This window comes from Microcoleus sp. D2_18a_B4 (assembly GCF_036702475.1).
In the GTDB taxonomy this organism is placed as follows: Bacteria; Cyanobacteriota; Cyanobacteriia; order Cyanobacteriales; family Microcoleaceae; genus Microcoleus.
Genome location: NZ_JAUBTL010000007.1, coordinates 115,343 through 173,013 on the forward strand (window position 1 = coordinate 115,343; position 57,671 = coordinate 173,013).

General features: G+C 45.7%; 45 protein-coding genes, 1 tRNA gene and 2 pseudogenes (1 of these 48 cut by a window edge). 25 read left to right on the forward strand and 23 right to left on the reverse strand.

All coding sequences use genetic code 11. The features are described from left to right. Window positions 1-821, forward strand: the 3' portion of a protein-coding gene (locus QUB04_RS06605; RefSeq protein WP_333282449.1) for a transposase. The gene continues 496 nt to the left of window position 1, outside the view; 821 of the gene's 1,317 nt are visible here — the last part of the coding sequence; its start codon lies off the left edge, out of view; its stop codon occupies window positions 819-821. Window positions 822-1,031: 210 nt separating this feature from the next. On the opposite strand, the gene QUB04_RS06610 is transcribed toward QUB04_RS06605, so the two are convergent. Continuing rightward, window positions 1,032-1,244 carry a helix-turn-helix transcriptional regulator gene (locus QUB04_RS06610; RefSeq protein WP_333139226.1) on the reverse strand — a complete coding sequence of 71 codons (213 nt, stop codon included), beginning with the start codon at window positions 1,242-1,244 and terminating at the stop codon, window positions 1,032-1,034. A gap of 133 nt (window positions 1,245-1,377) precedes the next feature. Between QUB04_RS06610 and QUB04_RS06615 the strand changes: the two genes are divergently transcribed. The 4 genes from QUB04_RS06615 (at window position 1,378) to QUB04_RS06630 (ending at window position 4,094) form a co-directional block, all read left to right on the forward strand. After that, complete coding sequence (locus QUB04_RS06615; RefSeq protein ID WP_333282452.1) at window positions 1,378-1,611, forward strand: hypothetical protein; 234 nt, start codon at window positions 1,378-1,380, stop codon at window positions 1,609-1,611. A gap of 634 nt (window positions 1,612-2,245) precedes the next feature. Beyond that, on the forward strand, window positions 2,246-2,566 hold the full coding sequence (locus tag QUB04_RS06620) for a hypothetical protein (protein ID WP_333282455.1): 321 nt from the start codon (window positions 2,246-2,248) through the stop codon (window positions 2,564-2,566). A 29-nt stretch (window positions 2,567-2,595) separates the two neighbouring features. Further along, window positions 2,596-2,856: an HNH endonuclease gene (locus tag QUB04_RS06625; RefSeq protein ID WP_333282458.1), complete on the forward strand. Its 261-nt coding sequence runs from the start codon at window positions 2,596-2,598 to the stop codon at window positions 2,854-2,856. A 200-nt stretch (window positions 2,857-3,056) separates the two neighbouring features. Further along, window positions 3,057-4,094 (forward strand): RRXRR domain-containing protein, encoded by a 1,038-nt coding sequence (locus tag QUB04_RS06630; protein WP_333282462.1) that lies wholly within the window; start codon window positions 3,057-3,059, stop codon window positions 4,092-4,094. Between the two features lie 287 nt (window positions 4,095-4,381). Here the strand turns inward: QUB04_RS06630 and petL are convergent, their stop codons facing one another. After that, entirely contained in the window at window positions 4,382-4,483 is a 102-nt protein-coding gene (gene petL, locus QUB04_RS06635; protein ID WP_333102550.1) for a cytochrome b6-f complex subunit PetL, read from the reverse strand. A gap of 517 nt (window positions 4,484-5,000) precedes the next feature. Between petL and aroB the strand changes: the two genes are divergently transcribed. Further along, the gene (gene aroB, locus QUB04_RS06640) at window positions 5,001-6,095 is read left to right on the forward strand and encodes a 3-dehydroquinate synthase (RefSeq protein WP_333139214.1); all 1,095 of its coding nucleotides are present in this window, start codon (window positions 5,001-5,003) and stop codon (window positions 6,093-6,095) included. 96 nt (window positions 6,096-6,191) lie between these two features. On the opposite strand, the gene QUB04_RS06645 is transcribed toward aroB, so the two are convergent. The 3 genes and pseudogenes from QUB04_RS06645 to QUB04_RS06655 form a co-directional block, all read right to left on the reverse strand. Then, complete coding sequence (locus tag QUB04_RS06645; protein WP_333282464.1) at window positions 6,192-6,962, reverse strand: tetratricopeptide repeat protein; 771 nt, start codon at window positions 6,960-6,962, stop codon at window positions 6,192-6,194. A 106-nt stretch (window positions 6,963-7,068) separates the two neighbouring features. Further along, window positions 7,069-8,199, reverse strand: a complete 1,131-nt coding sequence (locus tag QUB04_RS06650) for a transposase (RefSeq protein WP_333282589.1) — start codon at window positions 8,197-8,199, stop codon at window positions 7,069-7,071. Beyond that, a pseudogene (locus QUB04_RS06655) lies at window positions 8,141-8,746 on the reverse strand (IS607 family transposase); the annotation flags it as partial. The gene QUB04_RS06650 and the pseudogene QUB04_RS06655, both read right to left, overlap by 59 nt. A 196-nt stretch (window positions 8,747-8,942) precedes the next feature. Here QUB04_RS06655 and QUB04_RS06660 point away from each other — a divergent pair. Then, window positions 8,943-9,779: a stomatin-like protein gene (locus tag QUB04_RS06660; RefSeq protein ID WP_333282467.1), complete on the forward strand. Its 837-nt coding sequence runs from the start codon at window positions 8,943-8,945 to the stop codon at window positions 9,777-9,779. Here the strand turns inward: QUB04_RS06660 and folP are convergent. From folP to QUB04_RS06685, 5 genes are all read right to left on the reverse strand, one after another. Beyond that, window positions 9,770-10,636: a dihydropteroate synthase gene (gene folP, locus QUB04_RS06665; protein WP_333282470.1), complete on the reverse strand. Its 867-nt coding sequence runs from the start codon at window positions 10,634-10,636 to the stop codon at window positions 9,770-9,772. The two genes, QUB04_RS06660 and folP, sit on opposite strands and share 10 nt — an antisense overlap. A 93-nt stretch (window positions 10,637-10,729) precedes the next feature. Next, the gene (locus QUB04_RS06670) at window positions 10,730-11,290 is read right to left on the reverse strand and encodes a Uma2 family endonuclease (protein ID WP_333282474.1); all 561 of its coding nucleotides are present in this window, start codon (window positions 11,288-11,290) and stop codon (window positions 10,730-10,732) included. 122 nt (window positions 11,291-11,412) lie between these two features. Then, window positions 11,413-12,138, reverse strand: a complete 726-nt coding sequence (gene tpiA / locus QUB04_RS06675; protein WP_445301036.1) for a triose-phosphate isomerase — start codon at window positions 12,136-12,138, stop codon at window positions 11,413-11,415. Between the two features lie 68 nt (window positions 12,139-12,206). Further along, window positions 12,207-12,392, reverse strand: a complete 186-nt coding sequence (locus QUB04_RS06680) for a PCP reductase family protein (RefSeq protein ID WP_333240751.1) — start codon at window positions 12,390-12,392, stop codon at window positions 12,207-12,209. Between the two features lie 100 nt (window positions 12,393-12,492). Beyond that, window positions 12,493-13,458 carry a hypothetical protein gene (locus QUB04_RS06685; protein WP_333282481.1) on the reverse strand — a complete coding sequence of 322 codons (966 nt, stop codon included), beginning with the start codon at window positions 13,456-13,458 and terminating at the stop codon, window positions 12,493-12,495. An 834-nt stretch (window positions 13,459-14,292) separates the two neighbouring features. Between QUB04_RS06685 and QUB04_RS06690 the strand changes: the two genes are divergently transcribed. The 3 genes from QUB04_RS06690 to QUB04_RS06700 all read left to right on the forward strand — a co-directional run bounded on the left by QUB04_RS06690 (window position 14,293) and on the right by QUB04_RS06700 (window position 21,894). Then, entirely contained in the window at window positions 14,293-15,306 is a 1,014-nt protein-coding gene (locus QUB04_RS06690) for a PleD family two-component system response regulator (protein ID WP_333282483.1), read from the forward strand. A gap of 18 nt (window positions 15,307-15,324) precedes the next feature. Continuing rightward, window positions 15,325-15,729 carry a hemerythrin family protein gene (locus QUB04_RS06695; RefSeq protein WP_333282485.1) on the forward strand — a complete coding sequence of 135 codons (405 nt, stop codon included), beginning with the start codon at window positions 15,325-15,327 and terminating at the stop codon, window positions 15,727-15,729. Between the two features lie 132 nt (window positions 15,730-15,861). Beyond that, window positions 15,862-21,894, forward strand: coding sequence for a response regulator (locus tag QUB04_RS06700; RefSeq protein WP_445301037.1), 6,033 nt, complete (start codon window positions 15,862-15,864; stop codon window positions 21,892-21,894). A 645-nt stretch (window positions 21,895-22,539) separates the two neighbouring features. Here QUB04_RS06700 and QUB04_RS06705 read toward each other — a convergent pair. The 3 genes from QUB04_RS06705 to psbD form a co-directional block, all read right to left on the reverse strand. Next, complete coding sequence (locus QUB04_RS06705; protein ID WP_333282491.1) at window positions 22,540-26,400, reverse strand: GAF domain-containing protein; 3,861 nt, start codon at window positions 26,398-26,400, stop codon at window positions 22,540-22,542. Between the two features lie 565 nt (window positions 26,401-26,965). Further along, window positions 26,966-28,345: a photosystem II reaction center protein CP43 gene (psbC, locus tag QUB04_RS06710; protein WP_333282494.1), complete on the reverse strand. Its 1,380-nt coding sequence runs from the start codon at window positions 28,343-28,345 to the stop codon at window positions 26,966-26,968. Between the two features lie 156 nt (window positions 28,346-28,501). After that, window positions 28,502-29,560, reverse strand: coding sequence for a photosystem II D2 protein (photosystem q(a) protein) (gene psbD / locus QUB04_RS06715; RefSeq protein ID WP_333055206.1), 1,059 nt, complete (start codon window positions 29,558-29,560; stop codon window positions 28,502-28,504). Window positions 29,561-29,763: 203 nt separating this feature from the next. On the opposite strand from psbD, the gene QUB04_RS06720 reads away from it, so the two are divergent. The 8 genes from QUB04_RS06720 (at window position 29,764) to QUB04_RS06755 (ending at window position 40,775) form a co-directional block, all read left to right on the forward strand. Further along, entirely contained in the window at window positions 29,764-30,330 is a 567-nt protein-coding gene (locus QUB04_RS06720) for a photosystem I assembly protein Ycf4 (RefSeq protein ID WP_333282497.1), read from the forward strand. Window positions 30,331-30,646: 316 nt separating this feature from the next. Continuing rightward, entirely contained in the window at window positions 30,647-31,438 is a 792-nt protein-coding gene (locus tag QUB04_RS06725) for a peptidylprolyl isomerase (protein ID WP_445301038.1), read from the forward strand. A 283-nt stretch (window positions 31,439-31,721) separates the two neighbouring features. Then, entirely contained in the window at window positions 31,722-32,993 is a 1,272-nt protein-coding gene (locus tag QUB04_RS06730; RefSeq protein WP_333282503.1) for a beta-ketoacyl synthase N-terminal-like domain-containing protein, read from the forward strand. A 252-nt stretch (window positions 32,994-33,245) separates the two neighbouring features. Further along, the gene (locus QUB04_RS06735) at window positions 33,246-34,679 is read left to right on the forward strand and encodes a transposase (protein ID WP_333282506.1); all 1,434 of its coding nucleotides are present in this window, start codon (window positions 33,246-33,248) and stop codon (window positions 34,677-34,679) included. 253 nt (window positions 34,680-34,932) lie between these two features. Then, window positions 34,933-36,042, forward strand: a complete 1,110-nt coding sequence (locus QUB04_RS06740; RefSeq protein ID WP_333282509.1) for an ATP-binding protein — start codon at window positions 34,933-34,935, stop codon at window positions 36,040-36,042. Window positions 36,043-36,364: 322 nt separating this feature from the next. Further along, window positions 36,365-38,263: a DNA mismatch repair endonuclease MutL gene (gene mutL / locus QUB04_RS06745; protein WP_333282512.1), complete on the forward strand. Its 1,899-nt coding sequence runs from the start codon at window positions 36,365-36,367 to the stop codon at window positions 38,261-38,263. A 401-nt stretch (window positions 38,264-38,664) separates the two neighbouring features. Next, window positions 38,665-39,489 carry a transglutaminase family protein gene (locus QUB04_RS06750; RefSeq protein WP_333282515.1) on the forward strand — a complete coding sequence of 275 codons (825 nt, stop codon included), beginning with the start codon at window positions 38,665-38,667 and terminating at the stop codon, window positions 39,487-39,489. A 599-nt stretch (window positions 39,490-40,088) separates the two neighbouring features. Then, window positions 40,089-40,775, forward strand: a complete 687-nt coding sequence (locus tag QUB04_RS06755; protein WP_333282518.1) for an alpha/beta hydrolase — start codon at window positions 40,089-40,091, stop codon at window positions 40,773-40,775. A gap of 100 nt (window positions 40,776-40,875) precedes the next feature. Here the strand turns inward: QUB04_RS06755 and QUB04_RS06760 are convergent, their stop codons facing one another. Then, window positions 40,876-41,052, reverse strand: coding sequence for a hypothetical protein (locus QUB04_RS06760; protein WP_333282521.1), 177 nt, complete (start codon window positions 41,050-41,052; stop codon window positions 40,876-40,878). Window positions 41,053-41,086: 34 nt separating this feature from the next. After that, window positions 41,087-41,551, reverse strand: coding sequence for an SRPBCC family protein (locus QUB04_RS06765; RefSeq protein ID WP_333282524.1), 465 nt, complete (start codon window positions 41,549-41,551; stop codon window positions 41,087-41,089). A gap of 147 nt (window positions 41,552-41,698) precedes the next feature. Here QUB04_RS06765 and QUB04_RS06770 point away from each other — a divergent pair, with 147 nt between their 5' ends. Together QUB04_RS06770 and QUB04_RS06775 are read left to right on the forward strand one after the other, a co-directional pair. After that, window positions 41,699-42,898 (forward strand): transposase, encoded by a 1,200-nt coding sequence (locus QUB04_RS06770; RefSeq protein ID WP_333282527.1) that lies wholly within the window; start codon window positions 41,699-41,701, stop codon window positions 42,896-42,898. 101 nt (window positions 42,899-42,999) lie between these two features. Next, window positions 43,000-44,676, forward strand: a complete 1,677-nt coding sequence (locus tag QUB04_RS06775) for a mechanosensitive ion channel (RefSeq protein WP_333282530.1) — start codon at window positions 43,000-43,002, stop codon at window positions 44,674-44,676. A gap of 381 nt (window positions 44,677-45,057) precedes the next feature. On the opposite strand, the pseudogene QUB04_RS06780 reads toward QUB04_RS06775, so the two are convergent. The 3 genes and pseudogenes from QUB04_RS06780 to QUB04_RS06790 all read right to left on the reverse strand — a co-directional run. Next, a pseudogene (locus tag QUB04_RS06780) lies at window positions 45,058-45,300 on the reverse strand (transposase); the annotation flags it as partial. Window positions 45,301-45,366: 66 nt separating this feature from the next. Further along, complete coding sequence (locus tag QUB04_RS06785; protein WP_333282533.1) at window positions 45,367-47,277, reverse strand: ABC transporter ATP-binding protein; 1,911 nt, start codon at window positions 47,275-47,277, stop codon at window positions 45,367-45,369. A gap of 508 nt (window positions 47,278-47,785) precedes the next feature. Then, entirely contained in the window at window positions 47,786-49,003 is a 1,218-nt protein-coding gene (locus tag QUB04_RS06790; protein WP_333282536.1) for an RNA-guided endonuclease TnpB family protein, read from the reverse strand. 404 nt (window positions 49,004-49,407) lie between these two features. Between QUB04_RS06790 and QUB04_RS06795 the strand changes: the two genes are divergently transcribed. Further along, on the forward strand, window positions 49,408-49,812 hold the full coding sequence (locus tag QUB04_RS06795; RefSeq protein WP_333282538.1) for a hypothetical protein: 405 nt from the start codon (window positions 49,408-49,410) through the stop codon (window positions 49,810-49,812). Window positions 49,813-50,189: 377 nt separating this feature from the next. Here the strand turns inward: QUB04_RS06795 and QUB04_RS06800 are convergent. The 4 genes from QUB04_RS06800 to QUB04_RS06815 form a co-directional block, all read right to left on the reverse strand. Further along, window positions 50,190-50,263 (reverse strand) — tRNA-Pro (locus QUB04_RS06800). A 37-nt stretch (window positions 50,264-50,300) separates the two neighbouring features. Further along, window positions 50,301-50,669, reverse strand: coding sequence for a DUF1818 family protein (locus QUB04_RS06805; RefSeq protein ID WP_333282541.1), 369 nt, complete (start codon window positions 50,667-50,669; stop codon window positions 50,301-50,303). 146 nt (window positions 50,670-50,815) lie between these two features. Further along, complete coding sequence (locus tag QUB04_RS06810; RefSeq protein WP_333282545.1) at window positions 50,816-51,460, reverse strand: hypothetical protein; 645 nt, start codon at window positions 51,458-51,460, stop codon at window positions 50,816-50,818. A 252-nt stretch (window positions 51,461-51,712) separates the two neighbouring features. Continuing rightward, on the reverse strand, window positions 51,713-51,949 hold the full coding sequence (locus QUB04_RS06815) for a DNA-directed RNA polymerase subunit omega (protein WP_333080095.1): 237 nt from the start codon (window positions 51,947-51,949) through the stop codon (window positions 51,713-51,715). Between the two features lie 198 nt (window positions 51,950-52,147). Here QUB04_RS06815 and QUB04_RS06820 point away from each other — a divergent pair, with 198 nt between their 5' ends. Further along, the gene (locus QUB04_RS06820; protein WP_333282549.1) at window positions 52,148-53,374 is read left to right on the forward strand and encodes an RNA-guided endonuclease TnpB family protein; all 1,227 of its coding nucleotides are present in this window, start codon (window positions 52,148-52,150) and stop codon (window positions 53,372-53,374) included. Window positions 53,375-53,420: 46 nt separating this feature from the next. Then, window positions 53,421-54,113, forward strand: coding sequence for a GDSL-type esterase/lipase family protein (locus QUB04_RS06825; protein WP_333282551.1), 693 nt, complete (start codon window positions 53,421-53,423; stop codon window positions 54,111-54,113). Between the two features lie 164 nt (window positions 54,114-54,277). Here QUB04_RS06825 and QUB04_RS06830 read toward each other — a convergent pair whose 3' ends face one another. Next, window positions 54,278-55,879, reverse strand: coding sequence for a hypothetical protein (locus tag QUB04_RS06830; protein WP_333282554.1), 1,602 nt, complete (start codon window positions 55,877-55,879; stop codon window positions 54,278-54,280). Window positions 55,880-56,243: 364 nt separating this feature from the next. On the opposite strand from QUB04_RS06830, the gene QUB04_RS06835 reads away from it, so the two are divergent. Both QUB04_RS06835 and QUB04_RS06840 read left to right on the forward strand, forming a co-directional pair. Next, complete coding sequence (locus tag QUB04_RS06835; RefSeq protein WP_333282557.1) at window positions 56,244-57,497, forward strand: S-layer homology domain-containing protein; 1,254 nt, start codon at window positions 56,244-56,246, stop codon at window positions 57,495-57,497. Then, window positions 57,460-57,639 (forward strand): hypothetical protein, encoded by a 180-nt coding sequence (locus QUB04_RS06840; RefSeq protein ID WP_333282560.1) that lies wholly within the window; start codon window positions 57,460-57,462, stop codon window positions 57,637-57,639. The genes QUB04_RS06835 and QUB04_RS06840 overlap by 38 nt, the downstream gene beginning before the upstream one ends. Window positions 57,640-57,671: the final 32 nt, after the last annotated feature.

Sequence of the window (57,671 nt, forward strand, 5' to 3'; positions counted from 1 at the left end):
CTAAAATTGTCTATCAGCGTTCCTCTAAGGTTTACTATTTGATGGTAAGTATTGAGGTAGAAACCCCTGAACTCGACCCACTGAAAATAACCATAATTTCTGGCGTTGACGTGGGGATGCGCTACTTAGCCGTAGAAACAGACTTACAAAACAAGTCTAATTTCTACTCAGGTTCAGAAGCTAGACATAAAGCCAACCGCTATCATAAAGCTAGACAAACTCTTCAGCGTAAAGACACTCGTTCGGCAAAGCGCAGACTAATTGCTTTGTCGGGAAGAGAAAGACGGTTTATCGCTGACGTGAACCACCAAATTAGCAAGGATATTGCCAAACCTAATACTTTGATTGGACTGGAAAACCTAACCGGAGTTCGGGAGAGAATTAAGTCCAAGTCTGGTAAAAAGGCTAGCAAGAAACAGCGAAGAGCTAATCGAAATAAAGCTAAATGGTCGTTTGCCGAATTGCACGGCTATATTGACTACAAAGCTAATTTGAACGGCTCTTTAGCTACTAAAGTCCCAGCTCATTATACTTCGCAAAGCTGTCCAAACTGCGGACACACATCAGCAGGCAATAGACCAAAAAAAGGGCTATTGTTTCGCTGTGAATGTTGCGGACACGAGCTTCATGCTGATTTGGTGGGTGCGCGAAATATTGCCATGAGAACGTTGCTTGTCCGGCAGGACTGGACGAGTACGGGGAGCTTGTCAGCATCCCCTAATGTGTCGGGCCGTGAAACTAAAGCTGAGATTCTGCAAAGATTCTCCCAATTGCGGTGGAGCTCAGATACAAGCCCACATCTCCGGCGGTACTCCGCTTGATGCTGGGTAGTTGACTCATGACATCAAAAGCAAGGGCGATCTTCTGAACGGCACTCAGATCGACCATACTCATCCCATCATCGCGTCTAGCGTACCCTTTAACCGTGTTGTAATTGACCCTCTTGGCGATCTGCCACGTCTTGCAGCGTCCAGCCCTTTTCTTCTGCCAACTCTCGAATTTTTAGTCGAACTCGCCCCATTGGTGCGCCCTCAATCTTCCAAAACCTCAACCAAATCTTCCATCGTCACGTCGAAGGCGCGGGCAATTTTGTAGACAGCAGAAAGATCGACTGTATTCAAAGCATCGCGCCTCCCGTAGCTTTTTACTGTGTTGTAGTTGACTCCCGAGCGATCGGCAACTTCTTTGAACGTCCAACCTCTTTGCTCAGCTAGTTCTCGAATCCGCAGTCTAACGTAGCCCATATTTGGCTTGACATCGGTGCATATATACCCGACAATAGCTATGTACACTGAAAACGATCGCCCTCCTAGCCTCGAAAACTTAAGGGCGACCGTTTTTCTACCAAATCCCGCTTTCGGCGGGAAGGATTACCCTATGATACCAACATCCAAGCCCAAATTAAACACTCATCCCTGGTGTATCGTGCGGCAATTGCCAAATATGCAGCGATTGGTGGTTGCTCGGTTCCACCGTCGGGGCGATGCTGATGGATACATACAGATTTTACAGCGGTTGTTACCGGCGGCTAAACACGCGATCGTTTTTGATACGACAGGGGCTGAGAAATTGGCACAAGTGCGATCGACTCAATTAGAACGAATGTTGTAATTAATTAGGAGCGATCGTGTTTTATAGCAAGTGCGATCGCTCTTTCCTTAAATTACTTAGGAGCGCGAATTAAATAATTTACACAAGTTTGTGGGGTGTCCCGCCCGCCATTGCTGGACGGGCGGGACGCCCATCCCACAAGAACCATCACGCATTGTAAGTTATTTAATTCTCATTCCTTAACAACGGATAAGCTACAATATTCCCAGAGTATCTGAGATCTGTTATTCCTGTCAGGAACCTCAGCCTAAAGGCATGAGGCTTGAAGGAGAAATCTAACAAGCCGTTCTGACCAGCCTAAGTCTTAATTGGCTACGTTTTTTGAGTCACGACACCGGGAGAATGCGAAGCTAGTTCCCTGCTCTGTCGCTGGTAGTTAAACAGTCTTAAGGTCACGCTCGACAGTGCTACGGGCCTAACAAGCTCATTAAACCTTGGCGAAGCTAACTTTACCCCGCTTTCTTAGGCTCGAAAAGAGCAAAATACTATGCGTACAGGATTGGAAGATTTGAGGCGGTAATTGTCCCGTTGAAAGTGCAATACAAAAGTACACCAAATTAACCAGTCCCAAGGCGGTAGTAAATCAAAAATGTAAAGCCGTCCTAAAAGGACGGGGTTTCTACCCATTTTTCTGATGAATACTCAATTAATGGTAAAACCTTCTTCTTTGATGCCCCAAGGCATCAAAATGGTAGAATTTGGGAATATTTACTTATTCAGATTTACCGACGATCTTCAATCTCGCATGGAAGAACTGCTAGAGAGAAAAAGACTAGATTTGTTAACTGTCGAGGAAATTCCAGAATTAGCTGGCATCATCGAACTATCCCGAATTTTTACGTTGATTAACGCCCAACTTTCCACTCAAGCTAAATGGTGTCCGATCGCACTCGACAATTTATACGACAACGAGCTAAATATCTCTGCGAATACTGCCACTCTCCAGAATATCTAAGCCCTGATCGGTTTACCATAGATCATCTCATGCCCAAATCTCTAGGCGGAGCTGATGACAGTGAAAATTTAGCATTAGCTTGCCGTCGCTGCAACGAACGCCACTACAATTTTACCAACGGAATTGACCAGGAAACTCAGCAAGAATGTTTATTATTTAATCCTCGTCAGCAGCAGTGGTCAGAACATTTTATCTGGACAGCAGATGGCCTAAATATTGTCCCTAAAACTCCCATAGGTCGAGCAACTTGCAATCGGCTTGACCTTAATGATGAACGTTATGGTCACTGACCCCAGCCTAAAGGCGTGGGGCTTGAAAGACGGAGGTTTACCACCTTCTTAATTCAAGACTAAAACAGTGTCTAGCCATTAATACTGAACTGCCTGAGAGTGGTATCTCGCAAGACGTTAAGAATGCCTCCCTAGTTTTTAACCGCTCTGGCAGTCAGTGGCGAAGGGAAATATACACCTAGAAATAGGACTTACCGTAAATGTTTGTACCCGTTGTAAGCAGTGAAAGTAGACCGTTAATGCCGACTACCCCAAGCCGCGCTAAGCGTTGGATTAAGTCAGGTAAAGCAACACCATTTTGGAGGAAAGGAGTGTTTTGTGTCCGACTTAACGTAGAACCTTCAAGCCACAACTATCAACCTATAGCGGTTGGTATCGATCCCGGATCTAAGCGAGAAGGATTTACCGTTAAATCCAAATCGCAGACTTACTTAAACATCCAAACTCATGCAATTGATTGGGTAAAAGACCATGTTGAGGTCAGACGGAAGATGCGACGTGCTAGGCGGTTCCGTAACACGCCGTGTCGCCAAAACCGAGCCAACAGATTAGTCAACAAAAATCGCATTCCCCCATCAACTAGAGCGAGATGGCAGTGGAAATTAAGGATAGTTAACTGGCTAACCTCTATGTTTCCCGTATCAGCTTTTGTTGTAGAGGACATCAAGGCACGAACCAGGAAAAACGGACGCAAGTGGAATGTATCGTTTAGTCCTTTAGAAGTAGGCAAACACTGGTTCTACTCTGAACTCCGAAAGATTGCCCATCTTGAGATTAAATCTGGAAACGACACTTACAACACGGGCGATCAATATCTAAAACTCAAAAAATCAAAACAGAAGCTATCAAACAAGTTTGAAGCGCATTGTGTTGATTCTTGGGTATTAGCTAATTGGTGTATCGGAGGACATATTCAACCTGACAACACCAAACTAATAGAAGTAATCCCCCTTGAGTTTCATCGCAGACAACTCCATCGTTTGCAGCATTCTACTGGTCATGTCCGCTCTCGGTATGGTGGCACTTTAAGCGCGGGGTTGAAGCGCGGTTCGATCGTTAAACACCCTAAATATGGGTTCTGTTACGTCGGGGGTTGGCAAGAGTCACCAACAAAGAAAAACCCACGTCGAAAAACAATTAGCTTGCATAGTTTGAATACTGGTAAGCGTCTAACTCAAAACGCATTGCCCGCAGATTGTAAATTTTTGTCTTACAACTCGTGGCGCATTACAAATTAAATTGTAAAGCCGTCCTAGAAGGACGGGGTTTCAACCCATTTTTCTGATGAAGAGGATTCGATTCGGCGATCGCGCAGGTTTTGGGTAGAAGGTGGTTGGCATCCACCTGCTGAAGATGCTCGTCAATTAGACTAAGCACGATCGTTCAAGCCAAAAGTTTTATGAAATGAATCACTTGCGCGATCGATCTACAGATAAAACTAGAGATTTTTCGCGCAAATACTTCGCCCAAACGATACTTTTACCAGAGGTTTTAAACCTCTGGTAAAAGTATCTAAATGAGCAAATTAGATGAGTTTGACAGCCCGCAGACCAAACATCAGCACTGTCGCCAAGCCGATCATGCCACCAAAAAGCCCGAAATAAGTTATTGCTCCGCTAAGAGTCATTGCCATTTCTCCAAAACAATGAATAAAAAGACATTTGACACTCCCCAGCCTTAATGGGTGGGGATTCTTGGTTCACTGATACACCTTAAAACTCTCTATCCTTTCGGCACTACTTAAACCAAAAACCCGTTCAATAGAACTAAGTTTCGAGTCTAATTTAGAGGAGTCCCAGCGGGCTTATCTCCGCAAGCTTTAGAGGATTGCTCCCCTTGTTTCCGTATGCCCTACGGTACAACTTGAATATCAAGTATTTGATTTTGCTGGTTCACGGGTGATCGTTGGCTACCCTAGCTCTGTTTATCGTGGTTATCGCCATCCACTACGCATTACTACTTCCTATCCTGTCAAGTGGGGACACCCCAGATTTATATTGTCTTGTGATAGCGGTTTTTCAGCCTGTGCTATCTCTAGTATGCCATACTAGAGCGACACTATATCGACATTAATCCGTCGAAGTGACGGGGTTTTCAACCCAATTTTCTGATAATCTAAAATCTAATATCTAAATTAGATAAATATGCAATCCATAATTAAAGTTGACTTGGGGCCACAATCTTACAATGTTTGCGTGCGATCGGGCGGTTTAGACGAACTCGGCAGTCTGATGGGCGATCTAAGTTTGGGCAAAAAAGTGCTGCTGGTGTCGAATCAGTCGATTTTTCGGCAGTACGGCGAAAGAGCAACAGCGGCCATCGAATCGGCCGGTCTGGAAGTCAGTAGCTGCATTTTACCACCGGGAGAACAGTACAAAACTTTAAATTCGGTGCAGAAAATTTACGGTGCGGCTTTGGAAAACCGCTTAGAACGTTCCTCGACAATGGTGGCTTTGGGCGGCGGCGTGGTTGGCGATATGACGGGTTTTGCTGCGGCGACTTGGCTGCGGGGAATTAATGTCGTGCAGGTTCCGACTTCGTTGCTGGCGATGGTTGATGCTTCTATTGGCGGCAAAACGGGCGTAAATCATCCTTTAGGGAAAAATTTAATCGGGGCTTTTCACCAGCCGCGCTTGGTTTTGATTGACCCGGATGTACTCAAAACTCTGCCGGCGAGGGAGTTTCGTTCGGCGATGGCGGAAGTCATCAAGTACGGGGTGATTTGGGATGCTGAACTTTTTGGGAAGTTGGAGAATTGCAAGCGTTTGGATCAAATGCGCTATGTGAAGGCGGATTTGTTGGCAGAAATTTTGAGCAGGTCTTGCCAAGCTAAGGCTGAGGTGGTAAGCAAAGACGAGAAGGAATCGGGTTTGCGGGCGATTTTGAATTACGGACACACCATCGGTCATGCTGTGGAAAGTTTGACCAATTACAAGGTGATCAATCACGGGGAAGGAGTGGCTATCGGCATGGCTGCGTCAAGCCGGTTGGCTGTGGAGTTGGGAATGTGGGATGCTGAGTGCGATCGCCGTCAATCTGCTTTAATTGAAAAAGCGGGTTTACCTGCCAAATTGCCGGCTGGTGTGGATGTTGAGGAAATTTTGCATACTTTGCAACTCGATAAGAAGGTGCAGGATGGCAAGGTGCGGTTTGTGCTGCCGGTGCGCTTGGGTGAGGCTGCTGTGAGCGATCGGGTGGATGGGGATTTGATTATACAAGTTTTGAAGGAAATGCTTTAGGTTGGGGTTTTTGGGGCTGTTTAACCGCCGCTGAATGCTGATTAACGCCGATCGCCAAAGATGTTTTTTCTTTCAATCGGCGATCGGCGGTTGAGGTTAGGAGTCGCTGGATCGCGAATTAATTTCCTCCAAAATTTTCTCTACTCTGTTAGCCGCTTGAGTTCTACCTTGCTTGATAAATAACTCCTTAGCTTTCTTGAGGCTGGCTACCGCCTCCGCTTGGTTTTCCTTGTCTCCTTGTTGGTACAAACCGACTCCTAAATTGTTTAAAGCATCGGGATATCGATCGTTAATTTTAACCGCTTGTCTCCACTGAACAATTGCCTCCGGCAACTGCCCCTGACTTGCCATCGCCACGCCTAAATCGTTGTGAGCTTTGGCGTGCTTCGGGTTGACTTCAATTGCTTTTTGGAATAGAGCGATCGCCTCGCTCATTTTACCTTGCCCCGACAGCATAGTTCCCAACTTGTAATAAGCATCCGCTTCTTTGGGATAGCGAGCGATGAGTTGGCGGTACAAAGCTTCGGCATTGACAGCATTTCCTTGACCGTAAAGGTCGTTGGCAGTTCTCAAACCCACCGTGTAGCCTTTACCTACAACTTGGCACTTCTTCTCGGAGTTGCCTTCCTGCTTGCAAATCCTGAGTTCGTCTCCCTTCATCTCGTAGGACATAACTTCCCGAACAGCAGGGCCTCGGCGCGGTGGTTGCAAGTTCTGCGAGTGCAAGTTTTGCGATAGTTGCAGGGCGATTGTCTCAGCCCCGGCCGGTTTGGCCACTGCGACACTGCAGATTCCTGCACCCACCAAAATGCTTGGGGCAATCCACCTCAAAGGTTTGAACCAGGGAAACTCTCGATCGTTTTTCATGTTTTTTGTGGAAACGTGTTGTTGATATCCTGGGTTTCACTAGCGCCGCAAGAGTCGGAGCCGATGGGGCCCACCCGATGAAATAGTTAGTTATTAACAGATACATTTAACCCGGCAATTCCGAGATTGCTGAGTATGGTAAGACTTGGAAATCAGCAAGAATTCCAGTCAAAGAGGTATCTCTCAAAGCTTTCAACAAAATGTTAAAAGCGCCATTGGTATCCCGGTCTAGTTTGTGACCGCAGGAGGGGCAAGCAAAATGCTTTTTGCCTCCTAGTTTTGTATGAATGTGACCGCACTTTGAACAGGTCTTAGATGTATACTCTTCTGTTACGTCTACTACAACACAACCATGTTTGGCTGCTTGATGCTTCAACGTTTTTTTGAATTTATAGTGACTCAAAGTCACCATCGCTCTAGCTGTTTTCGCAGTCAGGCGACGCTTGCCTTTCTTCACCATCTGCTGAGTCTCGAAAGTCGGCAGAAAGATTACCTTGTATTTGTCACACAGATATTTCGCCGTTTTTTTGTGCAATTCAGAAACCAAATTAAAAATTTGGTTTCTGATTTTAGATGCAGCTTTTCTCAAGCAATAGCGAAGTCGTTTAAAACTTCTCCCCTTGCTGTTGCCGATTCGACTCATTATTTTATCTAGATGCCTAGCAAGACGGTAGATTCTGCCAATATCATACTTGCCCACCTCTAGTACCTCCTGCCCGTCGAAACCCGTCATAAAAGTTCTTACACCGGGGTCGAGTGCCACAGCCAGTCTTGAGTCTGTCGCAGCAGGCTTGCTTTCCTTGACTGCATAACTTACAAACCACTGACCGTTAATTAAGCTTAGGCTTGGCTCGTGCTGCATGACATCCAAAATTGGTTCTGCTGACTTAAAGCTTAAGCCTTTGGTCCCTTGAGGGTAAAACGTACTTGATTTCCAGTTGTCAGTTTGAAATCTAATGGTTTGAGACGTATCTCGACAGGTTCTGAATTTAGCTGAACCTCCCGACTTTTTAGCAGCTTTGTGGGCTTCAAATGCTTGAAATACTGCTAGCTGTCTGGGATTGTAAGGTTGTAGTTTTACCCAATCTGGCGCGCTATCCATAATCTGCTTTCGCAGAGCGTATTTACCAATTTTCTGGGTTTTGAGGATAGCAATTGCTTGGTTGTAACACCACCGACTAGCAGCTATCCAAGTTCTCCAGGTTGCTGCTAATTTCGTTTCCGGGTAAACTCGGATCTTCTTTGATAGTAGATTTGTACTTGCGGAGTCCGTACAATCGGCAACTGAATACGTGGATGATGGCAAGGATATCTTCAATGATTTCTCTTTCTGGAGATAGTTCTGTGCGACCGAGAACCACGAGTTTGCAATCGTTTTGTTCGCACACCCCTCTGATGAGGTCACAACCAAACCTTGCGAGTCGGTCAAGGTGGCAGACCACAATTGGGCTGATAGTTCCTGACATGACTTGTCCCAAAAGGGCAAGAAGACTTTTTCTTTTGAAATTGAGTCCCCCTCCGATATCTTTGAAGACTTGGCCTTGCGGGTAGATTCCTTGGAGGTAGCTGATTTGTCGGTTGAGGTCTTCTTTTTGTGTGGCCCTGCTAACTCGGCAGTAGAGGGCGGTGATTCTTGGATGGAGTCCGTCACTGAACACTGAGTCAATGTCGTAACGTCGCTGGTTGGTAGGAGTTCTAATTGTCTTGATTTTCCCTGCTTCGTCCCAGTTTCTAAGGGTCTTTTGGGAAACCGAGAGGAGTTTACAGGCTTCTCGGGGGGTGACTCAAGCGAGTCATGATGGTTGTTTTTTGCTGGCATCTCCTATGGTATCCTGTTTGGTCGGGTTGTTCCGGGAATTTACAAAAAATAATTTACCTTGTCGCAACAGTCGAGATATTTTAGCACTGCGGGGCCGAGTTTGAGTTAAATTAGAGTAGAATTCCGATCGATTCTCAGTCAACCTTAGCAGGAAAATAGAAATGGGGCAGTCTATTCTTACCATGCTCTTTGCGCTCATCCTCGGCTACGCTGTTAACTCAAGCGTCAAAATAGTCAGCGGTGGCGACGAAGCTTTAGTGGAACGTTTGGGTCAATACAAGCGCACCCTCAAGCCAGGATTCCACTTTATCAGTCCCCTGGTCGAAAAAGTCGTCTGCGTGGACACAAGCCGTGAAAGAGTTTTAGACATTAAACCTCAGTCAGCAATCACGGGAGATAATGTGGCTCTCGAAGTCGATGCCGTTGTGTATTGGCGGGTTGTGAATTTACAGAAAGCTTATTATGGAATCGATCAAATTGAAAATGCGATCGCCAACTTAGTGTTAACGACGTTTCGCGCTGAAATTGGTCGATTGCCCATGCAAGACATCTTGGGTTCCCGAGATGACATGAATAAAAAGTTACTCAAGAAGTTGGACGAAGCTACCGAAACTTGGGGTGTCAAAGTAATTCGGGTAGAAATTCAAAGCATTACACCTCCGAAAAGGGTGCAAGAAGCTATGGAATTGGAGCGCGCTACCAAGAGCGAGTGGCAAGCAATGGTCAATAAGGCGATCGGCACTAAGGAGTATATGAGGCTCTTAGTTGAAGCTTTAGACTCCCATCCCAATAGCAAGCAAGTTTTGAATTACTTAGTAACGGAAAAATACTTAGACGCTCAACAAAAATTGGGCGAAAGCGACAATGCCAAAATTCTGTTTATGGACCCCCGGAGCATGAGCGAAGCTCTGGGCGAGCTGATGGGTTCTATGCCCGATGTGATTCATTCTGAGGGTGGGGAAATAAAAGTTATTGAGACTCCGACTTCTCAAGACTGATTCCTGAAGATAGCGTCGGCAACCAGACAAACATCGTGCATTTCTCTGACATCGTGAACTCGCAAGATATCTGCCAAATTTGCGATCGCACCTGTACAAGCCGCCGCTGTCCCCCAAACTCTTTGTTTCGCTTCTGGCTGATTCAAAATATGACCGATGAAGCTTTTTCGCGATACTCCGACTAAAATCGGACAGTTTAAAACACGGAATTTTCGCAACTCTCGCAGAATTTCTAAGTTTTGACTGTAAGTCTTGGCAAAGCCAATACCTGGGTCGAGAATTATTTGAGATTGGTCAATCCCCGCAGCAACTGCCGCCGCCCTTCTACTCTCGAAAAATTCCCCAATTTCCCCCATTAAATCGCGATAATCTGTCAGTTGTTGCATCGTCTGGGGAGTTCCCCGAATGTGCATCAAAATTATTGGCACTTTTAACTGAGCAACGGTTGACAGCATTTCCGAATCAAAAGTTGCTCCCGAAATATCGTTAATTATATCCGCTCCCGCCTCAACCGCAGCTTTCGCAACCTGCGCTCTGGTAGTATCGATCGAAATAGGAACTGAGCCAAAAATATCGGCTTTTTGTCGCAGTATTTGTACGAGAGGTATAACGCGATCGATCTCCTCTGCTAAGGATATTTCCACTGCACCAGGCCGAGTAGATTGACCGCCAATATCGATAATATCTACCCCCGACTTTACCATGTTTTCCGCTTGCGCCAAAGCAGCTTCTATGGTATTGAAATCTCCGCCGTCGCTAAAACTATCAGGGGTAACATTCAAAACGCCCATTAAATAAGTGCGTTTTCCCCACTCGAAAGCTTTATTTCTAAGTGTAATTTTTTGGTTATTTATCATATCACCTCATCACTCGGCGATTGAAATCGCTTCTTGTCAAACGAAATCCCTCTCTAAAAGACGCAAGAATAAAGCAGAAGCGCCCTTCTTAATTCAACCAAAACTTAACCAGCTAAAAACAGTATCAACTGTCAATGATAATTCAATTTTATCAATTATTGGCAACAGAGCAGCACCTTTATACAGCTCTACTTTTTGTCCGGGAAATACTGCCAAAATACTCTCTTCTTCTGGGTCTAGTAACCACCCCAACTCAGTGCCGTTTCGCGAACAGTGGAGTAAGTTACTCAGCACTTTTGTTTGGCTTTGGTTTGGAGAGATAATTTCAATCGACCAGTCGGGATTAATGTCAAAGCGGTTAGCAATTCTACCAGACGGCAAAAAAGCAATTCTTTCCCATCGGAATACTGCTACATCTGGCACGATTGATGCCCCGCCAAAAGTGCAGCGCAACTCGGGAAAAGCATTGGCAATTTTCCGAGTTTTCGCTACTTGATTGATAGTCTTGCAGAGTTCACCTTGAAGTACGCTGTGTTCACCTTGAGGTCTGGGCTTCTGAAGGATTTGTCCCTCAAGAAATTCTGATGCCGGTTCAGTTTCAGGAAGTTTGAGGAACTCGTCTAAGGCGGGTTTGGGTTTAACGATCGCAGTCATAGGTTAATTCTCCCGATCCGAGAAACACTGAACGGCACATCACAATTGTAGGCGATCGCTGTTTAATTCCCGCTGCCTTGTTCCAATTACCAATTAACAATTACCAATTAGCAATTACCTAATTACTGATAATTGACAATTCGAGCAAAACTCGCAGCTTCCAAACTCGCACCGCCTACCAGAACCCCGTCAATCTCAGGCATCGCCATAACTTCATCAATATTCTCCGGTTTAACAGAGCCACCGTACTGAATTGGCACGTCAGGATTAGTCAATTTACTGCGAATCAAACCAATAACTCGGTTAGCTTCCTTAGCTTCGCAAGTATCGCCAGTGCCGATCGCCCAAATAGGCTCGTAAGCAATGACTAACTTATTTTGGTCAACATCAACCAAATCTTTTGCCAACTGAGAAAAAATGTGAGCTTCAGTTTCGCCTGCATCTCGCTGCTGCTTGGTTTCCCCAACGCACAGAATCGGAATTAAATCGTATTTCTGAGCCGCTTTCAGCCGCAAATTCACCGTTTCGTCAGTTTCCCCAAAATATTGGCGCCGCTCGCTGTGGCCGATGATGACATAACGGACACCAAGTTCACTCAGCATTGGCCCGGAAATTTCCCCAGTAAAAGCTCCAGACTCTTGCCAGTGAACGTTCTGAGCACCGAGTCTGATCCGGCTGCCGTGCAAATTTTTCGAGAGGACAGCCAAGGAAGTGAAGGGAACGCAAAGCACGACTTCCCGTTCCTCTGGGGTTTCCGTCAGGCAGGACATGAATCCTTGAAGAAACTCTAGGGATTCTGCCCTAGTTTTGTACATTTTCCAGTTGCCAGCTATAACTATTTTCCGCACTATTTCTTTCAGTCCTTGTCCTTACAACGCAATTTATAGTCTAAAGCTTTAGCGTACCTTTCGATCCTTCATTGCCCAAACTCGATTCGAGCTTGCTCAACTAAGTCAACGGTGACGACTTCGGTTTCGGCTTCGCGGGCCAACTGCTCGATGCGGACGCGAGCTTGTCCCCGGACAAAATAGGGAATATTTTTCAGCTTCGCCTTGGCTTCTGCCGTCCATTTTAGATCATCGGAAAATTCGGAATCGGGCATGGCGTTTTGAGCGATCGACTACAAGCCTTCATGTATCAGGCTTTGATGGAAAGCCTGGATGTATTAAATTTACCACGAGTTGCGATCGCGCCACACCTTCTCACTCGGCCTTAAATTTGTTGCCTAAAATCGCCGACGCCTCTTGTAAAAGCTGATTCTGCTCTTGTCGAATTGCCTCCAACCTTGTCAAAATATTAGCAAGTCGTTCTTGAGACTCCAAACTGTTTAATTCAACTCCCCTCAATTGTAAAGCTGAATTATTGTTGTATTCTAGATTCTTTGAAACCAAGGAGTTTACAGCCACTCCACCGAAATTACTTACAGATTTAGAGCCGAAACTCAAAACCCCTTGCATAAATTTTACAGGGCTTTGCAGAATAAATAACCAGCCTTTTGCAAACAAGCTACCTAAAGCCTGAAAAAAACCTAAGATACTCAATATAAATAGCAGCAAAATTGCTAAAGATACCAAGGGGTGATTCACCAACCAGAAGACGAGAGGGTGAGAATCAATCCAATCTTTAACATTACCATTGATAGCACTTTGGAGGGCATTTGAAGCGGCATCGCTCATATTTCCCGCCTTGTTAATGCTATCTTCTAATGAAGCCTTAGCCTTTTCTGTAGCTTGATTTACACTCTCTACAGCTTGGCTAGTGCTTTGATTCAGAGTATTGACCGCAGAGTTAGTAGTTTGATTAATAGTTTCTTTAGCAGTTGTCGCAGAGTGAGAAACAGCATCAACAGCTTTGTTGGTACTTTCACTGACGCGACTAACTGCTTGATTCGCGACTTCAGATATAGAAAGTCTCGCTTTTTCTGTTTTCTCCGCTACAGTACCTAAAGCATTGTTCGTAGCTTGATTAACAGTATTAACGGCAGAATTCGTAGTTTGAGTGAGAGCTTCTTTTGCCTGAGATGCAGTTTCGGAGAGAGAAGATTTAGCTTGTGCTGTTGCTTCTGAAACAGAATTCACTGCTTTTCCGACTTGTTCCGTCCAAACTTCTTTCGTTTTTTGAACGCTTTGAGAAAAATTTTGAGAAAAATCAGGGAGTGCTACTGCCATAGTAAGTGATCTCCATCAAGTTAATTGACTCTTTCCCAGTGATTATAGTATATAGCAATGCTTGCAGGAGTCATAAATTTTTTACCCCACTCCAACCCTCCCCGAACTCGCGGGGAGTCCGTAAGAAATTCACAAATGATGCGAGAATTGCTATAGTATAGCTTCCATACCCCCATGCTTTGAAAGATGGTGCCAACGCTTTGACGATGTGTTCCCTACTCAAGCCCAAAGACACGAGTTTATACACTATCTAGGGAATTATTGGGAGAAAAGAGACCAAAAACCTATCCCAGAGCGCGCAGAATGCTGTAAATGTTTCTTAACAAAGCTTACGCTTTTGTGCAGTCAGAGCTTCCTGGTGCGAACAAACGCTCAACCCAGGGCGAAGCTATACGTGAGAGTGTGACATCAGATGTATTTCCCAAAAATAGAGCGGACGATCGCTCAAATATGAGGCAGGAATTTGATGCACCTGAAAAAGTCTGAATTAAGTTGAGAAATATAGCCTATTATCCCACGGACGATCGCGCGATAACTGGCGATCGTTCGTCAAAGCTCGCTCGGCGTTGTAAAAACTGTTTAACGCCCCCAAAAATAATTACCTATTTACAAAAATTAGCGCGAGTTACCAGACTTTCTATCTCCGAAAAAAAGCGATAAATTTTAAGGAGACTGTGGTTGGTGGTTTAACAAACCCGACGCTGCCTAAGATGTTGTTGCGGAAGCTTAGCTGGTGTATAATTTATGACATATTTGCCCTATTTTCACTTTCTATCTCAAGCTCAAAATATGCTACGCTAAAATGTTTGCAGAGCTTAAGATACACCCTGACGTATGTATCAATCATTAGAAGACTCAGCCATTTCGACTAACCCATCTACGGAACCGTCCTCTCTAATTCTCATTGTGGATGACGATGCCTTGATGCGTTTGCAACTGCGACTGTATTTACAGAAGGAAAAATACCGAGTGGCCGAAGCTAGTGATGGGTTGACAGGGCTAGCAGCTTATGAGGAAGTACATCCAGACCTCATCCTGCTAGATGCAGTGATGCCCACTATGGATGGTTTTGCTTGTTGTCAAAAATTATCTGAAGTGCCTCCGAGCGATCGCCCACCTATTTTGATGATTACTAGCTTAGAAGACAAAGAATCTGTCGATCGAGCGTTTGCAGCGGGAGCGGCTGACTATATCACTAAGCCGATTCACTGGGCTGTTCTGCGACAGAGAGTGCGACGGTTGATTAAGCAATTCCATTTGCAACAGCAACAAACCCTACTTTACAACCAGCTAGAGGCCGCCAATCGACAATTAAAATACCTCGCGTCAATTGACGGTTTGACTCAGATTGCCAATCGCCGTCAGTTTGACCAACAGCTAGAGGAGGAGTGGCGACGCATGACGAGGCACCAAACTCCTTTGTCACTGATTTTGTGTGATATCGATTTCTTCAAGCCTTACAACGATACTTATGGACACCAAGCAGGGGATCTATGTTTACAGCAAGTTGCGACAGCTCTCAATCGCAGTATTAATCGACCGGGAGATTTAGTAGCACGTTATGGAGGTGAAGAATTTGTAGTAATTTTATCCGACACCGAGCTTGAGGGAGCCGTCCAAATCGTTAAGCAAATGCAGGCTCGCATCCAAGCTTTAGCAATAGTCCATAAGAGTTCTCCGCATCATTGTATTACGCTCAGCTTCGGTATTACCAGTGTGATTCCTAACCAAGAAAGCTTACCAGAAACTTTAATTAGTGCTGCCGATGCAGCACTTTATCAAGCCAAAGACAAAGGCCGTAATACTTTTTGTACCAAAATTCATACAGTTAATGAATTCACCCGTTAAATCATAAGGGTCAAAACTATGCCTCTCGTCATTTGGAATGATTCGTTAACTATTGGTATTCCCGAAATTGACCGCCAGCATAAACAATTGATCGATCAACTCAATACCTTAGTGGATGCCATGTTGGCAAACCGTGGAAAGGAAGAAATAAAAGGTATTGTATATTTTTTAGACTTGTATGTAGCACAACACTTCGGATTTGAAGAAAATTGTATGCAAAGATACAAATGCCCCGTTGCATCTAACAATGCAGCGGCGCATACCAAATTTATTAACACACTGAGTGAAGTTAAACAAGAGCTACAAACCAAAGGATCGAGCCTTTCGTTAGCTATTAAGCTTAATGAACAATTGCTAGATTGGTTCGTGAACCATATTAAAAAAGTCGATCGAGAACTCAAGTCCTGCATAAGTAAGCCTTAATTTTAGTCTTAAAGCTTAAATAATCGGTGGTGCGCTCTTCATGGAAACTGTCAGGTAAATAACAGATCGGGTCTATGGCGCTTTTTTTATCGGAATCAGGTCATATTCAGCAACTAGCGATTATAAAAGTTTATGGGAGGGGCTAGCTCAATGCGTAATAAAAGATGGTTAGGTGCGATCGCCCTTCTCACTGGTGCGGGTGTTCTGGGCAACCATTGCAATTTGTCTCTTTTCTTTGGGGTTGATTTCCTCTTTGGCAGTATTCCCATACTGATTATTACTTACTACTTCGGCTGGGGCTGGGGAGGCTTAGCTGGTCTAATTGCAGGCAGCTATACTTATATCCTTTGGCATCATCCATACGCCACGATTATTTTGGTAATTGAGGCTCTGTTTGTAGGGTTTCTTTGCAAGAAGCGCAAACAGCCAAATATCCTTTTATTCGATGGGATTTACTGGTTCTTAATTGGAATGCCCCTCGTTTGGCTTTTCTACGGTCAAATGATGCACATGGAGGCGAATCAGACCATCCTCGTTATGTGCAAGCAAGCAGTCAACGGCATTTTTAATGCCTTAGTTGCCAGCTTAATCATTTCCTATGCGCCGATTTATCGGTGGATTGGTGCTTCAAAGCATCTCGCCCTCTCTTTACAACAAACTATTTTTCATCTGTTGGTAGCTTTTGTCTTTCTTCCAGGACTGATGCTATTAGTTTTTGATGGTAGATCCTTGGTGGGCCAAATCCAAACGACGGTGCAAACAGAGTTACAAACAAACGCAAAAAGTCTCACTAGCGCAATATCTAGATGGCATCAGCGACATCTCTTAGCTTTGAATATATTAGCTGAAAAATCGCTCATGCCTGAAGCCGGCACTGCTCCTAATACAGCGATTCAATCATCCGAGGAGCTACAACAAAACATTAGCCTGATCGAGCAGGTGTTGCCAGATTTCGACAAAATTTATGTTGCCGATTCATCGGGAACCATTTTAGCTACTTCTTCTCCTTTAAATGAAGCCCGTCGGCGGTTGATGGAACAAAGCACGGAACATAAATCTCTAATTCCCCTGGCTCAAGAGCGGTTGGAACCTTGGATGACTCCTATTCACAAAGATATATTACTGGACGAACCTCATGTAGGATTGAATCTACCCCTGCAAGTTCAAGGTAATTTTCTTGGGCTGATCCACGGTTCATTAGGATTGAGCCAGATCAAAGCTCTCTACATTTTCCAGAGAAACAATCAGCAACTACGCATTACATTGCTAGATCAAAACAACCGAGTCATTGCTAGTAATCACTCCGATCCAAAGCTTGTGACCCGTGTTGAGGAGTCAAAGGACGGCAGCACTCGCACCTTAGAGGGAACCTTGCAGCAGTGGGTTCCTAGCAAGGGCAAGAATCCGATGATCCGTTGGAAAAATTCTCTGTATATACAGGAATTTACGATTAGCTCCGATGTGGAATGGAAATTACGCTTAGAAATTCCAGCAGCTCCCTATGTAGAAAATTTACAAAATCGCTACAAGGCTGACTTGAGTATTCTACTCCTCGTCACAATGTTGGCATTTTTGTTTGCAACGCTGGTTAGCGAACGACTGGTCCAGCCATTATCCTATTTAGCTCGTGCGACTACTGACTTACCCAACAAGCTTTCAGAAGAAACATTTGAATGGAAACATACCTCTGTTACTGAAATCAATGAGCTTGCTCGCAATTTTCAATTGATGGCGATCGCGCTTTATCAAAAATTTAGGGAGATTAAACACGCCAACGCTACATTAGAACACCGGGTTCAAGAACGAACGCAAAAATTATCCATAATCAATCGCTCTCTGAAAGCAGAAATTAAGAGACGTAAACAAGCCGAAACTGAACTAAGAACAAGAGAAGCGGCGATACGAGCTTTATATGAAGTCACTGCTACCCAAAATCTCAATTTTGAGCAGCGCATCCAAGCGTTGATTGACATGGGATGTCAGAATTTGGGGCTGGAAAGTGGCGTCTTGGCTCGTGTGCAAGATAACCGTTATGAGGTGATGGTTGTGCGATCGCCCGATCGAGTCCTTAAACCAGGTGATGTCTTTGATATTAAGCAAACTTTGTGCTGTGAAGCTTTAGACACAAATGAACCCCTAACCATCGAACATATAGGCACCTCAAAATGGCGTTATCATCCTGCCTATCTTGCCCTGGGCATGGAAGCTTATATTGGAACACGAGTTTTAGTTGCAGGCCAAGTATACAGTACCCTCAGCTTTTCTAGTAAATCTCCCCGTGCAGACAGCTTTAAATCTGCCCATCTGGAATTACTAAAGCTGATGGCTCAGTGGATTGGTAGTGAAATTGAACGGCATCAGGCAGAAGTCGCTCTGCAAGCTAGTGAAGAGCGGTGGGAACTCGCCCTACGTGGTAGTAATGAAGGGGTATGGGATTGGAACGTCAACACCAATGAAGTATTCTTCTCGGCTCGCTGGAAAGAAATGTTGGGCTACGAAGACCATGAAATTTCCCATCACCTGGACGAATGGAGCAAGCGGGTGCATCCCGATGATCTCGGTTGCGTCTTGCAAATAATTCAAGATCACTTTGAGGGCAAAACTTCTTTTTATATTACAGAACATCGAGTTCTTTGTAAGGATGGGAGCTACAAATGGATTCTAGCTCGAGGGCAGGCGCTTTCGGATGAAGCGGGCAGAGTTGTCCGTATGACTGGTTCTCAGAGCGATATTACCGATCGCAAAAACTTAGAGCAGGAAATTCAAGCCAGAGAGCAATTATTGAATGCTTTCTTTAAAGGAGCTTCCCTAGCAGGGGTGGGGCTGTGTATCCACGATCGGCAGTTTAAATTTTTACAAATCAATGAGGCACTAGCTGAATTTAATGGCCACTCTGTGGAGGCTCACTTAGATAAGACAACCGATGATATTTTGGGAGAATTTGCGCCTAGTGTAAATGCACTGTTACAACAAGTTTTAACGACAGGAAAACCTTCGATCAACTTGGAAATTAGCACAGCACTATCCAGTCAAATGGGTGTCAAGCGCCACTGGCTCGTTTCTCACTTTCCCATTTTCAAGGATGCAGAGCAGGCTATAGCAGTGGGTTGCATTCTAATTGAAATTAGCGATCGCAAACGAGCCGAAGCGGAACTGCAACAAATGAGTGCGGCCCTAGAAAATGCCGTGGCAGGCATTTCTAGGCTTGACCCTCAAGGACGCTATATCTCTGTCAATGTGACTTATGCTGCCATCTGCGGATATCAGCCCGAGGAACTGCTAGGGATGGAGTGGCCAACAACCGTTCATCCTGAAGATGTTGAGAAGATGGGGGCTGCTTATGAGCAAATGTTGAGAGACGGCAGAGTCGAAGCGGAAGCTAGGGGAATGCGAAAAGATGGCTCCAGCTTCTATAAACAATTGGTGATGGTTTCTGCTTATGACGAGCAAAATGTGTTTGTCGGGCATCACTGCTTCATGAAGGATATTACCGATCGCAAGGAGGCAGAAGAAGCACTACAACGACAATTGCAAAAAGCCCTACTGCTGAAGCAAATTACCCAAGAAATTCGTCAAAGCCTTAATGCTCAGCAGATATTTGAAACGGCTGCTATTCAGATTGGGCAAACTTTTGGTGTCAGTCGCTGCTTAATTAGCACATACCAGGACAATCCACTGCCTCAGTTTCCTGTCGTTGCAGAGTATCTAGGAGTGGGATATGGGCCCAGCGGGGAGCATGACCTTCTGGCGGCGAGTCCTGCTTATACAAAACGGTTGATGGCTCAAGATGAAGCGATCGCCTCCCCGGATGTCTACTGCGATTCATTGCTCACCTGTGCTCATTCAATTTGTACCAGTCTCAATTTGAGATCGACATTAGCAGTGCGAACCTCTTACCAAGGAGAACCGAATGGTGCCATTTGTTTGCACCAGTGCGATCGCTACCGTCGTTGGACTGCCGATCAAGTGGAGTTGCTAGAATCAGTGGCGACTCAAGTAGGAATTGCCCTAGCTCAAGCCCAATTACTAGAGCAAGAAACTCGACAACGAGAAGAATTAACTCTGAAAAACTTTGCCCTGGAGCAAACTAGACGGGAAGCAGAAGCAGCGAGCCGAGCCAAAACTGAGTTTCTGGCGATGATGAGCCATGAAATTCGCACTCCCATGAATGCGGTTATTGGTATGACGGGACTACTGCTGGATACAGAACTCAAGGCTCAACAGCGAGACTTTATCGAGACGATTCGCAATAGTGGGGATACCCTGCTGAGTATCATCAACGACATCCTGGACTTCTCCAAAATTGAGTCGGGCAAGCTGGAGCTAGAAATGCATCCCTTGAGCTTGAGAGATTGCATAGAAGGTGCGATCGACCAACTTGCAGTTAAAGCAGATGAGAAGGATATTGAGTTGGGCTACCTCATCCAGCCTCAGACTCCTAAGTTCATTTTGGGTGATGTCACCCGTCTCCGTCAGATTCTAGTTAACTTGCTCAACAATGCGATTAAGTTTACTGAAACTGGGGAAGTTACCATTTCCGTGGAAGCCTCTCTAGTTGATTCTGACAAAACAATTTCTGAGCCAGGGAACTCGTCAGAAAGCTTGTACGAAATCCAGTTTGCCATTCAAGACACAGGCATTGGTATTCCCGCCAATCGGCTCGATCGACTGTTCAAGTCTTTTAGTCAAGTAGATGCTTCGACGACTCGGCAGTATGGAGGGACTGGTTTAGGTCTGGCGATTAGTAAGCGACTTAGTGAAACTATGAACGGCACGATCTGGGTTGAGAGCGGAGGCCACGTCGGAGGAACCCCTTCACCAAAATGGCAAGCCGCTAAGCTTAATAGAGTCACAATGGGTTCCACCTTCTACTTCACGATTGTGGCATCCTCTGTTGCTACTGAGTTAGCGGAACCGATGGAAATGCTACCAGAACTATCTGGCAAGCGTTTATTAATCGTGGATGACCAGCCCACTAACCGACAAATTCTGACGTTGCAAGCAGAGAGTTGGGGGATGCAGAGTCTGGCTGCCCCATCGGGTGCGGAAGCGCTCAACTGGCTTGAGAGTGGAGAAGCGTTTGATCTCGCTATTTTAGATATGCAAATGCCACAAATGGACGGCCTCACACTCGCCTCAGCCATCCACCAGCATCCTAAGTGCCACCGTTTACCCCTAGTGTTGCTGACTTCAATGGGCTACCCAGAAGCGAGTTCTTCAGCGCTCTCCACCCACTTTGCGGCTTTTTTAAGCAAACCGATCAAACAATCCCAGCTCTATCAAATACTGATCCATGTGCTACAAGCTCAACCGAAAAAAGTTCAACAACAGCTCCCTATATCTGTCGAGGATGATATGAAACTAGCCCAGAGACTCCCACTGCGAATTCTTTTAGCAGAAGATCATCTTGTAAATCAGAAGGTCGCACTGCTGCTGTTAGAGCGTTTGGGATACCGGGCCGATATTGCTGCCAATGGATTGGAAGTTTTGGAAGCCCTGAATCGCCAGCCTTATGATGTAGTGCTGATGGATGTACAAATGCCAGAGATGGATGGACTAGAAGCCAGCCGTCGTATTTGCCAGGAGTGGCCGGCTCATACTCGTCCCTGGATTATTGCAATGACGGCAAATGCCATGCAGGGCGATCGCCAGGTTTGTCTTGATGCTGGCATGAATGACTATATCACTAAACCAATTCGACTAGAGGCTCTCAACCAAGCGCTGAGTCAGTGTCAACCCAACCCGGAACCGCAACAGGCCCAAAAGGAGGAATCAGATAGCAACAAGCCAAAAATTGATAGGCCAGCGGTTAACCTCACTGAACTGCAAGCCTTCTGTAGCAGCATCGATCAAGATTCAACCGAGATTTTGAGCTTGCTAGCTAACTGCTACTTGGAGGAAGCCGTAAAGTTGCTAGAAGCTATGAAATTAGCGATCGCCCAAGGGGATACTCAAGCCCTAAACCGAGCGGCCCATACCCTCAAAGGCAGTAGTGCGAATCTAAGCGCGGCTCCTCTGGCCCACCTTTGTGCCACGCTAGAAGTTATGAGTTCCTCTGGTCAACTCGATCGAGCCTCCTCCCTATTTGCTCAAATCGAGGTTGAGTACGATCGTGTCAAGAATACTCTCCAACAAGAACTACAAAAGAGCGAAACTAATCTATGAAAGTCAATTAAATAGGCATCTTTTTGCATCAGGACTTACGCAACTGTCACACGCGATGCCGCAACCGGGTTATGCGATCGCATCTGCATCTGCGTAAATGGGCGTCAATCCATTGTCATCTGCGGTGCACAAATTTTCTTTTTTTAACCGCAGATGAGGGCAGATAAACACAGATAAACGCAGATGAATGAGATCAATTCCGGCCGCACCCTGCGTGATTGTTGAGTGTTGACTGTTGGCTGGATTTTATAGAAGAAGGAAGAAGGAAGAAGGAAGAAGGAAGAAGGAAGAAGGAAGAAGGAAGAAGGAAGAAGGAAGAAGGAAGAAGCAATAAAATCAATCGTTTCAGCCATTAACAACGTCCTAACCGTCTCGGCGGTTGCTATACAATGCCGATGCTACCGGATTTGATATGATGCCAAATCCGGGTTATATGCCTTGATGAGTTTTCTAACACTTAAAAAATGGCTAATAAACTCTTTGATCGAGGATTTTTGGACTCTTTTTAATGCTCGAATAGTTACAGATTTAGTGGCGGCCTAGCTTTATACTGTCTCCGAAGTGACAAAAGAGAGATGATGACTAATGACTAATGACTAATGACTAATAACTAATGACTAATGACTAATGACTAATGACTAATGACTAATGACTAATGACTAATGACTGCTGTCGAAGCGGAATCTCGATCGCAAACTCAGTACCTTTCCCCAATTCCGAATTGCATTTTAAAACGCCGCCGTGTTTCTCTACCACAATTTGGTAACTAATTGACAGTCCCAATCCAGTACCTTTACCCACTGCCTTAGTTGTGAAAAAAGGGTCAAATATGCGTTGTCTCATAGATTCCGAAATCCCCGTACCGTTATCAGAAATCCGAATCACCGCGCTAGGAATAGTACCATTAAGTTGACCGACAGCAGTAGAGATTTTAATTTTAGGAGCTACAGATTGACCAGCGAGCAACTTGTGCGATTCCAAAGCATCGATCGCATTCCCAATTACATTCATAAACACCTGATTCAACTGTCCAGCATAACACTCAACTAGAGGCAAAATGCCGTATTCTTTCACTAGCACAATGTTTGCACCGTCCGCATTAGATTTCAGTCTGTGCTGTAAAATTAACAGCGTGCTGTCAATGCCCTCGTGAATATCAACCGCCTTCATTTGACTTTCGTCAAGACGAGAGAAATTCCTTAAAGACAGAACTATTTGACGGATGCGATCGGCTCCCACCTTCATTGACGATAGCAATTTTGGCAAATCTTCTAGCAGAAATTCTAAGTCAATATCTTCACTCAATTTGTCTATTTCAGGACTATAAGCGGGATATTGCTGCTGGTAAAGTTCCAACAAACTCAGTAAGCTAGCAGTATATTCACTAGCGTGATTGAGATTGCCGTAAATAAAATTAACCGGATTGTTAATTTCGTGAGCAATCCCGGCTACCAGTTGCCCCAAGCCAGACATTTTTTCCGTTTGAATCAATTGAGCTTGAGTATGCTGCAAATCTTTTAAACTTTGAGCGATTTGTTCTGCTTGGCGTCGGGTTTGAGCCAGCAAATCGGCTTGTTGGATAGCAACGCCTAATTGATTGGCAATCTGAGCTAAAAAGTTAACTTCTGAACTTTCCCAACAGCGGGGCCCAGAATGTTGATACGCTGTCAGCAAACCCCAAAGTTCTTGTCCTACAAAAATAGGCGCGCTCGCATAAGCCTTCACCTGAAATTGCTCTAAAATACCAAGGTCACACTCCGAGTGGCAAACTTGATAGATATCGTCAATGGCTAGAGTTTCATTATTGGCATATCTGCCGCCTCGATTTGACTGCAAATAAGTATCTTGCCAAACCGTACTGATACCTTCCCCTACCAATTTTATCCAGCCATCTTTCACAAACTCTGCCACATAATGGCCGCTCCAATCAGGATTAAATTGATAGACAGCCATTCTATCAACTTGCATAAACTGACACACTTCTTGGGTGGCAGTCTTAAAAATCGCGTTGATATCGAGAGATTCTCGAATCTTAGCCACCACTTCAAACAGTATCCGCTGTTGCTCGGCTGCCCACTGCAAATCAACTGATTGCTGCCGCGTTTTAGCCAACAAATCTGCTTGTTCTAATCCTACACTCAACTGAATTCCAACTTGCGTAGCAAACTGAATTTCCGAAGTGTTCCAATGGCGCAAACCGCTGCACTGGTGCACGCACAGCAAACCCCAAAGTTGGCTGCCATTCATCAGCGGCATAATCACCTGAGCTCTAATTTGAAATTGAGCTAAAAGAGCAACATGGCAGTCTGAAAGTCCAGCATTTTCGACATCTTGTAGCACTTGAATCTGTCCCTGACTATATTTTTTAGCATAGTTTTCGCTAAAGAAATGATCGCGAACTTTTACATTCCTTGCCGACGAAAAACCAGGCAAAACATCTTCGGTAATAAATTCCCCTTCATTAAAGTTTAAACTAGGATCGAAGCGATAAATGCCAACTCTATCGGCCTTTAATATCCGCCGCACTTCGGTAGTTGTAGTACGAAAAATTGTATCTAAATCGAGAGATTGTCGAATCTTAGTAACTACCTCAAACAGTATTCGCTCCTGCTCTGCTACCCGCTGCAACTCAACTGCTTGCTGCTGAGTTTGAGCGAGCAAATCTGCTTGTTCTAGGGCGATACTGAGCTGAGCCGAAATTTGGGTAGCAAACTTAATTTCGGAAGATTCCCAGTTGCGGGGAGCCGAACATTGGTGTACGCACAGCAACCCCCAAAGGTCGTTGCCTTTCATAATCGGTGCAACTAAAGTAGCTTTGACCTGAAATTGCTCCAAGACTTGCTGAAAGCAATTTTCCAGTCCGGCTTGTGTGATGTCAGACATGGCGTGAACTCGCCCCTGAGAGTAGAGATTGGCGTAGTTTTCTCCAAAACAGTGATCGTGCACTTTGACTGCCATTGCTGACCGAAAATCTGGCAAAACATCCTCGGCAACGAATTCGCCGTCCTTAAATTCTGATGCGGAATCGAAGCGGTAAACTGCCACTCTATCTGCATTTAAAGCCCGCCGCACTTCCTGGGACATCGTGCTAAAAATCTTGTTTAAGTCGAGGGATTGCCGCATTTTTGCCACCACTTCAAACAGCACTCGCTGCTGCTGGGTCAACTGCTGTAGTTGAGCAGTGCGCTTTTGAACTTGATTTTCTAAATTTGTGTTAAGTTCCTCTATTTGTTGATCGAGTTGGTAGTGGTTAATAGCATTAGAAAAGTGGTTGCCCAAAATTTGGAGTAATTCAATTTCTTCAGCCTTCCATTCGCGAATTTGGGCAGTTTTTGACTCTTTCCACGCTTCAAAAGATATCCGAGATTGGGCGAGCCGCGCGTCGCTATCAAACTGTCTAGCCCAAAGAGTTTCGGTGTCAAATTCTTCTCGAAAAATGGTCAAGTAACCGAATATGTGCTGGCGGGTTCTGAGCGGTACGATTAAAATGCTGCGAATTTTGGTCGCTCGAAATGCAGGTTGCAGGCTTCTCAAACTGCTAATTTGGTACAAATCGGGAATTGCCCAAACCTGTTGCTCGCCGGATTTAAAATATTCGTGCCAGACGCTGTATTGCTCAACCTGCGGGTATTTGGCCGAAATTGGCATCTTCGGCCCTGAGCCGCAAGTGTAGACTGTGAGCTCGCCAGTGGAGTTATCCGAATAGGGAACTAGATTCGTAACCTTGCTGCTGTCGGAAATGAATGGCGTGGCGAAAATGCACAGCCTGCCGCCGGCGGCGTCTAGTGCTGCTACCGATTCTACCAAAGCTGTTTGGAGTTCAATCGCTGGCTGGGAGTTAAGGGCTGCGGCGACGCGGTTGACTGCGGCTTCCCGTTGAGCTTTCGCCCTCGCTTGGGCGAGGAGGGTTGACTGGGCTATGGCGACGCCGAGCTGATCTGCCACCATCTGAACGCCTTGGAGTTCGTTTTCTGTCACACTCCGCGACTCGGAGTGGTGAGATACCAACAACCCCCAGAATTCTTCGCCGTGAAAAATTGGTACTACCAAGCAAGCCTTGACGCCCAGTGCACTCAAGTATTCAGCGTGGCAGGGGTCAACCGCGCGAAAGCGCATTTCGTCGTCGGGCAGCAGTTTGCCGGAAACCGCCTCGCGGCGCGGACTTTGGCCTAGCAGCCCGGAATCTATATCGACGATTGATCGCACCTGTAGTTGCGCGAACATTTCGCGGGCGTGAGGGGGAATATCGTCTGCTGGAAAATGCAGCCCCAATAGGGATGGCAAGCGGTTGCCGTTAATTGATTCGGCAATCACTTCACCGCTACCGTCGCTATGAAATTTGTAGATTTTTACTCTGTCTGTTCCCAAGAACGATTGAACTTCCGCTGCTGTTGCGCTCAGAATTTCGGGTAGTTCTAGAGAGCGGCGAATGCGGTTGGCGATGCGTTCGAGCAAATTTGCTCGATCGAACCTCACCTTGACATTTTCGATCTTTAATGAGTCCATTATTAATCTTTTGCTTTCCTAGCAATAATAGTAAGCGGCCCAAAACTTTTGTGCCTGTTAAAAAATTCGGCAAGCACAGCCATTTAATAAAATATAAATATGCTGAGGGCGATCGTCGATTAGTTTTGCACCTGTAGCGATCGGCCTTCAAATTGCAACTTTCCATTGCAACTTTCCATTGTGTGGGATTACAACTTTTGTACTTTAAATATAAACTTTGTAGAGCCTGCCTTGCAAGCTCTTTACCCCAACGGATTAAAATTGTCAAGTTTCAAGACTTGCAGAGTCATTCACCGCCACCGATGAAGGTCGCACCGAAATATCTCAGTCCTGGATGCAAAAGCTCGCTGAGGAACGAGCTTACGGAAAGAAACAGCATGGAATTCAAAAGGTTAACTCAGAAATCGGGTTTCTACCTCTAGGATTGTATCTGCTGCTAGCGGGCTCGGAGAATGGTCGATCGACAATCCGCAGCTTTTTCAGATATGGGAGCAAAAAAAAGCTCCTGCCGTTAAGCAGGAGCCTTTTTTGATTAGACAATCAAATCAGGAATAAACTCGATCGATTAGTCTAAGTCTGGCATAGCCAGCACTGGTTCATTTTCGCGATCGATACCCTTCTCAAAGCCAGCGACAGCCGCGCGAGCGCGACCAGCGTGCCACAAGTGGCCGACCAAGAAGAAGAAACCCATCACAAAGTGGAAACAGGACAGCCAAGAACGAGGAGAAGTGAAGTTAAACGAGTTAACTTCAGTCGCCACACCGCCCACAGAGTTCAAAGAACCCAAAGGAGCGTGAGTCATGTACTCAGCCGCGCGGCGAGCTTGCCAAGGCTGAATGTCATTCTTGATTTTGTTCAAGTCCAAACCGTTAGTACCGCGTAAGGGTTCCAACCAAGGGCCTTGGAAATCCCAGAAACGCATCGTTTCACCGCCGAAAATGATTTCGCCAGTAGGAGAGCGCATCAGGTATTTACCCAGACCGGTGGGGCCTTGTGCAGAACCGACGTTAGCACCCAAGCGTTGGTCGCGGATCAGGAAGGTCAAAGCTTGCGCTTGAGAAGCTTCCGGGCCCGTCGGGCCGTAGAATTCGCTGGGGTAAGCAGTGTTGTTGAACCAGACAAAGCAGCAAGCGATGAATCCCATCAGGGACAAAGCGCCCAAGCTGTAAGACAGGTAAGCTTCGCCAGACCAGATTAAGGCGCGGCGAGCCCAGCCGAAAGGCTTGGTCAAAATGTGCCAAACACCGCCAGCGATACAAATCAGGCCAACCCAGATGTGACCGCCGATGATATCTTCCATGTTGTTGACGCTGACAATCCAGCCTTCGCCACCAAAAGGAGAGCGAGTCAAGTAGCCAAAAATCACAGCCGGATTCAGAGTGGGGTTCGTGATAATACGCACGTCGCCGCCGCCCGGAGCCCAAGTGTCATAGACACCGCCGAAGAACATGGCTTTAGCTACCAGCAGCAAAGCGCCGCATCCCAACAGAATCAGGTGGTAGCCGATGATGTTGGTCATCTGGTTCTTGTCTTTCCAGTCGTACCCGAAGAACGAAGAGTATTCTTCGAGAATTTCCGGGCCGCGAACGGCGTGATAAATGCCGCCCAAACCGAGAACAGCAGATGAAATTAAGTGAAGAACGCCGACTACGAAGAACGGGAAGATATCAGTGACTTCACCGCCGGGGCCTACGCCCCAACCCAAAGTAGCGACGTGGGGCATCAAAATTAAGCCCTGTTCGTACATGGGCTTTTCTGGGATAAAGTGAGCGACTTCAAACAAAGTCATTGCACCGGCCCAGAACACGATCAAACCAGAGTGAGCGACGTGTGCGCCCAGCAGTTTGCCGGAGAGATTGATTAAACGAGCGTTGCCAGACCACCAAGCGAACCCGGAGGATTCTTGGTCGCGACCGCTTGCGTAGGAATTAGAGAGCGTTACCACCCGGTAGAACCTCCAACGATTTTAGATTTTGGATTTTGGGTTTTTTTGTTCCCCAGTAGGACACGGGAGTACCGCACCTGCGCCGGGGAATTGGGATTTGGATTTCAGATTAATTTAAAAAAACTAAATTAATCTGAAATCCCAATCCTGATTTTTTTAAAGTGCGTTACCGCGAGGCAGAACTTCTTCAGGGAAGATGAAGTTTTCGTGGGGTTGGTCAGTCGGAGCCATCCAAGCACGAATGCCTTCGTTAAGCAGAATGTTCTTAGTGTAGAACGTTTCAAACTCAGGATCTTCAGCAGCGCGTAATTCTTGTGATACGAAGTCATAGGCGCGCAGGTTTAATGCTAAACCGACAATGCCAATGGAACTCATCCACAAGCCTGTGACAGGTACGAACAGCATGAAGAAGTGCAACCAGCGCTTGTTGGAGAAGGCAATTCCGAAGATTTGCGACCAAAAGCGGTTAGCTGTAACCATCGAGTAGGTTTCTTCTGACTGAGTTGGGTTGAAGGCGCGGAAGGTGTTTGAGCCTTCGCCGTCTTCAAACAAGGTGTTTTCTACGGTTGCACCGTGGATGGCGCACAACAGCGCACCGCCCAAGATGCCTGCAACGCCCATCATGTGGAAGGGGTTGAGCGTCCAGTTGTGGAAGCCTTGCAGGAATAACAAAAAGCGGAAAATTGCTGCGACGCCGAAACTGGGGGCGAAGAACCAGCCTGATTGACCCAAGGGGTAAAGCAGGAACACCGACACAAACACGGCAATGGGGCCGGTGAATGCTAGGGCGTTGTAGGGACGGATGCCGACCAAACGGGCGATTTCAATCTGACGCAGGCAAAAGCCGATCAGTGCGAAGGCGCCGTGGAGGGCGACGAATGTCCACAGCCCACCGAGTTGGAACCAGCGGGTGAAGTCCCACTGTGCTTCGGGGCCCCACAGGAACAGCAGGGAGTGTCCGAGGCTGTTGGCTGGGGTGGAGACTGCTACGGTAAGGAAGTTGGCTCCTTCGAGGTAGGAGCTTGCCAAACCGTGGGTGTACCAAGATGTGACGAAGGTGGTGCCTGTTAACCAGCCACCGATGGCTAGGTAGGCGCAGGGGAATAGCAGGATGCCAGACCAGCCTACGAAGACGAAGCGATCGCGTTTGAGCCAGTCGTCGAGGACATCAAATATGCCTCTTTCGGTCTGGGCGCGTCCGACTGCGATTGTCATTGGGGTAAAATCCTTTTGCTTGTTAAAAGACCAAGGTTTCTAATTAAAGTTAACATAACTATATATTAGAAGTTCATAATTTTTCAACATAATTAGCAGGAGTTGATACACAATGCCGATCGGTCGATCGCGATCGCGCCAGCGAACCGTGACGCTCGGTGGGCTACTTGAATTAAAATTTGGCTTTAAGGCTGTTTAGTTTTATGACTGCAAAAACAACGACCTCGACCGATCCTGTCCTGCGCTACCAGGTTGTGGGCTCCCGCCGCTTCAGCAATTTCTGGTGGGGGACGATTGTCACCATTGGAGGGACTGGTTTCCTGCTGTCGGGCCTTTCCAGCTACTTGCACGTGAACCTGCTGCCTTTTGCTGACCCGACTCAGCTTGTTTTCATCCCCCAAGGCATTGCGATGAGTTTCTACGGTGTCTGCGGCGTGCTGTTGGCGCTATACCTGTGGCTGACTATTCTCCTTGATGTCGGTGGCGGTTACAACGAGTTCGATCGACAAACTGGTAACATTCGGATCTTTCGCTGGGGATTTCCCGGCAAAAACCGCAAAGTTGATTTTACTTGCAAGACATCGGACGTGCAATCTGTGCGGGTGGACATTAAAGAAGGTCTCAATCCCCGCCGCAGTATTTATCTTAAGCTCAAAGACCGCCGTCAGTTTCCTCTGACTAGAGTCGGACAGCCGATTGCTTTGTCTGAAGTGGAAAATCAAGCGGCCGAATTGGCTCGATTTTTGCAAGTTCCCCTAGAAGGACTTTAGGGATTTTCGATTGGCGATTTGATATCTGAGATTGGTAATGTCTCGTAGGGTGCGCCGGGCCGCGCACCTTACCTACCTGGTAAGTGAAAAAGATTGATCGGCGAGTAAGCCCGTTACCAATTTTGGAATCTATCAATTAACCATACTTGCGAAAGTTTTTGATTGCAAACCGTAGAATAAGGGTTTCAAGGCTCCAAAGCAAGTTCGCTATCCAAGGAAAATCGCTGGTTTTAGACTACGAACTAAAAACAGTTCGGACTATTGAATTAAAATCTTTAGTTGCAAAGTCCGTAATTGACTCAAAGTGAAAATACAAATGCAAATGCAAATCAAAATTCAGCGGTGGTTGTTCTCACTTTTAATAATTGGCGCGTTGTTTGTCGGAGGATGCAGTAGTTCCCCTGTGGCAAACTCGACTCCGACACCGAATCCGGTGTCGGGTGAAAATATTTCTTTGTCTCCGTCTCCTTCTCCGTCTCCTGCTGCTGTAGTGGCGAGTTCGCAATTTAGCAATTTGCCACGCTTGGAAGGAAAAGCAACGGTGGTGATGACGGTTAAAGGTGCTCCAATTACGATCGAACTCGACGGCACAAATGCGCCAATTACTGCGGGCAATTTTGTCGATTTGGTTCAGAAAGGAGTCTACGACGGGCTGGTATTTCACCGAGTCGTGCGGGAACCTCAGCCTTTTGTAGTTCAGGGCGGCGACCCCCAGGGTAAAGACCCTAAATTCCCTACGGCGCGGCTGGGAACTGGTGGTTTTATTGACCCGAAAACTACTGTAGAACGCAGGATTCCTCTGGAAATTAAAGCTAAAGGTGCTGCCAATCCGACTTACAGCGCGACCCTACAAGAAGCTGGGGTTAAGGAGAAACCCGTGTTGATGCACAGTCGCGGGGCTGTGGCTATGGCTCGATCGCAAAGTCCTGATTCGGCTTCTTCTCAGTTTTACTTTACTTTGACGGATGTGCCGTTTTTGGACGGTAGCTATGCGGTTTTTGGGTACGTGAAGCAAGGGATGGATGTTGTTGATAAGATTCAAGCGGGCGATCGCATTGAGAAGGCTACTGTTACTCAGGGTTTGGAAAATTTTAAGCCTGTTCAGTAGTCAGTAGTCAGTAGTCAGTAGTCATATCAATTCCGGTTGCACAATGGAGATGATTGTTGACTGTTGACTGTTGACTGTTGACTGTTGAGTCGGAGTAGAAAAACTGACTGATTGTTGACGGTTGATGGTTGACTCGATTTTATGATTCCGATGCAACCGGAAACGATATCAGTCGTTGGTCGTTGGTTAGTAGTTAATAATTTGTTCCCATCATAACTAACTAATAACTAATAACTAATGACTAATGACTAATGACTAAAAATTTGGGAATCTGAGGGCAGATGTGGATGTTGTTATTACGGGAATTGGCCTGGTTTCTGCTTTAGGCACTCTGGATTGTAGCTGGAAAAGATTGTTGTCTGGGGAATCAGGAATTCGGCAACATCAACCTTTTATAGAACTTGAACGGCGACCTTTGGCTTTAATTGGCACAAAACCGACCGATTTAATAACTTTAATTCGGCAGGTTTTAGCAGATGCTTTGCAAGATGCTAATTTGACTTTGCCTTTGCCTGATTGCGGGATTGTTATTGGCTCTAGCCGAGGTTTTCAGGCAAATTTGGAACTGTTGGCGAGGGAAGGAAGAGGGAAGAAGGAAGAAGGAAGTTCGGCAACGGATTCTGTAACGGATGTAACGGATGTCAGGAAGAAGGAAGAGGGAAGAAGGAAGAAGGAAGAAGGAAGAGGGGAGAAGGAAGAGGAAAGAGAATTCTCAATGCCCAATGCCCAATGCCCAATGCCCAATTCTCAATTTGTGAATTTTTTGCCTCACATGGGGGCGATCGCGGCGGCGAGGGCAATTGGCTCAATGGGGCCGGTGCTGGCGCCGATGGCTGCTTGTGCGACGGGTATTTGGTCGATCGCCCGTGCTGTTGATTTAATCCGCACTGGTGAGTGTCAGCGGGCGATCGCAGGTGCTGTGGAAGCGCCTATCACACCGCTTACTCTGGCTGGATTTAGCCGGATGGGTGCTTTGGCAAACACTGGGTGCTATCCCTTTGATGAAAATCGGGAAGGCTTTGTGCTCGGTGAAGGCGGGGCTTTATTTGTATTAGAATCGGCCGAGTTGGCAAGGCGTCGTGGTGCTAAAATTTACGGTCGAGTTTCCGGTTTAGGCTTGACAAATGATGCTTGTCATGCTAATGCGCCGGATCTGGGGGGGGAAAGTGCGATCGCGGCGGTAAATCAATGTTTGAAACGCAGCAATTTAGCGGCGATTGATATAGATTTTATTCATGCTCACGGTACTGCAACTGAGTTAAACGACCGACACGAAGCACTGTTAATTGAGAAGTTATTTCACCCAGGAGTTGCTGTTAGTTCGACTAAGGGGGCGACGGGTCATACTTTGGGAGCTTCGGGAGCTTTGGGCGTGGCTTTTTGTTTGATGAGTATTAAATATCAGATGTTGCCGCCTTGCGTGGGAATGAAAAAACCGGGGTTTGAATTAGATTTTGTTCGCTGTGCGCGATCGGCTATTGTCAGAAATGCGGTTTGTTTAAGTTTTGGCTTTGGCGGGCAGAATGCTGCGATCGTTTTATCGGGCGATCGTTAATTTTTGTAAACTCGGTCGATCGACATTTAACTACCAGCCGGGAAGTCCCTCGGTATATTTAGAGGGGATTAATCTGAGCGCTGCGCGAAGTACCCCGAATAAATTACGCCCGCGTGATGTCCAGAAGCGTCGGGTGTAGGTACGGAAACCGACAGTTAGACATTGCGACTACCTTTAATTTTGATGTACTTTCTCAACATTAAATCAAAAGAAATGGTACATTCAGGTAGGTCGAAAAAAAGAAGTTAAAAAATGCAACTCACTTACAAATACCGCCTCAAACCCACAAAAGCCCAGCTAATAACTATTGTGGCTCACCTAGAACTATGTCGCCGGCAGTACAACTACCGACTCGGTGAAAGATTTAGGTGGTGGGAAGCCACGAGAACACCTATCAACGCCTGTCCATTGATTGTTTCTCTAGTCCCCATTGAGGAAATTTATCAAAATATTCCTTTGATTAGGGTGCAAACTAGGGACGGCAGGAAAAAGGATGAGTCAGGCAATCCTTTGACCAAGAAAGGTGATATTTTCTCGAACATTGAAGGCGGATATGTACAGTGGCAAACGATACAACTTGCCGACCTAAAAAAGACAAAAAAACTATTTCCTGACTACAAAGCGTTGGATTCTCAGGTTTTGCAAGATGTCGTCAACCGAGTTGAAACTTCTTTTTCAAATTTCACCACGCCCGATAAAAACGGCAATCGTAGAGGTCAGCCCAGATTCAAAGGGCTTCACTACTACAAATCCTTCACTTATCCTCAACTAGATAATTTAGATATTGTCAAGGACGAGCAAGATAGGATTTGTATTAGCCTCGCAAAAATAGGTCAAGTGCCTATGGTTTTCCACCGTCCAATACCAACAGGATTCAAAGTTAAGACGGGTACAGTTATCAGAGAAGCTGATGGGTGGTATATCTCCCTGACGCTAGAAGATAAAACAGTTCCCGTAACGGTTGCAGAAATTCAACCGACGGTCGAAAATACTGTTGGTATTGATTTGGGAATAACCAATTACGTTTACCTATCCAATGGCGAAAGGGTTGAGAATCCTAGGTTTTTAAGGAAGTCGGCCCAGAAATTAGCAAGACTTCAAGCGAAGTTAGCTAATAGAGTTAAGGGTTCTAAGCCTTGGAAAGTTATCAAGGACAAGATTTCCCAACTCCATCAGTTTGTAGCTAGAGCTAGATTAGATTTTCAGTTTAAAACTGCACATGAGCTATTCGGTAAATGTGAGGTTTTAGTTGTTGAAGACTTGAGTGTCAAAAATTTAACTAGACGTGCCAAGCCCAAGACTGATGTTGAAAATGGTAATTTGGTTTATTTGCCGAACGGTCAGTCAGCTAAAAGTGGCTTGAATAAATCCATGCTTGATGCTGCTCATGGGCAATTCGCCAGCGTCCTAAAATATGTCGCCTGGAAATTGGGTAAAAGCATTTTGTTTGTCTCTCCAAGAGGAACTTCTCAACATTGCTGGAATTGCCTCAACAAAGTACCGAAAGAATTATCAGAGCGGTGGCATTCTTGTCAGTGTGGAGAATCCTTGGAGCGAGATGAAAATTCAGCCAAACTTATAAAAAAGATGGGTCTAAGTTACGAAAGTGGCGGGGGAACTCCGTCACTCAAAAAAGCCTTTGCAAAAAAGGAAAAAGAAGCCTGCGGTCTAACTGTACTCAGTTGACCGTCAGGTTTGTTCACATCTCAAAAATAGTACAATTTATGTATTTTAGTCAATTAACTGAGAATTTTGGTGAGATTGCTGGTGCTGCTATGCTAGTCTGGCTCTGCATCCCGACGCTAATCCTTGCGTCAAAGCCTCGGAGGCTAGAAAAGAGAGCCAGATTAAAGCAGTATTGTATTTTATTAACGCACCGATGGCGATCGGCGAAAATAGAAGAAAGAAACTGTTTAAATTAAGCTTCAGGTATTTTCACATGGATCTGGCCTCTCATCGATTTATGTCTTATTTTGAACCAGAGCAAGCTGCTCACCTTTGCCAAATAGCTGTTTTGGAGAGTTTTGCTGAGGAAACGCTGGTTTTTGAAGAAGGAGAAACAGCAGATTTTTTATATCTAGTTTTAGAAGGTAAAGTCGAGTTTAGCAAGCGGATCGAAAATCATAAATATCAAACTGTTGCTGTCGCTAACCCAGACGATTATTTTGGCGAACTCGGAGTTTTAGACGGAGAGCCTCGCAGTGCTAGAGCTGTGGCAGTTACCGGCTCGACTTTGGCCAAAATAGACCGTGAAGAACTAATAACAACTCTCCAGTTTGCTAAAGGCAGTTCGGTACTGCAAATGTTTAGTTTCATTACTAAAAATTTACGGGATACCACGGATCAATATGTTAGCCAGTTGGTACACAAACAAAAAATGGTATTGGTAGGAGAAATGGTGAGTACAATTATTCACGATTTCAAAAGTCCTTTTACCGGAATTAAACTCTCCAGTGAAGTGCTCAAAGAAATGCACCCGGATGAGGAAACTCAGGAGTGGTGCGAACTTATTCAATTGCAGGTTCAGCGAATGTTGGGGATGGCTGAAGAAGTGTTAGAATTTTCGCGCGGCAATTCTGTATTAAATAAAAAACCAGTTAATCTAATTCAGACGTTGCAGCAGTTTCAAAAGTTGAACCGAGTTTATTTTGAAGCAGCAAAAGTAGATTTGGTAGTACGGGTGACAGAAGTGATAGTGGAAGCGGATGAAAATAAGATTTTGCGCGTTTTACAAAATTTAGTTGGGAATGCTGTTGAGGCTTTTGGCGGACGAGGGGGGCGGGTGGAGATTGCGGTGACACAAAGTGAGGAGTGGGCAGAAATTAGCATTTACGATAACGGCCCCGGCATTCCGCAGGCAATTAAGGAAAAGTTATTTGAACCGTTTGTGACCTATGGTAAACGGACTGGTACTGGGTTGGGAACGGCAATTGTTAAGTCGATGGTTGAGGCTCACAAAGGGCAAATTACTTATGAGTCGGAGGACGGAAAAGGGACAACTTTTTACATCCGCTTGCCGAAAACTGAGGCTTTAGCAGATCAAATTTAAGTAGGTAGGAATAGGGAGCATCTCAATGAAAGCAGCCCAGCTAGAAATTGGAGTTAGGAGTCAGGAGTCAGGAGCCAGGAGAAAAGAGTCAGAAGGAAGAAGGAAGGAGCCAGAAGAAGTGTTTTTACAAAGATGAGATGCTCCCTAGGAAGATATATACTTAGGACTTTCTCACTAAGCCTCAGAGACTTGGTTGATAAGTAGATATCTTGTTATCAAACAATGTTTTTATAATAAACCGGGTTTAAGAGCGTATGTCCTAATACGGTGTAGCGACTTGCAGAATCAAGTAGAATTGAATTAACGAAATGCTAAAAATCAGATGCCAGTTACTATTCAAACCTTACCCACAGAAGTTATCAATTTAATTGCCGCCGGCGAAGTGATTGACTCGATCGCCGCAGCGGTACGAGAATTAGTTGAAAATTCTCTGGATGCTGGCGCAACTCGCATCGTTGTTTCTGTCTGGCCCGAACAGTGGCGGGTGCAAGTTGCAGATAATGGTACAGGAATGGATCTGGAAAATTTGCGCCAGGCGGCTTCGCCTCACAGTACGAGCAAAATTACCACGGAAGCTGACCTTTACAAAATTGATACTTTGGGATTTCGTGGGGAAGCTTTGCACAGTTTAGCTCAGTTGGGCTGTTTGGAGGTTTTGAGCCGATCGAATGATTTGGGATTGGGGGATTTTTCGGAAAATCCAGAGTCGGCGTCAAACCCCGCCAAATCATCCTTTAACAAGGGGGGAATGGAAAATGCTCGATCGGGCTGGCGGGTGGTTTACAATAACGCAGGCGTTGCTGTGGAGCTGGAAACAGCGGCGATCGCTCCTGGTACGGTGGTGACTGTTGATAATTTGTTTGGCAATTGGCCTGTGCGCCGCAGTTTTTTGTCGCCGGCACAGCAAATGCGATCGATCCAATTAACCCTTCAGCAAATTGCTATTTGTCACCCGCACGTTAATTGGCAGTTGCGTCAAGGAACTACGCCTTGTTTGCACGTAACTCCTGGTAGCACAGCGGAACAACTTTTACCTCAATTCGTGCGGGGAATTCGCTTGAATGATTTGCAGTATTTAAAAGTAAATTTGCCTTCATTTCCTGAAAGGAATAAATCGCCAGATTATTTCGCACACACGCAATTGTTTTTGTCAAAAACACAGCCGAGTTACCCATGCCCAATTCCCGATGCCCAATGCCCAATGCCCAATGCCCCATGCCCAATTCCCAATTCCCAGTTTTTAGAATTAGTAATTGGTTTGCCCGATCGCTGTCACCGCAGGCGGCCGGATTGGGTGAAAGTTGGGGTAAATCGGCGTGTTGTGCGATCGCCCGAATTAGAGCAAACTATTCTCAGCGCCTTTGCCCGCACTTGTCCGCGCGATCGCTATCCGGTGTGTTTTGTTCACCTGCAAATCTCTCCCTCGGAAATCGACTGGAACCGCCACCCGGCTAAGGTTGAAATTTATCTGCATGATCCGAGTTTTTGGCAAGCACAAGTTAGCGCGGCAATTTCTCGTGCTTTACATTTGAACGATGAAGTTTTGCCGCCTGCCCCAATTCCCGATCGAGTGGGAAAATTGCTGAAGGCATCGGAACAAAAAAGTGCTTACAGTGTCGGAATTTCGGCTAGGCAGAATGATGAAGGCGACGAACAGGAAAAAGCTAATCAAATAGGATTGATGGAATTGAGGGCGATCGCTCAAGTTCACAATACTTACATTGTTGCAGAACATTCCAGCGGAATGTGGTTGGTGGAACAACACATCGCTCACGAGCGCGTTTTGTACGAGCAATTGTGCGCGGCTTGGCAGCTAAAATGTCTAGAAAAACCAGTTATTCTCAGTCAATTATCGGCACTACAAATTGAGAATTTATCCCGCTTGGGTTTGGAAGTAGAAAGTTTTGGCGAACAGCTATGGGCTGCCCGCGAAGTTCCTGAATTGTTAGCCGATCGAGATGACTGTGCGGATGCGCTTTTTGAACTCAGTAAAGTCGCAGATTTACAAGCGGCTCAAGTTGCGACTGCTTGCCGTAGTGCTATGCGAAACGGTACTCCTTTGAGTCTTTCCCAAATGCAAAATTTGTTGGATGAATGGCAGCAAACTCGTAATCCGCGCACTTGTCCTCATGGCCGCCCTATCTATTTTGCTTTGGAAGAATCGACTCTGGCTCGGATTTTTCGCCGCAGTTGGGTGATTGGTAAAAGTCACGGGATTTGAAAGTTGATTTGACATTCGAGGGCGTTCACCTCAATCTGGCTCGATCGCAAAAAATATCGTGAAGCTTTATTAAAAATAGGGGCTGATTTAGATAAAACAACTTAGAATATATTAAAATTTAAATAATGCAGTGTTTTTAATATCTTTTGGGCAACAGGCAAGATGCCTGTTCCACAAGAAAAAATGCCTCTATTACCAGCATAAAAAGTTTCATTGTACTACAAAAAGCTGCAACAGGCAAGATGCCTGTTCTACAAGAAAAAGTATCTATTTTACCATAAAAAAGGTTAATTATACTACAAAAAAATGCCGATTTACCCGAATAATCTTTGTTGTGGAACAGGCATCTTGCCTGTTCATGATATTAGTCCAATAAGTAAATTAAAAATAAATCAATAAATATGGATTTTCCGATCGCCCGACAACTCTTTTATCAAGAAATAAATCAGCCCGATGGCTCGATCGACCTGGCGAAAGCTGCCCTTTACATGGCTTTGGAAGAATACCCAAATTTAGAGCCAGAGGAGTATCTAAACGCTCTCGACACGATCGCCGATGAAGTGCGCGATCGCCTGCCGGCACAGAATTATCCGCTGCGGATAATTCAAACTATTAACGGCTATTTATACGGGGAGTTGCAGTTTGCGGGCAATGATGCTGATTATTATGACCCCCGCAATAGCTTTTTGAATGAAGTTATCGATCGGCGTACTGGTATTCCGATCTCTTTATCTTTGGTTTATTTGGAGGTTGCTAAGCGGATTGAGTTTCCGATGGTGGGAATTGGGATGCCGGGACATTTTTTAATTAGACCGGATTTTGAAGATGCTGGCATTTTTGTTGATGCGTTTAACGGCGGCGAGATATTATTTCCTGAAGATTGTCAAGCCCGACTTTCTCAAATTTATGGTCAACCTATGGAGTTGCAGCCGGCTTTTCTCGCCCCGGTAAGTCGCCGGCATTTTTTGGGGCGAATGCTGGGAAATCTGAAGGCCATTTACTTGCAACAGCGAGATGCTTCGAGGGTGCTCTTGGCGATCGAACGGATTTTGCTGCTGTTTCCCGATGCGCTGGGGGAACGGCGCGATCGCGGAATTCTCTATTATCAACTGGGACGCTTGGTCGAAGCGCGCCACGATTTGGAACTATACCTGAGAAATGCTCCTAATGCTCCTGATGCTGCTAGAATTCGCCAATTGGTCGATCGGCTCGATCGGGATCTGTGAACGTGAACAAACCTGACGGTCAACTGAGTACAGTTAGACTGCAGGCTTCTTTTTCCTTTTTTTTCTCATGCTTTTTATAGTGAGGTAGTTCCACCCCCACTTGCTAATATAGTATCAGAGTATTTCCCGATCATGAAGGGGTATAAAAGAATAATTGTCGCTTTGGGTCCCTACACCCGACGAGCCTTTCATCACGCGGGCGTAATTTATTCGGGCTACGGGGTTCCGCGCTCTGATTAATCCCCTCTAAATATACGCCCGGGACTTCCCGGCTGGTAGTTAAATTTGGTATATGTCGCACAGCACACTATAAGACATAAAAGTGAGACTCAATAAACTGCTGACCGACGACCAAATTTCGCTTTTATAATTTTTGCAAAGGTATCTAAAATTGTCAAACAGCTAATTATAACATATGAATTTTCAATTAATACCTATCTTTTGATAGGTTAAATTTGCTTGACATGACTGTAAAATCATAGGTCATTTACCGAACTTCCGAGTCCACTTTCCCGACTGATACCCGCACTGATACCTGCACTGATACCCGCAATGACGAGCGATCGAAAAAGTATTTTGACGTAAAGAGGCACAAACTCATGAACTTTCAGTTTCAACAAGGTTATCTCAACGGAATGCAACCGCTGTCAGCCAATTTAACCAAAAGAATGTCAAAGTCTTTATCATTTGGTTTGGCGCTTTTGTTGGGAACAAGTGCAGTATTCCTAAGCAGCGGCAAAGCCTTGGCATTAGATAATGTCACCGTAAAATACGGTGCTGTTGACGTAACATTACCGATGAGCGACTTGCAAAGCTTTGCACAAACCGGCAAACCATCATCTCAACTGCAAAGCGTTCTGAGTCTTGCGAAACAAACTCCCGAGTCGGTGCGCCAAATATTAACGCAAGAAGTCCCTTTAGATTCCCAATTAGTAGCGGGGCTGGCAAATACTTATTTTGGGGAAATTGTTTTCAAACAATTGGGCGAGGTTGCTTATACGCCGGCCACTCGTCTTCAAAGCGCGCCCGCACTGCGCGATGCTTTAGTCGCAGCTTCCAAAGATGGCAAAATATCGCTGATTGAAGTGATGCAAAATTACAGCCCTGCTGCCTTAGAAGTTGACGGGAATCAAGCTATAGCTATTTACCAACGAGTGATTAAAGACTTGCAAAATTTGCAAGCTATGTATCAGAATTCCCCGGCTTTGCAAAATACCGCCGGCCAAGCGGTGAATTCGGCCCGACAAATGATTTGTCAGCCCAGTCCATCAGGAAGTGCGAAATAAATAACTGAAGTTGGAGGGAATTGGGAATTGGGAATTGGGAATTGGGAATTGGGAATTGGGAATTGGGAATTGGTGCTTTTTTTCCTATTAGCTCTAGCTTTCAGCTATTACCAATTACTGATGACCAATTACCAATTATTAGGCTACGCGAGGGTAAAAGTTTCCCAGGGAGCATCTCATATTTGCAAAAACACTTCTTTCTTCTTCCTTCTGACTCTTTTCTCCTGGCTCCTGACTCCTGACTCCTAATTCCAATTTCGAGCTTTGCTGCTTTCATTGAGATGCTCCCGTTTCCCATTACCCATGATCCCTTACCCCTTACCCATTCTTTGAGATAGTTGCTCGGCTACCCGCTTGAGTCGGCGGAGTTGGTCTTTCATATCTTTTTCCGTCCAAGGGGCGGCAAAGCGATTGAAACCAAATCTAATTAAACGATTGGGAATTTGAAATTCAAAGCGGTTAATCAAGAGAGTTCCTTGGATTTGCGGCTGGCATTCCCAACGATCGCATCCTTTGAAAAATCCGTCAAACCCCCAAACAATTAAACCTGGTTGTCGCTCCAATACAACACTCTCTAAAGAGGGTTGCAAAACGGGAATTTTTATGATAAATAAGCTGCGACTTCCTACAGCAGTATCCCATTCGCCCTGGGGTTCGCAACGTAGCAGGGGATTGAGCCACTTGTGCATTAAAGTACGATCGACTATACAGCGCTCCACCAGAGTAGCAGCAGCCTGAATTTCAATGGATTGCTCGAAAACTTGACGAATTGACATGAGAACCTGCAACAACGAGGGTATTACAAAACTTTGCTTACTTGATAGTCCTTTATTTACTTGTAACGTCAATTTTTCCAGAAATTAAAAGATTGACACACTCATAAATACAGTGTATCATCTTCAAATAAAGTATATATACTGATTATGGAGTTAGTCGAAAGGCACATCATTAAACCAAATCATAGGTTTTATCGAGAAGGCGATCGACTGTCTTGGCTGTGCAAAAATCTTTACAAGAGCGCTAACTACATCTACCGTCAAAACTTTTTCGCCAGCCAACAAACAAATGCTCAGGCTGTCGATCGCACCCTCAAAATAAGTCCTGATTACAAAGCACTGCCCGCAAAGGTAGCACAAAGCACGATCGGCTTAGTCCTCAAAGCATGGACTAGCTACTATCTGGCGGTGCGAAACTATCAGGAAGACCCAACTAAATTTAAAACCGCCCGGAAAATCCCTCATTACAAAGGTTCAAGAGAGCGAAAAAGAGAGGACGGGCCCTATGTAGTTGTATTTAATTGTCAAGCAGTCAGCAAAAAAGCCTTAAAAAAAGGATATGCTCGTCCATCGGGGACTAATATTTGGTTGCCATCAAAAGTCACCTCGATTCTGGAAATCCGGATTGTTCCCAAAGTAGGTTGTTATGTTGTCGAGGTGCTCTATGAAAAGTTAGAACAGCCTTTACAAGTTAATCAGACAGTAGCTGCCATAGATTTAGGATTAAACAATCTGGCAACATTAACCTACAATGTTCCTGGGTTAGTACCGACAATCTTGGATGGACGGGCTGTTAAGTCAACAAACCAATACTGTAATCAAGTTTCATCGGCATTGAAATCATTGCTGCCCGCAGCGCAAAAAAACAGTAAAAAACTTGCCCCATTGTGGCACAAGCCTAACTGTAAAGTGGATTACTACCTCCACACGACGAGTTCCGCAATTATTAAAGAACTCGTTAATCATCAAAGGGGCTTGCTAGCGATAGGCTGGAACCATGATTTTCAAGATGGGATTAATACTGGTAAGGTTAATAATCAAAATTTTGCCTGTATTCCCCATCGCCGATTCGTGCAAATGTTGCAGTACAAAGGACAACTTGCGGGAATTAAAGTTGTGTTAGTTGAGGAGAGTTACACATCCAAATGTTCAGCTTGGGATTTGGAACCAATTCAACAACATTCCGACTACATTGGCAGTAGGGTAAAAAGAGGATTGTTCAGAACCCAAACTGGACGCTTCATAAATGCCGATGTCAAGGGTTCTTTGAATATTGGCCCCAAAGCAGTCGGAGATGGGTTGATCCCAAATTCGCTAGAGGGTTTTGTAGTTAACCCAGTACATTAAAAGTGTACAAACATTAAATTTAGGCGATGTCTAGATTTTTTGGAACTATTATTAAAGTTTCGTCTTCTCCTTGTCAAATGTGACGTTAACCTGAGAAAAAAATGAATGAAACTTGGCAAGAAATAACTAGACCCATATCGGGCCCAATAGCGGGTTTGTCCGATCGCCTTTTGGCACAGGCCCAGCCCGCAAATCCGCTGGCACAGGCCGAACGCGGAATTAACAATCTCTTTCAGGGCTCAAACATTGAAAATCTCCTCTGGGCCGTCGGTATCCTGCTAGTTGGCTTGATAGTATCAGCCGTCGTCTCATCTATAGTCGGGGGATTGCTCAAGAAGACGACGATCGACAATCGGCTGGCGGCTTGGATTACCGGCCGCCCGGAAGGAGCTGAAACCCCGCAATTGGAAAAATGGATTTCCACAGCGGTGTTCTGGATCATTTTTATCTTTTTCCTAATTGCCTTTTTCGATCGCCTGAATCTAACGGCTGTCTCGCAACCGCTCAATACTTTTCTCAATCAAATTACCGGTTTCTTGCCGAAGTTAGCCGGCGCCTTAATTTGGTTGGGGATTGCTTGGGTGTTGGCGACAGTCGCCAAAATGGCCGTATCGCGCGTGATGCGGACTTTTAACGTAGACGAGCGCTTGAATCAGGAGGTGGGCGCAGCGCCCACTGAGCGCCCTTTGCTGCTGAGCGATACTGTGGCGAATGCGCTGTACTGGTTCATTTTTCTGCTGTTTTTGCCGCTGATTCTCGACTCACTGGAAATGCAGCAGGCTCTGCTGCCGGTTAATAATTTACTCAACCAAATTCTGGCGGCAATTCCGAAAATTCTGGAAGCTGTGCTGATTGGGTTTGTGGGCTGGCTACTGGCTATGGTGGTGCGGCGGATTGTCACGAATCTGTTGGCTGCTGCTGGGGCGGACGGTTTGGGCGCTCGGTTTGGAATTTCGCGGACTTCTGGCGGACAATCGCTGTCGTGGATTGCCGGGACGATCGTCTATGTTTTGATTTTGATTCCAACGGCGATCGCAGCTCTCAACGCTTTGGAAATTCAAGCGATTTCGCAGCCTGCAGTCGCGATGCTCAACGACATTTTGGGCGCGGTTCCCAAAATCTTCACGGCAGCCCTGATTCTGGCGCTTGCTTACCTTTTGGGGCGCTGGGTAGGCGATTTGGTTACTAATATCCTGACGGGAATTGGCTTTAACAATGTCTTTTCTTGGTTGGGGGTGCAGCCACCGAAACAGTCGCTGAGGCTACCGCCAAGTTCGATCGATCCGGAGGCAACGATTCTTCAGGAACCGGAACTTCCGGCCCGCACGCCTTCTGAGTTGGTCGGCATTGTGGTGCAGGTGGGCATCATGCTGTTTGCAGTGGTGGCGGCTACCGACGTGCTGCAAATTCCAGCGCTGACGGCGATTGTTAGCGGTATTGTCCTCGTTGCAGGTAGGGTGCTGGCCGGTTTGGTGGTATTTGCGATCGGCTTGTATTTGGCGAATCTGGCGTTTAGTTTGATTGCCAGTTCTGGAACTCGTCAAGCGCGGCTTTTGGGTCAAACGGCTCGGATTGCGATTATTGCCTTTGTTTCGGCCTTGGCGCTGCAACAGATGGGCATTGGCAGCGATATTGTGAATTTGGCTTTCGGGCTGCTGCTTGGGGCGATCGCAGTTGGTATTGCTCTAGCTTTTGGTTTGGGCGGGCGCGAGATTGCGGCCGACCAAATTCGCGAATTGTTAGCGTCGTTTAAACAAGATAAGACGCCGCGTTCGTAACTCTATAAAATGGCGTTTGTCAAGTACAAACGCCATTTTTTTTATGATTAATTTCATTGTGAGGGTCGCGAAGCGATCGCAAAGCCTTTGAATTTGAGGATACAGCTATAGACTGTTCGGAAGCAGAGATTGATTCTGGTTTCTGGGCCGATGCCTCTAATGGGGGCTTGCTGAATAAGCGATCGCAAATCAATAACAAGAGCGATCGATATATTCAACCAACGTTAAATATGAGTTTTTCCTGCTTCAATTTTAGTAAAACATAACTGTAGATTATGTTCTAAGCTGTTGTGCATTTAATTTGTATGTTGAGGGCGGGCAGGATGCCCACCCCACAAGAGGAAAAATTTATTTTACTATGCAATTTAAATGCGGATTAGCTTACCCAAAAACAGGCATTGTTTTCCCCGAACGGCATAAAAACCAACAAAAAACCCGGCGCCACCCGGTAGAAAGTTTCATTACTAAAAAAGTAATCGCAAGGGCTGGAGAGCGAGGTATTGTCAAGTTTTGCCCTGACCAAATTCAGATCGAATCTTCGTTTACGCAAGCCCCAAATTTGCCCTCAATTGCATTTCTAATCCTCTCATCAGATGCGGCTTGCTTCTTTTTTTCTTTACTCAGCTTAAAGATTTTGCAGGGGCTCCCATTTCGATCGGGGAAGTTTTCAGCATATTCTGCTTCAAACTCCTACTCTATGCAGGGTTTATCAGTAAACCCTATTGATTGTACTGGGTCGTAGCCAAACATTCGGTAATAGAACCCCTGCTGCGTAAGGAGTTCGGCGTGAGTACCAGATTCAACAATCTCGCCCGACTGCATCACAAAAATCAGATCGCAGTCTACCGCAGTTGTCAGTCGGTGCGTGACCAAGATGATGGTTCTCTTGCGGCGCAGACGTTGCAGAGTCTCTATGACCCACTGCTCGTGCTTCAAGTCCAGCGCATTCGTGGGTTCATCGAGGATGAGTATGGGAGCCTTAGTGACGAGCGCTCGCGCGATAGCTAGGCGCTGTCGCTGTCCCCCCGATAGGTTTTGACCGCCCTCAGCGATCGAGGTATCATACTGATCCGGCAAGGTTTCGATGAACTCGGCTGCCCCAGATTCAACCGCCGCCTCCCGGATATCGGAGAGCCTCGCATCCGGGCGACCGTAGGCGATATTCTCGGAGATCGTTCCGGGGAAAAGCGGGCTGCCTTGCGAGACGAGCGCCATGTGTTTGCGGACATCGGCAATCTTAAGGGTGCGGAGGTCAAAGCCGTCGAGAAGGACGCTGCCCGATGTCGGGTCGTAGAACCGCGGCAAAAGATTGAGCAGCGTACTCTTTCCCGTCCCGCTAGCGCCCAAAAACGCCACCATCTGACCAGGCTCGATACTAGCGCTGATATTCCGTAAAACGGGTTGCCCAGCGTTGTACTCAAAGCTCACGTCGGCAAATGCTAGTGTGCGGGGATAGACGGGAAGCGATGGCGCGTCAGGCGCGTCTTTGATGGCGGGCGGCTCGTCAAGAACCGTAAAGACGCGATCGCATGAAGCTACAAACGTCTGGATCTTGGTCGTGAACCCCAACACCCAACCTATCGGGTCCCAGAACTGCCCCAGGTACGCCATGAATACGAGCAGATCGCCGATGGTCACGCCGCCGGGCACCGGACGCAAGAACTGGTCGCGATAAACTAGGTATCCGCCGTAGCCTAAGATTACCCCGCTTCCCAGGGCAAAGACTACCTGAACCGCTAGCGGATAGAGGTTTTCTTGCCAATTGAGCCGCATGGAGGCCTTGACGCTGCGTTCGACCGCCTGCCCGAAGCGCCGCGACTCCGTTGCTTCTCGACCGAATGACTGGATTAGCCCGATCAATTCTATAGCTTGCTGCATGGTTGAGGTCATCACCGCATCGGTCTGCTTAGACTCCAGGGCTCGACTTCTAATCCTTCCCTCGAAGTACCAATTCGCCAGTATTAGAAGCGGAGTGAACGAAAGCGCAAACACGGTAAGAAGGACGTGGCGCGACAGCATGATCCAGATCATCGCCGTCAGCGTCACCGATGCGGCCGTGGACCCGATGAGCGTATCGATTACCCCCCAGGGGCCGAGGCTGTCGTAGCTCAACCGATAGATGGCGTCACCCTGCGATCGGGAGCCGTGCCAGCCGAGACTGTGCGCCTGCATTTTATCGTAGAGTTCGGTACGAACCCGCAAGGTTCCGTTGTACTGGATGCGGTAGTTCAACATCCTACGGAGCATGAGGACGGTATCGCTCAGGATTCTAATAATCATCGCGACGAACGCCATTCCGAAAATTCGGTTCAGTGTACCCTCACCGAACGGGGCAAGAAACAGTGTATGAATCCAGTTGGATTTTGGAGTTGGTGACAAAACCGTATCGACTAGAATCGCGATCGGCCAGGCGTTGAGAAGGTTCAAAAGCACCGAGGCCCCGATTAAAAGCAAGAGCGTGACTATCAGCCATAAATCTTGGCGGAAGTAGGAAATAGAGCGCAGGACGATCCGCACCAACCAATGTTGGTTAATTAACGGCATCACCAATTTTGGTGAGTTCTTCTGGCTCTTCAAACGTGCTTTGAATTGAAAATTCATGGATGTGCTGGATGCCTCTAAGTAAGACAATGCACCAATTAGGAAGTTTCACCTCAGTCAGAGAAGCCAGAAATTAACTTTGGGTTTTCACCCCTGTTGTCAAGCAGGGCAGATGGAATGTGAGATTATTCGACTGGTGCAAGATGTAAGGTAGAGTTTCGTTGTTTAAGGGTAGCTAAATAGAAAGCGAGATCGCGTATGCTTCCTGGTGTGATGCGTAAGCGTTGCTTTCCCGAAAGCAGTCACCAAGTTGAAATAGTCTCAACTTTTAGTGCGGAACTTTCCCCAAGTGGTCGATCGCATCCAAGCAAAAACCCCATCAGTCGGGCAATACGGCATTAGCCATCGCCCAATAGATGACTACAATATTAGGAAAAACCTTCAGTAAATCCAAAGTTCTCTACGTTGCAAAGGAGCCGGCATCGTCAGCTTGTCGAAACTAACTGAAACCCGACGCAATTTAGGCTAGACTCGGTTTTTAGCGATTGTCGATAAATTTGTTAGTGAACTACCTACACCAACCGCTACGCAGTATGGTGTGGGCTTCCAACTTCAACCGGAACAGCCGATAACACGGAAGATTCCTTCCAGCCTTTGGTCTTACATCCCGTCCATTGGCAGTAGCGCTAGTTCCTAACGCTAATACTCGCAAGCCTTCATCTCGAATGTTGATAGCCGCATTCACATCTCTGTCATGCTTTGTATTGCAACTGGAACAAGTCCAGCTACGCACTTCGAGAGACAGGCTACCCACTTGATTAAGGCAAACGTGACAAGTCTTACTCGATGAAAAAAAACGCCCAATTTCTAGGTAGGTTTTGCCGTCTCTTTCCGCCTTGTATTTCAGTTGTCTGGTGAACTCTGACCAACCGCAATCACTGATTGCTTTGGCTAAACAGTGATTCTTCACCATATTCTTGACTGCCAGATTCTCAACAACGATGACTTGGTTTTCGTTCACCAGTTTGCGAGAAAGTTTGTGCTGGAAGTCTTTACGAGAATTTGCAATTCTTTCATGCACCCGCGCTACGATGCGACGGGCTTTCTTTCGACGATTAGACCCCTTCTGCTTGCGAGATAGCTTCTGTTGCTTGCGCTTGAGGTTCTTAGCTCGTTTTTTCAAGGGCTTAGGGTTGTCAAACTTAGAGCCGTCAGACGTGATTGCAAAATGGGTAAGTCCGACATCGATACCAACCGCTTTTCCCTGTGAACTAATTTCAACATCAGGCAGTCCATCATCGAACAGCAGGGAAGCATAATACTTTCCCGCGTGATTCATGCTGACCGTGACGGTTTTAATTTTCCCTTCAAACTTGCGGTGAATCTTGGCAGAAACAACGCCTAGTTTACCGGGAAACTTCAGATGACCATCATCCACAATCTGGACTTTTTGCGGGTACTGAATCGATTGTTTATCGTGCTTAGATTTGAATTTCGGAAATGATGCTCGTCCCTCAAAGAAGTTGATAAACGCTCTTGACAGGTTCAGGGAAACACTTTGCAGCACTTGACTGTAGGTTTCACCCAGCCATTCATATTCTTTCTTGAGTGCTGGTAAACGGCTGTTCATCCCAATCTGAGATAAGCCTTTACCCGTCTCTTTGTAGAGTTCGTTCGTTGCGTTCAGCGAATTATTCCAGTACCATCTTGCACAACCAAATGCTTGTAATAGCACTTGCTTCTGTTCGACGGTTGGATAAATTCTGACCTTGACAACGTTTTTCATGCTGTTATTTTAGCACAAATTCTATTTGTTGTAATTCCGTGTTGATATCTAAGAGATTGGATATTTCTTGCCTGTCCTGCTTGTTCTCTCTTTGGGGCGTCCCGACCACAAACTCTTCCCGGCAAAAAATATCCTTGGCTTTCATCCCGCCGCTAAGATGAGTACATCTATAGCGGGGGACTTCCCGCCGAGTCAGTTAACGTCCGAAAACTTTAAACTGGAAAACTCTCAGAAGTACATTTTGTTGAAGCTTTCCGTTTTGCGGGAGTGGATGCCTTAACCGGAACAACCACCGACCCCGAATTAGAAGCATTCAACCGCTCCTCATCCTCGAACAACGACGGACGGTAATCGTTGACACATATGCCCTTCTACGTAATAAGCTAACACACATAAAAACCGGTGTGCAAGCACCATTCGTTGTATCGCTCGCAACAACACCCACAGCATCACTAAGAGCGAAAATATCACCCACACCACCACCAGTGGAAGCTGCATTGCCCACGGCAACACCACCTCAGCCGGAAGCATCGGCACCCGAAACAGTTCCCATTCAATCAGAGGAGCCTAGCCTGATGAGCAAACTCCAAGCACCAGATAAAGAAGCGACGGTCAGGTTTACCGTGGATATGTCCGAAACTCTGCACCGTAAACTGTCGATGTTGACAGCAAAGACAAGGCGCAAGAAAGTGGATCAGAGTGCGGATGTTGTTAGAAGATGGGTTAAAAGAAGAGGCTTAGGGGTAAGGATTCTCTTGATATTATGCGATCGCTGTATTTGGAGGGTGGCGATCGCTTTTTCATGCTAGCGGGACTTCACCAACAAGTTTTAATCCTAACAAACCTTCAATTGGCTTTATATGCAGCTTGGACTGCTATATTTTGTTACAGCTAATCCACAAATCTATACGTAGCTGTAGGAAGTCGGCATCATAATTATTCAGAGATGTCAACTAAAATATTGTGAGTAACCATTTCGAGCGCCTCAAGATTAATGTTCAAAAATTACTTGTGACGGCAAAGTGGCTTGAAAACTTCTATATTTACTGAGCCTTTTGGCAGATCGCAGATTTATCGCACTTTATGTCGGAGTATGTCAGATATTGTCACCCCTTATTGGGAATGACAATATGCTGCGAAATCTCCCAAAAATAATGGAATCCTTAGTGTATAAGGATTCCATCTATCGGAGCGGCGGGATTTGAACCCACGACCCCTACTACCCCAAAGTAGTGCGCTACCAAGCTGCGCTACGCCCCGACAGCTTTAACAGCTTAGCATAGAATTCCCAAAAAAGTCAAAAAACTTTTAAAACTTTTGCAGCCTGCACCAAACTCGGAACCGCAGCCGCCGGCCAAAAACCCTCGCACCTCCTGCCAGCATTCAATATCAACTGCACGCTGTAAGCTTCGGGATAGCCTTCCACCTGCACCCACAGCAAGTCGCTTTCGGCTTCAATGGCGATTTTTTCCTCGTCCATTAACTCAGAGGCCATGTGACTCATTGTGCCTGCTAATTGCCCCAACAATCGGCAAAAATCGTTCAACTCAGCCTCCGTGAGTTCGATCGCCCAACCGTCGCCAGCCACCAAACCCTTAAACTCCTGGGCCTCTGGGTTCCATCCCAAACGCCACCCAACACCCGTTTTAATTACACGTTCCACCATTGAGGGATTTTAGATTTTAGATTTTGGATTTTAGATTAGTAGGACTTACCCATAAATACGAAACGGAAGAAACCGGGTTTTTTAGCTGTGTTAAAGGGTCAACAGCAATATTTCCGTAAAAAACCCGGTTTCTGTATTCCTGAGTATTAAGGTGCCAGCAACTTCGCATCTCCCGGCTGCGGCTGCGGTATCTCCGGGGAATTCGATCGCCCTTGTGGTTTTTCCCCCGCCGGTGTGCGCCCACGCCCGGAAGTCTCGGTAAAGACATCAACCAAAGCTTGAACCAAAGCATCCCGCTGTGCTCTATTTAAACTTTGAATAGCAGCGCGATCCTGTTCCATTGGATTTGAGCGCAAAACGTCCTTTCCCGGATAAACGCTTTCCACCAAATAATCGGGAGTCGCGCCCAAATAGTCAGCTAAACTCAACTTCCAATCAAAGCGGTAATTGGGGGGCCGTCCTTTGACAAATACGTGATATCGAATCAACCGCCCCACTAAAGTATTGGTAGGATCGACTTTTCCAGTTTCCTTGGAAATGTAGTTATTTTCGATCGGGAAATCCGGCAATTTTTCGTACACCAATTTCCACGCATCTTGCACCCTCACTTGCGGCGGCGCAGATTGTTGAGAAACCCGCTGTACAGACGCCGACTCAGAACTCCGCAGCAGCGAAGGTTCCAAAGCCGACATACTCAGTTCCCCGGATTCCAATACCCAACTCAAAAGCGTGAAAATCGCTACACTCAAAGTAACAAACAGAAAACTTAAGCCCTGCTTTAATCTATTCACGGTTTTGACAAGAATTTCAAAAATAGAATAATTTCCTAAACTTAGCCGCCAGGAGATTTCCTAGTTTATAATTTTAGGATTTACGCTCATCAACCCGGTTTCTTAGAAAAATCAGAGGTTTCTTAACGAGGTAGCTAGGAATAAACCGGGTTTCTCGTCCCGCGCGCCCAAGTCTAGTTTGAAAAAGTTGTGAGTTTTGAGTTGACAAAAATTGCTGGCAATTCACCACTCAAAACCCAAAACTCCCAAAGTCTAGTACTTGTCTCCGATAATTTCCGGCTGAGTCAGTTCGTCCGACATCTCAAATATCGCCCGCATTACAGGTTTCATTTGATGGTCGTCCATATTGTCAAAATCTTCATAGCGACGGCGTTTGGCGCGGTTCGCCACCTGCACCGTAATCCGATAGCGGTTGGATGCACCGTTAATCAACTCTTCCGCGCGACGGGTTAGCTGAGTAGAATCGAAGGGTGGACGCTTATTAGCCATGAGACTACCTACTTTATGTAATGTTACATTCTAGTTTAGCTTAGTCGCGGGAAGCCCCGCGCCAAACATGGTACGACCTTGAGCGACGGGATGTTCGCTGTCCTAGTCAAGGGGTTCGATGCCCCGCCGACTTTGCAAATAATCTCTGCCACCACCCTATTATTTATCATGTTCTGTAAACCCTGTTAACATAATGGAATGTTAAAAGCAGTCAAGGTCAGACTTTACCCCACAAATGCACAGCAAGCTCATTTGGCTCAAGCTTTTGGGTGTGCGCGTTGGGTCTGGAATCAGTCACTTGCGTCTATGTCAATAGCTTACAAAGAGACGGGTAAAGGTTTGTCTGCTCTTGATATGAAAAAGCAGATCCCGTTCTGGAAAGCTGAACACGAATGGCTAAAAACTTGCTATTCACAATGTCTTCAGCAATCTGTGCTCAATCTATCTCAAGCGTTCATTAACTTTTTTGACGGACGTACTGGTTATCCATCTTTCAAAAATCGCCATGGTCGGCAATCCCTTCAATATCCCGCAAATGTCAAACTATTGAGCCAAGGCGAAATTAAATTCCCAGGTTACTTAGGAACGGTAAAAGCTAAGGTTCATCGAGACATAGAAGGAAAGTTGAGGACTGTTACGGTGTCGAGGATGCCTGATGGTCGCTATTATGCTTCGCTATTGGTCGAGGATGGTCTTGACTCGCCAGAACCCAGTAGTGAAGGCAAGACGATTGGGCTTGACTTGGGGCTGATTGATTTTGCCGTCACTTCGGATGGCTCAAAATACCAAAACCCACGGCATCTTAAAAAGCATGAGCTTAACTTAAAACGCAAACAGCGAAAGCTATCTCGCAAAAAGGATAAGACCACGAACAAGCGGCGTAAAGCTCGTATTGCTGTGGCAAAAGTGCATTCTAAAATTTCGAGAGTGCGCTCGGATTTCCTCCACAAGCTGTCCCGTAAGATAGTTAACGAAAACCAAGTTATCGTGGTGGAAAATCTAGCAGTGAAAAACATGGTCAAAAATCATAATCTTGCCAAAGCAATTAGTGATGCAGGTTGGGGAATGTTTTGCACCATGCTCAAATACAAAGCAGAGTTTGACGGCAAGACTTATCTAGAAATAGGCAGGTTTTTTCCCTCTTCTCACCTTTGCTCAAATACGCTGCTACAAATCCCAAAGATGGATCTCTGTGTCCGCTCGTTTGATTGCCCTCGTTGCAATCAGCGACATGACCGAGATGTGAATGCGGCGATCAATATCAGAAATGAAGGCTTACGGATTTTGGCGTTGGGAATCAGCGCTACTGCCCTTGGACGCAATGTAAGACCAAAACGGTATGGACGCAAGTCTACTACTGTAGAGGCTGTTGCGGTTGAATTGGGAAGCCCGCGTTCTATCTGTACTCAGATGAACGTCGGGTAATTCACTATGTCAAGATTCATAATTTATTAACTGAGTATCATTGCTTATGCAGGTAGCAACAGCCTATTCCTTTGGTCACTTGCATCGGGGAAATTCTCATCCCCTCAAATTGGTTGCTTTCGGCGACAGCTTAATCTACGGTTTCGGCGACGGTGTAGGCGGGGGTTGGGTAGAAAGATTGCGGCGCCAGTGGATGTTACCGGAGAGTGCAGGACACGTTTTATACAATTTGGGCGTTCGGGGCGATCGGGCTTATCAAGTCTCCCAGCGGCTCGAAAACGAGTTTCGCCACCGTGGCGAGCTCAGAAACCGCGTCCCGGATGCGATTATTCTTTCCGTCGGCCTCAACGATGCGGCGAGAGTGCAGTCGCCTACCGGGCGCAGCTACACTGAGTTTGAACATTTTAAAACTGTTTTGGATCATTTGTTAAACCTGTCCCAACAACTTTGTCCGGTGATATTTGTCGGGATGGTGCCGGTGGATGAAAGTAAAATGCCTTTTCAAGATTGTTTGTATTACAGTCATGCTGACCAATATCGGTATAAAGAAGCAACGAAATTAGCTTGTGAGTTGCGGGGAATTCCCTATTTAGATATTTTTGATAAATGGGTAAATCGGGGCAGTGATTGGTGGCGATCGCGCTTGATTGCAGATGGGCTTCATCCCAATGCAGCGGGCTATCAATCTTTATTTGAAGATGTCACAAGTTGGGAGCCGATCGCAAGTATTAGTCATTAGACAATGAAGTAGGGTGCGTCATCAGCGCATTATTTTCGTTACAAACTAACAATCTCACAACTGACGAACCAGGGAACAAACTGTTCGTCATAATCCTACTTTTCGTGGTGATTGAGAATGTCAAACCTGACGCAGTTTACCACAACTCTTTCTTTTACAAACAGTTATGTGCGTATAGACTCTACTGTGAATGAGAACTTAAGCTTAGGTATTCCGCTTGCCTGTAAGAGACTGGCGATCGTGTCTACACTCTCATCGTATGACATGTTATCTTTAGAACCAAACGGAATATCTGCTTTCCATTTTCCATTTAAAGTGACAGTTACTGTAGCGGGTGTGATAAATCTTCTCGGCGATACATACACTTTTTCTATATATCCTTCTTCTTCGTTGAGCTTTACTTTAGCAAAGTCAGACAAGTAGGCTTCTAGCAGCAACCAAAAGACTCTATCTACTGTGGTTTGCAAATAAACTTCTTTGTAAATTTTATGCTGAGCACCTTGAGTTGTCCTCCCTTTTGCACCGTATATGCTGTTGCTTATAGGAAAAACTCCAGACTTGACATCTGTCTTTCCTATTGGTTCTTTTAAATCGCAAAAGAATGGCTTAACAAATATCATCATTCTTTTATCTCTACTACTGTCTATGTAATTATCATCTTTTGGTATGCACTCTAAATACTTATTTACCTCATAACGATTTAAGTCAATACCACGTTCCGTTAACAATGCCACGAGATATTGCTTCTTATTAGCAAGATTAGCTAACCTTACAAGCATACCTGTATTACTATCCCGGACAGTTGTTGTGTTGGTTGGTAATACTTGCTTTTTACTAAAATCTATCTCTTCATTAAAAAGTAATTTAACCAAATCTTGTTTATAAGGATATATTCGTTCTATAGCCTTGCGGGAAAGTCTCTCATATAGGTCATCTTGGTTATCTTTAGCCAAAGATATCCCTCCAATCCCAAGCAAACACTTATTTTTTAGGATGGCTAAAGAAGCTTCATCAACAGCCCTAACCTCTACATTTGCCACTTGAGTCAAATCGTACCCTTGAATGTATTGTAATGCTTCTCGCTCGATTCCATATACTTCTATAATTAACCCATTAACCAACAATCTTCTCACGGCTAATTCATAAATGGGTTTACCTTTATAAGTATAAGCAAATTCCCAATTAGTATAATAATTACTGCGCTTTCTAAAAATCCTTCTCAGGAAACGCATTTCTGAGTTCCAGTTGTAGCCTAATTCACTGAGATTTATGCAAATATGTATTACAGTCAGAGGCAAAACAGCCTTTTTTACTCTCCAATTATCTTGCCAATAGATAGAAGTTTCGATAAATTTAAGGTCTTCTTTTCGGGCGGATTCTACACCTAATACAAAACTGTAAGGGGCTAGGCTAAATAACGTTTCCCGTAATAATCTCTCTGTGGGAGCTAATTTCTTAGCCTTGACTTTAGTTCCATTCAACTGCGGGCTGTACTGCTCAATCCGCTGCTGTTCGATAATATCAAGTAGCGATTCCGGCAATAATTCGTAGTAGATAGTAAACTGTTGTTTTCGTTGCTTTTGTAGTTGATATAGTCTGTGGTGACTATCACCTGTCCACCGGGTACGAAGATTCTTTGCTTTTCCGATGTACCAAATTATGGAGTTTTCATCTACAACGTAGTATATTCCAGATTCTTCCGGCAGTAGTGTTCTGCTCTTTAAACTTATATGAGGTAATTGCAAGATATGTTCGTCTGCACTCATATTTTTGTTTTCTAGTGGATGCGATGTGTCTCTAGAGCTAATATTCTCATGTGGGCGAGCTAATGTCAAGGGAACTCGCAGTTCTTCTCAAACCGCTTTGTCTCTAAATCCTGTTAATTGCAGACACAAGGTAGATAAGGGAGATAAGCAACATAAGGATTTTAAGGAATTTAAGCATTTTAAAATTACCCAATCACCATAAAAATATTTATTTTAAAAGACCGTATCTTCCCCGCACCATAAGTAAAATTATTCAATAATGATTACATAACTGAGGGAAAAAGCAAGTTGGGCAGGAATCAATCAGCCTATCAAAAGCTTAGTTCTCCTCAATAAAAAGCTTGTGTAAATTGGAGAATGAAAAATGTCTGTATTACATCGCATTAAATCCGGTACATCTGTTTTATTAACACTGGGAACAGTTGCCGGAACCGCAGCGCCGATGCTAGCTCCCGCGCCTGCTTTTGCTCAGACAGCTTTTTCGGATGTTAATAATAACTACTGGGCAAAAGACTTTATCCAAGATTTGTCCGAAAGAGGCATTATCAAAGGATTTCCCGATGGCAGTTTTCGCCCGGATGCACCGGTAACGCGGGCTGAATTCGCGGCAATGGTGCGTTCGGTGAAAAAGGCAAAAACCCGCGCTGCTGTAAGGTTTGCCGATGTTCCATCTAATTTTTGGGCAAGCGGGGCGATCGCCGAAGCTTACGAAATGGGATGGATGTCTGGCTATCCCGGCAATGTTTTCAGGCCGACACAGCAGATTCCTCGCGTTCAAGTTGTAGTCGCTTTAAATAACGGAATGGGCTATGAGCCTACGTGCGATTTTCAAGATGTTCTCAGCTACTATAATGATGCGGGTGAGATTCAAAGTTATGCTGTCAAAAGCGTTGCTGCTGCTACTGAAAAACAGTTAGTTGTCAGCTATCCCAATCCTAAATCTCTCAAGCCGAACAAGTCAGCAACACGAGCTGAAGTAGCTGCTTTTATCTATCAAACATTAGTGAGTACCAATCAAGCAAGAGCAATTAATTCTCCTTACATTGCTAAGATTGATGTTAGCGAATCTGTTGCTGTGCAAATTCCCAGGGGGGTGACTATCCCCATCGAGTATGCAAAAGGCAAGATTTTGCTCGGCCCTAATGACAAGTCTCCAATTACGCTGACTGTAGCTTCGGATATCACGGGTAATAATGGTCAAGTGCTGATACCCGAAGGCTCGAAAATTAGTGGCGAATTGCGATCGACTGCTTCGGGCGTTCAGTTTGTGGCTCAAGAATTAAGTATACTCAACGGCAGCAGAGTGCCTCTCAATGCCACTTCGCAACTGATTACTAGGAAAGAAACTGTTACCAAGGGCGTTAATGTTGGCAATCTGGTTAAGAATACGGCGTTGGGTGCAGCAGCAGCGGCGGCGATTGCAGGTGTTACGGGCGATCGGGCGATCGCGACTGAAGAGGTGCTCGGCGGTGCGGGAATCGGGACTTTGATCGGAGTATTTTTGGGCCGAGATAAAGTCGATTTGTATGCTGTTAATCCCGACACCGATTTAGATTTGCTGTTGAATTCCGATGTGGTAGTTGGTACTGCCAGCACAGACATTTGTAGCGCTCGATAGAGCCAATACAGCAGAAGGAAGAAGGAAGAAGGAAGAAGGAAGAAGGAAGAAGGAAGAACAGAAGTTACTCAGAACATCTATATGTAGGGTGCGCCCTGCGCGCCTTACCGCTATAAATTTAACCGCTATAAGTAGCGCGTAAAACCAATTTTTGCGTAATTCCTGTAAATGTGA

Bases quoted from the DNA above. Each gene is read 5' to 3' on its own strand.
- QUB04_RS06610 (WP_333139226.1), bottom strand. From the start codon at position 1,244: ATGGGCTACGTTAGACTGCGGATTCGAGAACTAGCTGAGCAAAGAGGT.
- QUB04_RS06615 (WP_333282452.1), top strand. From the start codon at position 1,378: ATGATACCAACATCCAAGCCCAAATTAAACACTCATCCCTGGTGTATC.
- QUB04_RS06620 (WP_333282455.1), top strand. From the start codon at position 2,246: ATGAATACTCAATTAATGGTAAAACCTTCTTCTTTGATGCCCCAAGGC.
- QUB04_RS06625 (WP_333282458.1), top strand. From the start codon at position 2,596: ATGCCCAAATCTCTAGGCGGAGCTGATGACAGTGAAAATTTAGCATTA.
- QUB04_RS06630 (WP_333282462.1), top strand. From the start codon at position 3,057: ATGTTTGTACCCGTTGTAAGCAGTGAAAGTAGACCGTTAATGCCGACT.
- petL (WP_333102550.1), bottom strand. From the start codon at position 4,483: ATGACTCTTAGCGGAGCAATAACTTATTTCGGGCTTTTTGGTGGCATG.
- aroB (WP_333139214.1), top strand. From the start codon at position 5,001: ATGCAATCCATAATTAAAGTTGACTTGGGGCCACAATCTTACAATGTT.
- QUB04_RS06645 (WP_333282464.1), bottom strand. From the start codon at position 6,962: ATGAAAAACGATCGAGAGTTTCCCTGGTTCAAACCTTTGAGGTGGATT.
- QUB04_RS06660 (WP_333282467.1), top strand. From the start codon at position 8,943: ATGGGGCAGTCTATTCTTACCATGCTCTTTGCGCTCATCCTCGGCTAC.
- folP (WP_333282470.1), bottom strand. From the start codon at position 10,636: ATGATAAATAACCAAAAAATTACACTTAGAAATAAAGCTTTCGAGTGG.
- QUB04_RS06670 (WP_333282474.1), bottom strand. From the start codon at position 11,290: ATGACTGCGATCGTTAAACCCAAACCCGCCTTAGACGAGTTCCTCAAA.
- QUB04_RS06680 (WP_333240751.1), bottom strand. From the start codon at position 12,392: ATGCCCGATTCCGAATTTTCCGATGATCTAAAATGGACGGCAGAAGCC.
- QUB04_RS06685 (WP_333282481.1), bottom strand. From the start codon at position 13,458: ATGGCAGTAGCACTCCCTGATTTTTCTCAAAATTTTTCTCAAAGCGTT.
- QUB04_RS06690 (WP_333282483.1), top strand. From the start codon at position 14,293: ATGTATCAATCATTAGAAGACTCAGCCATTTCGACTAACCCATCTACG.
- QUB04_RS06695 (WP_333282485.1), top strand. From the start codon at position 15,325: ATGCCTCTCGTCATTTGGAATGATTCGTTAACTATTGGTATTCCCGAA.
- QUB04_RS06700 (WP_445301037.1), top strand. From the start codon at position 15,862: ATGGGAGGGGCTAGCTCAATGCGTAATAAAAGATGGTTAGGTGCGATC.
- QUB04_RS06705 (WP_333282491.1), bottom strand. From the start codon at position 26,400: ATGGACTCATTAAAGATCGAAAATGTCAAGGTGAGGTTCGATCGAGCA.
- psbD (WP_333055206.1), bottom strand. From the start codon at position 29,560: ATGACAATCGCAGTCGGACGCGCCCAGACCGAAAGAGGCATATTTGAT.
- QUB04_RS06720 (WP_333282497.1), top strand. From the start codon at position 29,764: ATGACTGCAAAAACAACGACCTCGACCGATCCTGTCCTGCGCTACCAG.
- QUB04_RS06725 (WP_445301038.1), top strand. From the start codon at position 30,647: ATGCAAATGCAAATCAAAATTCAGCGGTGGTTGTTCTCACTTTTAATA.
- QUB04_RS06735 (WP_333282506.1), top strand. From the start codon at position 33,246: ATGCAACTCACTTACAAATACCGCCTCAAACCCACAAAAGCCCAGCTA.
- QUB04_RS06740 (WP_333282509.1), top strand. From the start codon at position 34,933: ATGGATCTGGCCTCTCATCGATTTATGTCTTATTTTGAACCAGAGCAA.
- mutL (WP_333282512.1), top strand. From the start codon at position 36,365: ATGCCAGTTACTATTCAAACCTTACCCACAGAAGTTATCAATTTAATT.
- QUB04_RS06750 (WP_333282515.1), top strand. From the start codon at position 38,665: ATGGATTTTCCGATCGCCCGACAACTCTTTTATCAAGAAATAAATCAG.
- QUB04_RS06755 (WP_333282518.1), top strand. From the start codon at position 40,089: ATGAACTTTCAGTTTCAACAAGGTTATCTCAACGGAATGCAACCGCTG.
- QUB04_RS06760 (WP_333282521.1), bottom strand. From the start codon at position 41,052: ATGAAAGCAGCAAAGCTCGAAATTGGAATTAGGAGTCAGGAGTCAGGA.
- QUB04_RS06765 (WP_333282524.1), bottom strand. From the start codon at position 41,551: ATGTCAATTCGTCAAGTTTTCGAGCAATCCATTGAAATTCAGGCTGCT.
- QUB04_RS06770 (WP_333282527.1), top strand. From the start codon at position 41,699: ATGGAGTTAGTCGAAAGGCACATCATTAAACCAAATCATAGGTTTTAT.
- QUB04_RS06775 (WP_333282530.1), top strand. From the start codon at position 43,000: ATGAATGAAACTTGGCAAGAAATAACTAGACCCATATCGGGCCCAATA.
- QUB04_RS06785 (WP_333282533.1), bottom strand. From the start codon at position 47,277: ATGAATTTTCAATTCAAAGCACGTTTGAAGAGCCAGAAGAACTCACCA.
- QUB04_RS06790 (WP_333282536.1), bottom strand. From the start codon at position 49,003: ATGAAAAACGTTGTCAAGGTCAGAATTTATCCAACCGTCGAACAGAAG.
- QUB04_RS06805 (WP_333282541.1), bottom strand. From the start codon at position 50,669: ATGGTGGAACGTGTAATTAAAACGGGTGTTGGGTGGCGTTTGGGATGG.
- QUB04_RS06815 (WP_333080095.1), bottom strand. From the start codon at position 51,949: ATGGCTAATAAGCGTCCACCCTTCGATTCTACTCAGCTAACCCGTCGC.
- QUB04_RS06820 (WP_333282549.1), top strand. From the start codon at position 52,148: ATGTTAAAAGCAGTCAAGGTCAGACTTTACCCCACAAATGCACAGCAA.
- QUB04_RS06825 (WP_333282551.1), top strand. From the start codon at position 53,421: ATGCAGGTAGCAACAGCCTATTCCTTTGGTCACTTGCATCGGGGAAAT.
- QUB04_RS06830 (WP_333282554.1), bottom strand. From the start codon at position 55,879: ATGAGTGCAGACGAACATATCTTGCAATTACCTCATATAAGTTTAAAG.
- QUB04_RS06835 (WP_333282557.1), top strand. From the start codon at position 56,244: ATGTCTGTATTACATCGCATTAAATCCGGTACATCTGTTTTATTAACA.